Source organism: Janthinobacterium sp. LPB2021202312-11-4 (assembly GCF_037049705.1).
Taxonomy (GTDB): domain Bacteria; phylum Pseudomonadota; class Gammaproteobacteria; order Pseudomonadales; family Pseudomonadaceae; genus Aquipseudomonas.
The window spans coordinates 56,447-113,544 of record NZ_JBAGKV010000018.1; the positions used below are offsets into that span (position 1 = coordinate 56,447).

Here is a 57,098-nt window from a genome sequence, read left to right on the forward strand (position 1 = left end):
AACTGCTGGCGGCTCACGCGGCACTGTTCCAGCCACCAAGGGTGCCGCACAAGCCAAAGGGCGACGTGACGCAGCCACTGATCATGGCTGTTAACCTGGACGATGAAGAGCCTGCGCAAGAGCTGAGTCGAGACGAACTTGAGAGCTGGCGTCAGAACCTCAAAGGGTTGGCGCTTCGCTTCCGTGAAGGGTTGAACGAGTGCTGAGAGATTGATCGATGTGACGGATGACCCATTGGGTTGTCCGCTCAGGATGAGTGATAACAGATATTTCTTCGCGATGACTTCTGGTCAAGATCCCGAGCGAAGCCTGGCCGATGCCTATATAATCCCCGCCTTTCGTGGAGAACAGACCTTTATGCCAACGTCCTTTCTAGAAATTGTCGAGTTACCAGACGGCCGAATCGAGCTTCGAAGGGCTGAGGACGAGGGTTCTCTGGTTACTTTGGATTTCTCCGAGGACGCCAAAGCGTTCCTGCAAGGCAATCACGTGGAAGTCGCCAAGGCGATGTTGAGCGTTGGTGTGCAGATGGCGGGACGCCTGGTTGAAGGCGAATTCAATAAAGATGAAGAGCCTCGGATTCTGCATTGATCCCGTCCGTCGGTTTCTGCTGATACCGCTACACATCGGCTTCTCTATCCTTGGAGAAGCCTGGCGCTGTTCAAGGCGCACATTGATTGTCAGTTAGCCCAGTCGAATGTTCAGACTTTGAGCGTCCCCGGTGCGGGCGGCGCTGATCAACTGTTGCCGTGAGCTGGCATTCAGCGGGTTGAGCCAGCTGACGACCGTGTGGCTGCGCCCCAGTCGCAAGGCCTCGCACGTCAATTGTTGAGCGCTCTGGGTGCCGCGAGGTTGCAGCAAAAGGATGCGTTCGCGGTTCAGGCCGGCGTCTCGCAGCCAGGCCTGGGTCAGGCTGGCGGGCGGGGCGATCAGGGTGAGCCAGCGTGCATCCTGGTCCTGGCTCAATTCCCGAAGAATCGGCGCCAGAAGATTCAGGCAGCTCCCCGCCGCACCACGCAGTGACAGCTCACTGAAGACTTCGGGCTCGGCGCTCCAGGGCGACTCGACCACATCTTTCAGAATCGGCGCCAGTGGTTGCGCCATGAACGCCTCGAACAACGGCAGTTGGGCTTGCTGTGGTGTGTGTGGGAACTGCATAAAGCCTCCTTTAGCGGCGAATCACGCCGACACTCAAGCCTTCGATCACCAGTTCCTGATCTTTCAGGTTGACTTCGATGGGGGCGAACTCAGGGTTTTCGGCAATCAGCCAGACCTTGCTGCCATCGCGCTTGAAGCGCTTGACGGTCACTTCATCGCCAATCCGTGCCACCACGATCTGGCCGTTGCGGGCCTCACGGGTGGTGTGGACGGCCAGCAGGTCACCATCGAAAATGCCCACGTCCTTCATGCTCATGCCGTGTACCCGCAACAAGTAGTCTGCGCGTGGATGGAAGAACGTCGGATTGATGTTGCAGGACTCTTCGATGTGTTGCTGGGCCAGAATCGGCGCGCCGGCTGCCACGCGACCGATAATCGGCAGGGTGGACTCATCGGTCTTGGCTTCGAAACCAGGGATGCGAATGCCGCGAGAAGCGCCTGGGGTCATCTCGATGGCGCCCTTGCGGGCCAGCGCCTTGAGGTGTTCTTCCGCCGCGTTGGGCGACTTGAAGCCCAGTTCCTGAGCGATTTCAGCTCGGGTTGGCGGGTAGCCGTTGTCGTCAAGGCAACGTTTGATGAAGGCCAAAATCTCTGCTTGGCGTGGCGTCAGCTTTAGCATATTGATCGCTCTGTCTTTTTATACAGTGACTGGGATTATATACAGTGAAAGCGTCTTGGCAATGCCCCTTTTTTTACCGACCGCCGGACGGTCGATCAGCACGCTGATTGAAGCTTCGGAGTTGTATGGTTAAATAGCTGACCGACCATTCCCAAAACGAACCGCCAGGCTTGACAACGCCTGGGCTGAAACGTATGTTTCAAACAAGTGTTTGTCAGGCGGAGTAGCCATGGCCCAGTCGGAAACCGTTGAACGCATTCTCGATGCTGCCGAGCAGTTGTTCGCGGAAAAAGGTTTCGCCGAAACCTCATTGCGTTTGATCACCAGCAAGGCCGGAGTCAATCTGGCGGCGGTGAACTATCATTTCGGCTCCAAGAAGGCGCTGATCCAGGCGGTTTTCTCGCGTTTCCTCGGGCCGTTCTGCCTCAGTCTCGATAAAGAGCTGGAGCGACGTCAGGCCAAGCCGGAAAACAAGCCGACGCTTGAAGAGCTGCTGGAAATCCTCGTCGAGCAGGCCCTCGTGGTGCAACCGCGCAGCGGCAACGACCTCTCGATCTTCATGCGTTTGCTGGGCCTGGCTTTCAGTCAGAGTCAGGGCCACTTGCGTCGTTATCTGGAAGACATGTACGGCAAGGTGTTCCGTCGCTACATGATGCTGGTCAACGAAGCCGCGCCGCGTATTCCGCCGATTGAACTGTTCTGGCGCGTGCACTTCATGCTCGGCGCCGCGGCGTTCAGCATGTCGGGGATCAAGGCCTTGCGCGCCATTGCCGAGACCGATTTCGGCGTCAACACCTCGATAGAGCAAGTGATGCGCCTGATGGTGCCGTTCCTGGCCGCCGGCATGCGTGCCGAAACCGGTGTCACCGACACGGCCATGGCCACCGCGCAGTTGCGTCCGCGCAGCAAATCGGCACCGGTTGCCGCCAAGGTTTAACCGCACACGGGTGGGCGCGGCAGCTGACATCCGCTAAGCTAGCCGCCCATGCCGACTCTCGTTCTGAACCCGCCCCCCATTGATATCGCCGACCTGCCGGGCATCGCCCACGGCGGCGAATCCGTGCGAGGCGGGTTTATCGTTTTCAAGGAATCTCTATGACTGCTGGCCTGCAAGGCTCGTTGATGGTGGACGTCGCCGGTACCTGGCTGACGGCCGAAGATCGCCAATTGTTGCGCCAGCCCGAAGTGGGCGGCCTGATCATTTTTGCCCGCAACATCGAGCACCCGCGCCAGGTGCGTGAGCTGAGCGCTGCGATCCGCGCCATCCGTCCTGATCTGCTGCTGGCAGTGGACCAGGAGGGCGGTCGGGTTCAGCGCCTGCGCCAGGGCTTCGTTCGTCTGCCCGCCATGCGTGCCATCGCCGACAACCCGAATGCCGAATACCTGGCCGAACAGTGCGGCTGGATCATGGCGACCGAAGTTCTCGCTGTCGGCCTCGACCTGAGTTTCGCCCCGGTGCTGGACCTGGATTACCAGCGCAGCGCCGTGGTCGGCACCCGCTCGTTCGAAGGCGATCCCGAGCGCGCAGCGTTGCTCGCGGGTGCCTTCATTCGCGGCATGAACAGCGCCGGCATGGCTGCCACCGGTAAACACTTTCCGGGTCACGGTTGGGCCGAGGCTGACTCCCACGTCGCGATTCCCACCGATGAGCGCAGCCTTGACGAGATCCGCGCCAACGACCTGGTGCCATTCGCGCGCCTGAGCAAGCAACTGGCCGCCGTCATGCCGGCCCACGTGATTTATCCACAGGTTGATGCCCAGCCAGCCGGTTTCTCCCGCCGCTGGTTGCAGGACATTCTGCGTGGTGAGTTGCAGTTCGATGGCGTGATTTTCAGTGACGATCTGTCCATGGCCGGGGCCCACGTGGTCGGCGATGCCGCCAGCCGTATCGAAGCCGCACTGACCGCCGGTTGCGACATGGGCCTGGTGTGCAACGATCGCGCGGCCGCCGAACTGGCCCTGAGCGCTGCCCAGCGAATGAAGGTCACGCCGTCGCCGCGTATCGCGCGGATGCGCGGGCAATCGTTCGTCGGCATCGAATACCGTCAAGACCCGCGCTGGCTCACCGCTATCGGTGCGCTCAAAGACGCTCAACTGATTGAATAAGGACTTTTCGTTATGACGATCTACGCGATTATCGGTGGTACCGGGCTGACTCAACTCGAAGGCCTGAGCATTCGTCAGTCACTGACGGTGGATACGCCTTACGGTCCGCCATCGGCCGAAGTCCATATCGGCGAGTACGCGGGCAAGGAGGTGTTGTTCCTCGCGCGCCACGGTCACCCGCACCGCTTCCCGCCACATCAGGTCAACTACCGCGCCAACCTTTGGGCGTTGAAACAGGCCGGCGCTGAAGCGATTCTGGCGGTCAACGCCGTGGGCGGGATTCACGCCGCGATGGGCACCGGGCATTTCTGCGTGCCCCATCAACTGATCGACTACACCAGCGGTCGCGAGCACACCTACTTCGCGGGTGATTTGGAACATGTCACCCACATCGATTTCAGCTACCCGTACAGCGAGCCGCTGCGTCAGCAGTTGATCGCCGCGTTGGCCGCTGAAGGCGTTGGCTACAGCAGTCATGGCGTGTACGGCTGCACCCAGGGCCCCCGTCTGGAAACCGTTGCCGAAATCGTGAAGCTGGAACGTGACGGCTGCGACATCGTCGGCATGACCGGCATGCCGGAAGCGGCGCTGGCCCGTGAGCTGGAGCTCGATTACGCCTGCCTCGCGCTGGTGGTGAACCCGGGGGCGGGCAAGTCCACGGCGGTGATCACCATGGCTGAGATCGAACAGGCGTTGCATGACGGGATGGGTAAGGTTAAGTCGACGTTGGCGCGGGTGCTCAAGGGCTAAGCAAGGCGCCGCACCGAGTTGAGCCCTTCGCGGGCAAGCCTTGCTCCTACGGGGTTCACATCAATCCTGTAGGAGCGAGGCTTGCCCGCGAAAGCGATCGACCAGACATCACCAATATCAACGCTTCTCGAGCTTATCCGGCAACGGCGCAAACAACGCCTCGATATCGTCACTCTGCAACTTCCAGTCCCCGGCCGAGCGTCCGTCCAGGACGCCGGCCGCGAGGTCGGATTTTTCCTTTTGCAGATGCTGAATCTTCTCTTCCACGGTACCCCGGGCAATCAGCTTGTAGACGAATACCGGTTTCTCCTGGCCGATGCGATAAGCCCGGTCCGTCGCCTGGTTTTCCGTCGCCGGGTTCCACCATGGGTCGTAGTGAATCACCGTATCGGCTTCGGTCAGGTTCAAGCCCACGCCACCAGCCTTCAGGCTGATCAGAAAAATCTGACGCTTGCCGCTCTGGAAATCCTTCACCGGCGCCCGTCGGTCGCGGGTTTGTCCGGTCAATATCGCGTAGTCCACACCGCGTTTTTTCAGCTCTTCTTCGATCAACGCCAGCATCGACGTGAACTGCGAGAACAGCAGAATCCGCCGACCTTCTTCGAACAGCTCTTCGAGCATTTCCATCAAGCTGTCGAGTTTGCCGGACGTGCTGCCACGGGTCGGCAGGGCGGCGTCGTTGACCAGTCGCAGATCGCAGCAGACCTGACGCAACTTCAACAGCGCCTCAAGAATGATGATCTGGCTGCGGGCTACGCCTTTGCGGGTAATTTCGTCGCGGACTTTCTTGTCCATGGCCAGGCGCATGGTTTCGTACACGTCGCGCTGGGCTTCGTTGAGTTCGACCCAGTGGATGATCTCGGTTTTCGGCGGCAATTCCGTCGCCACTTGTTCCTTCGTCCTACGCAACAGAAACGGTTTTATCCGACCGTTGAGGTGCTGAAGTCTGACTTCACTGCCGCGCTTTTCAATCGGCACGCGGTAATCGCGGTTGAAGCTTTTGACATCGCCGAGCCAGCCGGGCAGCAGGAAGTGGAACAGCGACCACAACTCGCCCAAGTGGTTTTCCAGCGGTGTACCGCTCAGGCACAGGCGTTGGCGCGCATTCAGTTCACGAGCCGCTTGGGCAGCCTTGCTGTTGGGATTCTTGATGTATTGCGCTTCATCCAGCACCAGAACGTGCAGCGGCAAGGCGGCCAGGGTTTCAACGTCCTTGGGCAGCAACGCGTAGGTGGTCAGGATCAGGTCGTAATCGGTCAGGTTCTCGAAGTGCTTTTTGCGACTGGCACCGTACAGCGCCAACACTTTGAGCTGCGGCGTGAAGTGCGCCGCTTCGTCGAGCCAGTTGGGGATCAGGCTGGTGGGCATCACCACCATGCACGGGCGGTCCAGGCGTCCGGCGATTTTCTCTGTGAGAACGTGCGCCAGGGTCTGTAGGGTTTTGCCCAGGCCCATGTCATCCGCGAGAATCCCGCCGACTTCCAGTTGTCGCAATGATTGCATCCAGCTCAAGCCTTCGAGCTGATACGGTCGCAAGGTGGCGTTCAAACCCTCCGGCGCGGTGGTCGTGAAGTCCTTGATGTCCCGCAGGCGCTGGGCAAAGGTGCGAATCTGCTCGCCGCCTTCCCATAGTAACGGCATGCCTTCGAGCGGATTCAGGCGAGTGGCGTCGGCCTTGCTCAGGCGCAGCGTGGTTTCGCCGGGCTCTTGCAGGTAGAACTCGCCGAGAGTTGCCAGTACCGGTTTCAAGCGGCCGAAGGGCAGGGCGACTTGCAGCGGGCCGTACTCGGAATTTGGCCGGTTCGGGATGTTCACCAGGATCAGCTCGTCGTCGCGACGTCGGGCCAGGCGTTCAGGGTTGAGGATTTCGGTGTGCGAGCGCATCAGGTTCAACAGGATCGGCAGCAAACTCAGGCGCTCGCCGTTGACGATGATCCCCAGTTCCAGGTCAAACCAGTCGCGCTCTGGCGCTTGTTCGACGGTGGCGTACCAGTCGTCCACGGCGGTCAGATCAAACCCGAAGTCCTCGTCGATCTGCAACTCCCAGCCCTGGGTGCGCAGCTTCGGCAACTCATTGAGCGTGAACGTCAGCCAGGCGCTGTCGTTGACCATCTCGAATAGTTCGCCGGCGCTTTCCGGCAAGGCCTTGCTCTGCCGGGTGGCGATCTTGAAACCGAGGATTCTTAACTGTTCTCTGTAGGCCTGTTCGACTTCGGGGTGACGTTTTATCCGTAACGTCTGTGTTTCCTGGCGAATCAGCACGTCGGCATTTTTCTGGCCGGACACATATTCATCCAGATAGCTGAAGGACAGTGCCGCGCGATGCTGGATGTAACGCTGCATCTTGCCGTTGCGCGGTTCGAAAGCGCTGAACTCGATGCTCGCCAGCCACAGGCGCGGCACCGGTTGCACGTTGTCCACCAGTACTTGTGGTGGCGCCTTCGGGCTGCGGTCCAGCACGGCCTGGAGTTTTTCCAGCAGTTCGGCGTCTTGCGCGGCGGCGGGATAAGCCAGGGTTTCCTGGACTTTCAGCAATACCGCCGCGCAGTGTTTGCAGTTGCTGTGGACCGGGCAAGAGCACGTGGCGTCGATCATCAGCAATGTGCCTTTGGCTGACTCGCGCAGGCGAATGGTCTGACGGTAAACGTTACCGCCCGAGCCTTCGCAAGCGGCGACGATGGTTGCGTCACCGGCCTCGACGATCCTCACGCGGTTCTCTATCGCGTAGCGACGGCCGCGCTCCAGGCTCTGTTCCTTGAATCGGCTGACCCAGGAAGGTGCCAGGGGTTTGCTCAGGGTCGCAGACATAAGGACTTATCAGTCCGGAATTTGTTCAGGAGCTGGCCGAGGCGCAGGGGCGGTCAGCGAAGTGATCTTGATCAGCAGGCCGAGGTGGCCGTTATCGAGAAAATTCAGCTGGCCGTTCTTGGTGTGGCTTTCCTGCTTCAGGCGTTCGCTGGCGGTGACCATGCCGTTGCCGTCGATCTGGTTGACCCAGAAGTCCGCGTCCACATCGGTGAAGCGCCCCAGTTTCAGGTTCAGCGTGCCCTCGATCGGAAACTGACCGTACTGTTCCTTGCCGTCGCTGATCGCGATTTTGCTGGCGGATTCGCCCAGGGTCTGTTGCCAGGCCTTGTGCAGCAACACGGTGTAATCATTGCTGGCGGTGAGTTTCTCCACTTCGCTGTTAAGGCTCGGCGTGCGCTGGCTGTCGGGGCTCAGGCGCTGGGCACCGGCCGCCCAGTCTTCCGGTGCGGCCCGGCTGACGATGGCCGGCACGGCGTTTTGCCGGACCAGAATCATTTCGACCTGATACAGATCATCGGCAAACGCCGTAGGGGTGACCAAAGCCATTAACAAGGTCAGTGAGCGAAACAGGCGCATGCGGCGTCCTTCAAGCAGTTTTCGGGAGGAGGCGTTCAAACAGCGCCTCTACAGTATTAAAGCGCTCTTCCGGGCGCTCCATCGGCACCATGAACTTGAACATCGTGGCGCCTTCGAATTTGTAGCGTTTGGGTTGGCTCTGGATCAGTTTGATCAGCGTCAACGGGTCGACCGGGGTTTGCGCCGCGAACTCGATGCGACCACCTTGCGGGCCGCCGTCGACTTTCTTGATGCCCAACTGTTCGGCCTGCAACTTCAGCAGCGTGATCCGCACCAGATTTTTGGTCGGCTCGGGTAGCAGGCCGAAACGGTCGATCATCTCGACTTGCAGGTCCTTGAGACCTTCTTCATCCGTAGCCGAAGCGATGCGCTTGTAGAGAATCAAGCGAGCATGAACGTCCGGCAAGTAGTCCTCGGGAATCAGCGCAGGCACGCGCAGATTGACTTCCGGACCGCCGCCCAGCGGCTGATCGAGGTTCGGCTGTTCGCCCTTGCGGATGGACTTCACCGCGCGTTCGAGCATTTCCATGTACAGCGTGAAACCCACAGCCTGAATCTGCCCGCTCTGGCCGTCGCCGAGCAGTTCGCCGGCGCCACGGATTTCCAGGTCGTTGGTGGCAAGCACGAAGCCCGCGCCGAGGTCCTGGGTGTTGGCAATCGCTTCCAGACGCTTTTCCGCGTCGCCGGTGATTTGCTGGCGCGGCGGCGTCAGCAGATAGGCGTAAGCCTGGTGGTGACTGCGGCCGACCCGACCGCGCAACTGGTGCAACTGCGCCAGGCCGAACTTGTCGGCACGCTCGATGATGATGGTGTTGGCGCTCGGCACGTCGATTCCAGTCTCGATGATGGTCGAGGCAATCAGCACGTTGAAGCGCTTGTGATAGAAGTCACTCATGACCTGTTCGAGTTCGCGTTCGCGCATCTGCCCGTGGCCGATGCCGATCCGCGCTTCCGGCACCAGTTCGGCGAGGTCGGCGGCGCATTTCTCGATGGTTTTCACGTCGTTGTGCAGGTAATAGACCTGACCACCACGCAGCAACTCACGGAGCAAGGCTTCCTTGACCGTGCTTTTGTTCTGCTCCATGACGAAGGTGCGCACCGACAGGCGACGGGCCGGCGGTGTGGCGATGATCGACAGGTCGCGCATGCCTGACACCGCCATGTTCAGCGTGCGTGGAATCGGCGTGGCGGTCAGCGTGAGAATGTCGACTTCGCTGCGCAGGGCCTTGAGCTGTTCTTTCTGACGGACACCGAAGCGGTGTTCTTCGTCGATGATCACCAGCCCGAGGTTTTTGATTTTTACATCGTCGGACAGCAGTTTGTGCGTGCCGATCACGATGTCGATCTTGCCTTCGGCCAGCTCAGCGATGGCGGCGTTCACTTCCTTGGTGGACTTGAAGCGGCTCATCACTTCCACGCTCACCGGCCAATCGGCGAAGCGGTCGCGGAAGCTGTTGTAGTGTTGCTGGGCGAGCAGGGTGGTCGGCACCAGAATCGCCACTTGACGACCACCGTGCACCGCGATGAACGCGGCACGCATCGCCACTTCGGTCTTGCCGAAACCCACGTCGCCGCAGACCAGTCGATCCATCGGTTTCGGCGCGAGCATGTCGGCGCGCACGGCGTCGATGGTGGTTTGCTGGTCCGGGGTTTCTTCGAACGGGAACCCGGCGCTGAAGGTTGCGTAATCGGCTTTCGGGTCGGCGAAGGCATAACCTTCGCGGGCGGCGCGGCGGGCATAGATGTCGAGCAACTCGGCGGCGACATCGCGCACCTGTTCGGCGGCTTTGCGCTTGGCTTTCTGCCAGGTTTCGGAGCCGAGACGATGCAGTGGGGCCAGGGCGTCGTCGCTGCCGGTGTATCGGGCGATCAAGTGCAGGTTGGCCACCGGCACGTAGAGCTTGGCGCCTTCGGCGTATTGCAGGGTCAGGAATTCGGCAGCCTGATCGTCGATTTCCAGGGTCGCGAGCCCCAGATAACGCCCGACGCCGTGATCGATGTGCACCACTGGCGCACCTTCGCGCAGCTCGGTGAGGTTCTTGATCACGGCATCGTTGTTGCCGTCGGCGCGTTTTTCCCGGCGGCGACGCTGCATCACCCGTTGACCGAACAGCGGACTTTCCGCGATCAATGCCAGAGCCGGGTTGTCCAGCAGCAGGCCTTCGTCCAGCGGCGCGATGGTGATCGCCAGGCGATCCTTGCTCGCGACGAAGTCCGGCCAACTGTCGACGGTTTTCGGGCGAAGCTTCAGGCGTTCGAGCAGTTCCAGCAGTACTTCGCGACGACCCGCCGACTCGGCGGTGAACAGCACGCGACCGGGGAACTCGTCGAGGAAACCGGCCAGCGCCGCGAGTGGTTGGGTGGCCTTGGCTTCGATGGCCAGGTTCGGCAGCACTTGCGCCGGGAAGCGCTCGCGACCGACACCGGTTTCCACGTCCTGTTGGCTGGCCACTACGCGAGGCCAGTTTTTCAGGCGGGCGAAGCAGTCTTCCACCGGCAGGAACAGCTCGGCGGGCGGCAATAAAGGACGGGAAGGGTCGACGCGGCGCTCTTCGTAGCGATTGCGCACGTCGTTCCAGAAGTTCTCCGCCGCTTGCTCGATGCCCGGCAGGGAAAACACCTGGGTGTCTTGGGGCAGGTAATCGAACAGGGTCGAGGTTTCGTCGAAGAACAGCGGCAGGTAGTACTCGATACCGGCCGGGGTAATCCCGCTGCTCAGATCCTGAAAGATCGGGCAGCGGCGGAAGTCCACATCGAAACGCTCGCGGAACCGCGCCTTGAAGCGGGTGACCGCATCCTTTTGCAACGGAAATTCCCGCGCCGGCAACAGGCGAACGGTGTCGACCTTGTCGATAGAGCGCTGGTTGTCCGGGTCGAAGGTGCGAAGGGTTTCGATCTCGTCGTCGAACAGGTCGATCCGAAATGGCAGTTTGCTGCCCATCGGGAACAGATCGATCAGCGAGCCGCGTACGGTGAATTCGCCATGCTCGTACACCGTATCGACATAGCGATAGCCACTGGCCTCAAGCCGCGTACGCATTTGCTCGACGTCGAGCTTCTGGCCGACGTCCAGCACCAGGCTGCTGCCGAGCAGGAATTTGGTCGGCGCCAGGCGATGCAGTGCGGTGGTGATCGGCACGACCAGTACGCCGTGGGTCAACTCCGGCAGCCTATATAAGCTGGCAATGCGCTGGGAGATGATGTCCTGGTGCGGCGAGAACAGGTCGTAGGGCAGGGTTTCCCAGTCGGGAAAATGCAGGACGGGCAAATCCGGGGCGAAGAAGCTCAGCTCCTGCTCCAGCCGTTCGGCACTTTGGCTATCGGCGGTCAGCAGCAGGGTAAAGCGCTTGGCAGCGCTGGCGGCCTCGGCGATGGCCAGGCTCAGGGCGGCACCGGGCAGGTTGCCCCAGTGCTGTTTACCTGCCGCGGCAGGGAGAAGCGGTAGACGCAGAACGGGCACGGAAGGTTGAGCTCCAAGCGTTGCGACAAAGTCGGTAATTGTAGCGGCCTCAGGTGCCGGCTGTCAGTTGCAGATGTGTCTATTACGCGGGTTGGGCGAAATGTAGTGGTAAAGACAAAATCGAGCGGTTTTTTAGTGAAAATTGCCGATTATGTAGTGGGAAAACGAGCTGGTGTTTCGGATGGTTACGGACAAGTCCTAACGCTCATCAAAAAATTGACGAGTCTGGAAGCCCCGGTTTTACTGGGCTTCAGCGCGGTGTAATTTTTTTGAACGGAATTTTGTTACGGCTCGTACGACAGGCGCGCATTGCTACGAGAGGCACTCGGCGGCATAATGTAGCCCCTTTTTTCTGCCCCTACATATGTGGAAGGTTCCCGTGACTCAGAAGCCCGACCAGTGTCTTGGTGAATGGATCGACCGTGAAGCACTCGCAGAAGCGATGATTCCGCTTATCGGTCAGCTCTACCGCAATAACAACGTGGTGAGCTCGATCTATGGCCGCAGCCTGATCAATCGTTCAGTCATTGCGATTCTCAAAGCCCACCGCTTTGCTCGCCATCGCCAGTCCGACGACAGCGAACTGTCCGTCCACGAAACATTCCCCCTGCTCAAAGCCATGAGCGAGCTCAAGCTTGGCGCCGCTTCGGTTGACCTGGGCAAGCTGGCGGTCAAATTCAAGACCGAAGGCAATGGCCGTACTGCCGAGCAGTTCGTCCGTGAAGAACTGGCCGACGTGGTTGGTCAGCAAAACGTTTCCGCTCGCAAAGGCACCGACGTTGTCCTGTACGGCTTCGGTCGTATCGGCCGCCTGCTGGCGCGCATCCTGATCGAGAAAACCGGTGGTGGCGACGGCCTGCGTCTGCGCGCCATCGTGGTTCGCAAGGGCGCCGAGAATGACCTGGTCAAACGTGCCAGCCTGCTGCGTCGCGATTCGGTCCATGGTCCGTTCGATGGCACCATCACCATTGATGAAGCCAACAACACCATCACCGCCAACGGCAACCTGATCCAGGTTATCTACGCGAAGAACCCGACTGAAGTGGATTACACCCAGTACGGCATCAAAGACGCGCTGCTGGTGGACAACACCGGTGTTTGGCGTGACGCCGAGGGCCTGGGCCAGCATCTGTCCTGCCCGGGTATCGACCGCGTTGTGTTGACCGCGCCTGGTAAAGGCAAGCTGAAGAATATCGTTCACGGCATCAACCACGGCGAAATCACCGCTGACGACAAAATCGTTTCGGCCGCTTCCTGCACCACCAACGCCATCGTGCCGGTGCTGAAGGCTGTCAACGACAAGTTCGGCATCGTCAACGGTCACGTTGAAACGGTTCACTCGTACACCAACGACCAGAACCTGATCGACAACTTCCACAAGGGCGATCGTCGTGGCCGTAGCGCCGCGCTGAACATGGTGATCACCGAGACCGGTGCTGCCACCGCTGCTGCCAAGGCATTGCCAGAGCTGGCCGGCAAGTTGACCGGTAACGCGATCCGCGTTCCGACGCCTAACGTGTCGATGGCCATTCTCAACCTGAACCTTGAGAAAGCCGCCACCCGCGAAGAGATGAACGAGTACCTGCGCTACATGGCGCTGCACTCCGATCTGCATAAGCAAATCGACTACGTCAATTCTCAGGAAGTAGTGTCCACCGACTTCGTTGGCTCGCGCCACGCCGGTGTTGTGGACGCGGAAGCGACCATCACCCAAGACAACCGCGTTGTTCTGTACGTTTGGTACGACAACGAATTCGGTTACAGCTGCCAGGTGGTTCGCGTGATGGAAGACATGGCCGGTGTAAACCCGCCAGCCTTCCCGCGCTAAGCCTTAGCCGCACATGAAACGCCCCGACTTCGGTCGGGGCGTTTTTGTTTGTGGTCTATTTATATCTTTTTAATCTTTCCAACTGTGTACTCAGAATTATCTCAGAACAGATACAAAGTTCCGTGCTGCCATTAAATATAAAAACAGTCATTAAAATAAACAGTTGAAGCGCTAATGCGGCTTATTGGTTGGAACGGATCCAATATGCGCGGTGATCTATATTTGGCGCCATTTATTTGTACTATCCAAATGCTTGACAGTCTCAACTACTGAACCTAGTGTCGCCAATGACAGCGCCCGCTCTGCCACGGGTGTTAGAAAGATCCTGATCGTTGCGCCGTATATAACCTTCCAAAAAGACAGGAATCTCATTCCTGCTCACATCACTATAAATCCAGATAAAACAGCGTCGGCTTAGTTGCCGTCCATTGCACTTGTTCGTTCTTGTTCACCCTGCCAGATGTATTTCGCGGTCATGGCCTGCTATTGCCTGACTGTTATGCAATACGGGCTATGGCCATCTGTGTTCATGGGTCTATCGGGAGAGTCGAACATGGCTGAAGAACGCTCAAAGTTGTTGTCGCTGTTACCTCGCCTGGTGGGTTTGGGCGTCCTGGGGTTTATTGTCTGGTTGCTGTTATCGACGTTACTGCTGCCGTTGTTATCGGCCTCGGCAACCCGGGCGATTTTGAATGCGCCGGTGATATTGCTGACCACACCGATTGATGGCGTCGTCAGCACGTTGGACGTCAAACCCGGCACAACCTTCGTCCAGGGCCAGAAAATCGCCGTGGTGGAAAATCCCCGAGCCAATCAAGAGACCTTGCTCACCCTGCAAACCCGACGCCTGACGCTGGAGCAGCAGCTGTCGTCTTCCGCCAGCCAAGCCGAGCACGATCAGCAGTATTACGAGGCGCTGGAGCGAACCAGTCAGCAGTACCAAACCGCTTTCCACACCCGGCAGCTCTTCACTCAAAAAGCCCTGAAAGCTGAAAGCAGCGCGGCCAATGCTCGGTTAATGGATGCGCAGGAAACCGTCGAGCGCAATCTCGATTTGTTCACCCAGGGCGCGGTCAGTGGCGCGGTTGTGGCGTCATCGAAAGCGCAACTGGCGTCGTTGCAGGGCGCGGCGGAGTCGGTGCGTTCGCAGTTACGGATCAATGACGGCGATGTCAGCGCCGCCAACAAACAGGTTTACCTGGACCCCGATCAACTGCGCATGTTCGATCTCAGCGCGCAAATGACCACCCTCAAACTCAGCCTCGACAATCAGGCGCGCAACCGGGCGACCTATCAGCGTGAACTCGACAACCTCAATCAACTGATCGAAACCGAACAGAACCGGGTCAAGTTGATGGCCGGTTATGACGTGGTGGCGTATTCGCCGGGCACTGTTCAGGAGTTGCTGGCACCCCAGGGCACGCTGGTGCAGGCCGGATCGACCCTGCTGCGCGCCACCGATTGCGGGCAGAGTTATGTGATCGCGGTGTTCCCCGAACGCATGGCCAGCAAGATTGACCGCGACAGCGTGCTCACGGTGAAAATCCGTGGTCTGGCCGAACCGCTCAAGGCCAGCGTGGTGCAGTTGCTGTCCAGCGCGTCGGACATTCGCGCCAACAGCTACAGCGTGCCATTTCCGTATGCCGAGCAAAATTCGGTGTATGTGGTGGGCACCTTTGCCGCCGACCTGACCGACGCTCAACGGGCCATGACCTGCAACCCCGGGTTGTGGGCGAGTGCCGAGGTGTCGCGGCCATGAACCGGGTTTTCCAAGGCTTGGTCGGCGCGATGCTGATGGTTAGCGGGGCTTCGGCACTGGCCGCCCAGGCCCGGCCGCAACTGGTGGCGATGACGTGTGCGGCGCTGGATAGAGCAGTTGCGTCGGAGCCGGCCGGCCCGGTGCTGGTGGCCAGTTATCCGCCACTCAATGGTCAGCCGGCACCGATTCTGGCCTTGCGCGGGGTCGCGTTCACTTACGACAACGCCCTGGCCAGCATCGCCCTGTTTGCCTGCGGCAAGGTCGAATCGGCGCGCAGGATTGCCGATGCGCTGGCCTTCGCCACGAACCACGATCCCGAATACCAGGACGGGCGCTTGCGCAATGCCTACGCCGCCGGGCCGGTCGGTACGGCACCGATGAAACTGCCGGGTTACTGGAGCACCGAACGCAATGCCTGGAATCAGGACGCCTATCAAGTCAGTAGCGCCACCGGCAATCAGGCCTGGGCTGCGTTGGCATTGCTGGAGGCGTTTCGCCAAAGCGGCGAGGCGTCTTACCTGGAAGCCGCGCGAAAAGTCCTGCACTGGTCAGAGAAAAATACCTACGACGGCCAATCCCCGGCCGGCTTCAGCGGCGGCTACTACGGCTACTTTGAGAAACAGACCCAGCAGAACTGGAAATCCACCGAGCACAATGTCGATTTGGCGGCAGCCTGGACCGCCCTCAATGCCGTGGCACCGGATCAGGATTCGGCTCGGCAGGCGCAGATTGCCCGGCAATTTGTCGCCAGCCAGTGGGATAGCGGGGAAGGGCGCTTCCTGATCGGCACCGGGGCGGACGGGCAGACATCTGACCGCGTGCGCTCGGGGCTGGACGCGCAGATCTGGCCATTGATTGCCTTGCACGATCCGCCCAAGGATTGGCGGCGGGTGTTCGCGTTTATCGATCATGCGCACCGGGCGGGCGATGGCTACGGTTTCAACCGCGACCCCGACGGGTTATGGACCGAAGGCACCGCCCAGGCGGCCGCCGTCGCACAATTGAGCGGTTTGAGCGACAAGGCTCAGCCGCTGTGGAGCGTGTTGCTCGCGCAAGAGGCGGGCAACGGTTGGCTGTTTGCAACCCCGGCACCGCGCATCAGTACCGGGCTGGCCATAGGCCCGGACTCCGTCACCAACGACTTCTTTTATTACCACCTGCCTCACTTGGGCGCCACGGCGTGGGCGGCGATTGCGGCCACCGGCGTCAATCCCTTTACCGGTTCGCTAGAGGCTGACTGACATGCAGGCACTGGACTCGTTGCAACTGCTGCAAATCAATTTCTGGACGCTGGCGGTGGTGGTGCTGTTCACCTGCCTGACTCACCGGGACCAATGGGCCGCCCGCGCAGGGTTCGGCGCCGTCACCGCGTTGTTGCTGGTCAACTACGCGGCGTGGCGAATCCGCGACACCTTGCCCGATGGCCATTCCGGTTTCGCCACGGTTTGGGCCTACACCTTCCTGTTCTTCGAAATGCTGGCGATCGGCTACACGCTGTTTTCCATCATCGTCATGCTTTGTCGTTCGGATCACCGCCAGGACGCCGATGCCGGCGAACGGCGGTTGCGTGCCCAGGGCCGCAACGTGCCAGCGGTGGATGTGTTTATCGCGACCTACAACGAAGGCCTGGAAATCCTCGAAAAAACCATCATTGCCGCCCAGGCCATCGACTACCCGAATTTCACCATTTGGGTGCTCGATGACACCCGCCGCGACTGGTTGCGCGACTACTGCGCCGAGGTCGGTGTGCAGTACGCTCGGCGTCCGGACAATTCCCACGCCAAGGCCGGCAACTTGAACAACGGTTTGCGTCAGTCGGCGGCCGGCAGCAATGCGCCGTACATTCTGGTGCTGGACGCCGATTTCGCGCCGCAACAGCCGATCCTGATGCGCACTCTGGGCCTCTTCGATGACCCGAAAGTCGGCCTGGTGCAGACGCCGCAGTTCTACTACAACCCCGATCCGATCCAGCACAACCTCGGCACGTCGGCGTGCTGGGTCGATGAGCAACGGGTGTTTTTCGACGTGTTCCAGCCAGCCAAGGACGGGTGGGACGCGGCATTTTGTGTCGGCACGTCCTTCGTGGTGCGGCGAGATTTGATCACCGAGATTGGCGGTTTTCCTACAGGCTCGGTGTGCGAAGACATCTACACAACGTATCGATTGCTGCAAAAAGGCTATGTCACCCGTTGGCTGAATGAACGCCTGTCGATCGGTTTGTCCGCCGAAGGCCTGACCGAGTACATCAACCAGCGCGGGCGCTGGTGCCTGGGCACGATCCAGGTCGCACTGCTCAAGGACGGACCGCTGCGCGGCAGTGGCTACACGCTCAATGACCGCTTGCACTACATCCATGGCTTGATGCACTGGTTTTCCAAGCCGTTCATTTTGATGATGCTGGTGTCGCCGGTGCTGTACTGGTACTTCGGCATCGCCGGGTTCTACGCCAATCCAGTGGATTTCCTCGCCTTCGGCATGCCGGCACTGATCGCCTTTTGGGGCTACGGGACTTGGGTGACAGATCGACGGACCTTGCCGATTTTCACCGAAGTCACGCAGATCGTCGCCTCGCTGGCGGTCACGGCGACCATTGCCAGCGCCATGATCCGGCCATTCGGGCGCCCCTTCAAAGTCACCGCCAAAGGCCTCGACCGCTCGAAAACGATGGTGCACTGGAAGCTGTTCGGGTTCTTTTTTGCGCTGACGTTGTTCTCGCAAATCGGTGCTTACACCGCCATCAGCACCGCCGCCGCGTTCGACGGCAACATGATGTTCAACCTTTGCTGGACCGTGGTGGCGCTGGTCTACAACCTGGCGACGCTGGTGGCCTGTGTTGACCGGCCACGGCTGCACGGCGAGGAGCGTTTTCCGTTCGACAAGCCCACCGGTTTCCGTTTTGGCGGTAAGACGCTGGTGGGGCGCTTGAAGGATATTTCCCTCAGCGGCGCGTCGTTGACCTGTGCCTTTGCCTCCTCGATCAAACCCGGGTTGTGCGGCCAGGTGTGGATCAACCGGCTCGGTTGGCTGGACGTCGAAGTCATGCGCAATCACGGCGCCGATCAGTTGGGCCTGCGTTTCGTTGACCTCGACGAGCGCACGCGGCGGGCCTTGATTGCGCGGCTATTCAGCGATGCGACGATCAATGTGGTGAGCAAGGCCGAACCGGCGCTGGCCTTTGGCACCTTGCTGCAGCGAGCGTTGTTGGGCGAAAAAAACCATACGCCGCGTTTGCCTGCGCCCGCCAAGGAATCGTCCTACGTCCCGCTACCCCGTTGGCGGCCGGTGCTGGTGCGTTCCCACAAGCAGCCGCTGCCTCCGATCAGTGTGTCCAGGTCGTCCGGTGTGTGGACTTTGCTTCTTTCTCCGTTGCGAGCCTTGCTCGGCCAACGCTTGTAGGTGCGCGCCATGAACCGTTGCTTACCCACTTCCTGTTTCATGTCCTTGGTGTTGCTCGGCGGTTGTTCGCTGGAGCCCACTTACGAGAAACCCGATGCGCCGATCGACCAGCAATGGCCGGCCAACACCGCTGGACAGTGTTGTGTCGGCAAGCAGGCCTTCGATAAGGATTGGCGCGGTTTTGTCGTGGATGACCGACTGCGCCAGTTGATCGAACTGGCCCTGGTCAACAACCGCAGCCTGCGTCAGTTCGCGGCCGGCGTTGAAGAGGCGCGGGCCGGGTATGACAGTGCCGAGTCGGGGCTTTTTCCTACCATCGGTCTCAACACCTACGCAGGTCGCAGCAAGTTGCCGCCCCTGGTGCGTACGCCGGGTGGGGGCGACAGTGCCGGCAGTATCGCCAATACATTTCAGGCGACCGGCGGGTTTACGTCCTACGAGCTAGATTTTTTCGGGCGCATCCGCAGTCAGCGCAATGCGGCCGGGGCTCGGTTCGAGGCGTCCGAGGCGGATTATCAGACGGCGCGGCTGGCGTTAATCGGCGAAGTGGCCAGCACCTGGCTGAGCCTTAAGGCCAATCAGCATTTGCTCGATCTTGCGCAAACCACCTACCAATCCCAGGACCGCTACGGGCAGTTGTTGCGCAAGAGTTTCAACCTGGGCTCCAGTGCGCGGATCGACGTGCACCAGGCCGATGCGCAAACCAACACCGCTGCCGTGCAGGTCAACACTTACCGCATGCAAGTGGCGCAAAACATCAACGCGTTGCGGGTATTGGTCGGGCAGCCGGTGCCGGTGAGTTTGTTGCCGACCGGCGCGCTGGGGGAGCAATTGGCGACGCTGGATGTGCCGGCGGGTTTGCCTTCGACGCTGGTCGAGCGACGGCCCGACATCATGTCGGCCGAAGCCCAGTTACGTGCCGCCAACGCCGACATCGGCGCGGCGCGCAGTGCGTACTTTCCGACGTTTTCCCTGACTTCCGCCCTGGGCAGCCTGACCGGCGATTTTTCCCGGTTGCTCAGTGGTCCGGCGGAGTTCTGGTCGCTGGCATTGGCCGGGTCGATGCCGTTGATTGATGGCGGTGCGCGACGGGCACAAGTAGACGCCAGTCATGCGCGGTTCGATGGGCGGGCGGCGGCCTATGAGGCGACGGTGCAGAATGCTTTTCGCGAAGCCGCCGATGCGTTGAACGCCCGGGAGGAAATGCTCACGCAGGTGGAGTTCCAGAAAAAACTGGTGGGGGATTATCAAGAGGCCTATCGGCAATCGCGCTTGCGGTTTGAGGCGGGGCTCGACAGTTATTTTTCCACCATGGACGCCCAGCGCTCGCTGTTCGATGCGCAGCAGAAATGGGCGCAACTGGAGCTGGCGCGGGAGATCAATCAGGTGACGTTGTACAAGGCGTTGGGTGGGGGGTGGAGTCAGTCGTTGAAGGTGGTGAATCGGTGATGGGGGCTGTGGGAATTATCGCGGGCAAGCCTTGCTCCTACGGGAGTGAGGCTTGCCCGCGAAGGCGATTTATCGAGTGCCGCCGACCACGGCAGCCTGCGCAGTACGCAATTCATGCCGGTTGCCACGGAACAACACCAGCGTCGCGATCAACCCCAGGATTGCCGCACCGCTGAGCCAGATCCCCGGCGCAGCCTTGTTGTCCAGCACATGGATCAAATAGGTGCACGCCGCCGGCGTGAAACCACCGAAGGTCGCGGTCGCCAGGCTGTAGGCCAACGAGAAACCGGTTGTACGAACTTCTACCGGCATGATCTCGGTCAGGGCCACCACCATGGCGCCGTTGTACGAGCCATACAGGAACGACAACCACAACTCGACGATCAGCAAGTGACTGAAGCTCGGGTTGGCCACCAGCCACGACAGGGCTGGATAAGCGGTGAGGATAGCCAGAATGGTCGCCGCCAGCAGTAGGGGTTTGCGCCCGATCTTGTCGGAAAGTGCACCCATCACCGGCAGCCAGAAGAAGTTCGACAGGCCGATGCACACGGTCACCAGCAACGCATCAAAATCCGACAAGTGCAGCTCGGCTTTGCCGAAGGTCGGGGTGTAAGCGGTGATCAGGTAAAACGACACCGTGGTCATGACCACCAGCGCCATGCCGGCGAGGACGATGCCAAAGTTCTGGCCGATCGAACGGACAATTTCCTGCAGGGTAGGGCGATGTTTGCGCGCCTGGAATTCCGGGGTTTCTTCCAGGGAGCGACGAATCACGAAGATCACCGGCACGATCATGCAGCCGATCAGGAACGGCACGCGCCAGCCCCAGTCACCCATTTGTTCCGGGCTGAGCCAGTGATTCAAGCCCACGCCGAGCAAACCGGCGAAAACCACCGCTGCTTGTTGGCTGGCGGACTGCCAACTGACGAAGAAGCCTTTGCGGCCCGGGGTAGCAATCTCGGCCAGGTAGACCGACACACCGCCCAGTTCGACGCCCGCCGAAAAGCCTTGCAACAATCGCCCAAACAGCACGATCAGCGGCGCGGCCACGCCCAATGTCGCGTAACCCGGCACACAGGCAATCAGCACCGTACCGGCGGCCATCAAGGCGAGGGTGATGATCAGCCCTTTGCGACGACCATGGCGGTCGATGTAGGCGCCGAGGAAAATCGCACCCAGCGGACGCATCAGGAACCCGGCACCGAAGGTGGCCAGGGACAGCATCAGGGAAGCGAAGGCGCTGTCGGTCGGGAAGAAGGTCTTGGCAATGGCCGTGGCGTAAAAGCCATAGACCATGAAGTCGAACATCTCAAGAAAATTACCGCTGACAACGCGAAAGATCGCTTTGCCTTTGCCCGTATTCGAGGACATTTGAACGCACTCACTTTGGCTGTCTTATTGGAAATCCCTGGTCTTGACGCTTCCTGGCTGTCGGCTTCAAGCACGCAGGCACGCACCGAACAGTTTTGTAACGATATGTGTATGAGTTAGCGTAGGCAACAATTAGTTAGCTTGCTGCTTAAACGTTAAAGCCATTACGCGGCACGAATATAGAGATGAAGCGAATTAGACCCCTGTAGGAACGAGGCTTGCCCGCGAAGGCGGTGTGTCAGATTGGCCGCCTTCGCGGGCAAGCCTCGCTCCTGCAGGTATTGCATAATGGCCGGCACTGGCGTTGTGTCAGAGGGGGCAGGGGAAGTGAGATTGTTGAAGAAGGGGGTTGTCCTGCTGCTGTTCGTTGCCCTGGCAGGCTGCGGCAACGGCGATTCGATGGAAAGTTTCGGCGGCCCAACCATGGGCAGCACCTATTCGATCAAGTACCTGCGCCACGCCGGTTTGCCCGGCCCGAAAGAAGTGCAGGCTGAGGTCGAGAAAATTCTCGGCGACGTTGACCGGCAAATGTCCACTTACCGCAACGATTCGGACATCGAGCGTTTCAACGATCTGCCCGCCAATCGCTGTCAGACCATGCCCGCACCAATCCTCGAATTGGTCCGCGTCGGCGAACAACTGTCGCTGAAAAGCGAAGGTTCCTACGACCTGACGGTTGAACCGCTGATGAACCTCTGGGGTTTCGGCCCGCAAGGACGCGAAGAAAAAGTCCCGAGTGCCGAGAAACTGGCCGAGGCGATGCAGCGAGTTGGCTACACGCACCTGCGTATCGACGGCGATCAGTTGTGCAAGGACGCGGCGGTCGAGGTCGATTTCAACAGCATCGCCGCCGGTTACTCGGTAGACACCATCGCCGCCAGGCTCGAAGCGCTAGGCATCCATAACTACCTCGCCGAAGCCACTGGCGAGCTCAAGGCGGCCGGCAAGAAGCTCGACGGTTCACCGTGGAAAATTGCCCTCGAAGAACCCCGGGACGATCAGCAAGTGGCTGAGCTCATCATCAATGTCGACGGCTACGGCGTGTCCACGTCCGGCGACTACCGCAACTATTTTGAGCAGGGTGGCCGGCGTTATTCCCACACGTTCGATGCCCGCAGCGGGGCGCCGATCACCCACAAACTCGCCTCCGTCACGGTGATTAATCCTTCAACGCTGATGGCCGACGGGCTATCGACGCTGTTGCTGATTCTCGGCCCTGAACGGGGGTGGGACTACGCGCAAAAACACAACATCGGTGCATTCTTTGTGATTCGTGCCGATACAGGTTTTGTCACACGGACCAATCAGGCTTTTGAACGCCTCAGCGGCGGCAAAACCGAATGATTGCGGCGATTCGAGCATTGAAGACTGGCGTTGTAGTGCAGGCAAAAGTAGCCTACGACGCGACCAAGGGTTAATGTGCGCGGCGTTGACGCTTCTATAGACTGTGTCCGGGTTCGAATTGACCCCAAATTGTTCCTTCACGCCGCAGATCGGCGTGATTTAGCCGCCGGTGCCGAGGGCGCCGCGGCCTGTTCTGAGGAGTATGCATGGCTGTCTACAACTACGACGTGGTGGTATTGGGTTCCGGCCCGGCGGGAGAAGGTGCGGCAATGAACGCCGCCAAAGCAGGACGCAAAGTGGCAATGGTCGACAGCCGTCGCCAGGTCGGCGGCAACTGCACCCACTTGGGTACCATCCCGTCCAAGGCACTGCGTCACTCGGTCCGGCAGATCATGCAGTTCAACACCAACCCGATGTTCCGGGCCATTGGTGAGCCGCGTTGGTTCTCGTTCCCGGACGTGCTGAAAAGCGCTGAAAAAGTCATTTCCAAACAAGTCGCATCGCGCACCGGCTACTACGCCCGTAACCGCGTTGACGTGTTCTTCGGCACCGGCAGCTTCGCCGACGAGCAAACCATCGAAGTGGTCTGCGCCAACGGCGTGGTCGAAAAACTGGTGGCCAAGCACATCATCATTGCCACCGGCTCGCGTCCTTATCGCCCGGCGGACATCGATTTCCATCACCCGCGTATCTACGATAGCGACACCATCCTCAGCCTCGGCCACACCCCGCGCAAACTCATCGTTTACGGCGCTGGCGTGATCGGCTGCGAATACGCTTCGATCTTCAGCGGTCTGGGCGTGCTGGTTGAATTGGTGGACAACCGCGGTCAGTTGCTGAGCTTCCTGGACTCGGAAATTTCCCAGGCCCTGAGCTATCACTTCAGCAACAACAACATCACGGTTCGCCACAACGAAGACTACGACCGCGTCGAAGGCGTGGACAACGGCGTGATCCTGCACCTCAAGTCCGGCAAGAAGATCAAGGCCGACGCCTTGCTCTGGTGCAACGGCCGGACCGGTAACACCGACGCACTGGGCATGGAAAACATCGGCGTGAAGGTCAACAGCCGTGGCCAGATCGAAGTCGACGAAGCCTATCGCACCTGCGTCCCGAACATTTACGGTGCCGGTGACGTGATCGGCTGGCCGAGCCTGGCCAGTGCCGCCCACGACCAGGGCCGTTCGGCCGCTGGCAGCATCGTTGATAACGGTAGCTGGCGCTTTGTGAATGACGTGCCGACCGGCATCTATACCATTCCGGAGATCAGCTCGATCGGCAAGAACGAGCAGGAGCTGACCCAGGCCAAAGTACCTTACGAAGTGGGCAAGGCGTTCTTCAAGAGCATGGCGCGTGCACAGATCGCCGGCGAGCCTCAGGGCATGCTGAAGATCCTGTTCCACCGCGAGACCCTGGAAGTGCTGGGCGTTCACTGCTTCGGTTATCAGGCGTCGGAGATTGTTCACATCGGCCAGGCGATCATGAACCAGCCAGGCGAACTGAACACCCTCAAGTACTTCGTTAACACGACGTTCAACTACCCGACCATGGCCGAAGCCTATCGGGTAGCGGCGTACGATGGCCTCAACCGGCTTTTTTGAGCGGCTCCGGCCGGTGGCCTGAGCCGGCCGGGGAGACCGATTTCAGCAATTCTCGAGGGTGGCAGTGGCCAAACCGGGAAAGTCTGTAATCAGGCTGTCAACGCCGAAGTCGGCGAGTCTGCGCATTAGCGCGGGCTCGTTGACTGTCCATACCGACACATGCAGCCCCTGACGCTGCGCCTTCTGCAGGCGTTCCGGCGTGCACAGGGTCCAGTTCAGCGCCAGAATCTCACAGCCATAGCTTTGCGCGACCTTCAACGGGTCGAGCCAGGCGTACTCGGCCACCAATCCGCGGGACACGTCCGGCACCAGGTCCAGCGCGGCTTTCAACACTTCGCGAGAACTTGAGGTGATGGTCACCTTGTCGAGCAGGCCGTGACGTACTGCCATTTCACGAATCGCCAGTACGGTGGTTGCTGCGCGGGTGCGTGAAGCGCTTTTGACTTCCAGTTGCCAGTGCTCGAAATCGCATTTTTCGAACAATTCTTCCAGCGTCGGAATCGGGCACGGCTTGATCCAGCCCGGGCCGCCCTTGCGCGCGTCGTAGGTCACCAGATCCTTGGCGGTGTGCTCGACCACTTTGCCGCGCCGGTCGGTGGTGCGCTTGAGCGTCGGGTCGTGGATGACCATCAGTTCGCCGTCCATGGACAGGTGCAGGTCCAGTTCGCAACGGCGCACGCCGTGCTTGAGGCATTCCTGGAAACTGGTGAGGGTGTTTTCCGGTGCTTCGCCTTTGGCGCCGCGGTGGCCGTAGATGAGGGTCACGGTTCTTCCTTAATTAAATGCCTGATTCGTTTTGTTCGCGGGCCAAGCGTCGTTCCTGGGCCTGCTTTTGCAAGATGTAGCGGGCCAGCAATTGCCGCTGGGCATCGGTCGGGTACTCAAACTCGGTGCCGATGTCGTAGCCGTCGCCCTTGCGGTCGCAGTGGGTGACCTTGGCCCGGAGCAGCAGGCCCAGGGCTTGCGGCATCAGCACCAGTTTGACCGACAGGTGCGCGCCAGTGGCGATAGGCGTCGGGTGCTGAAAGTCGATGCCGCCTTCGGAGATGATCACCGGTTGCGGTTCACCGATATGCCCGAGCACAGTCAAGGCGACCACCTGGCTGAGCAAATCGATGCGTTTGTTCTGGGATTTCAGGAATGCCGCAATGGCGCGGTCGCGCTCACTGATCTGGCGCAACAGGTGCTGCGACTCGAATTCACTCAGGTGCAGTTCGCTGAGCAGGTTGAAGAGTGGGGAAGCATCCTGCAACACTTCCTGGCCTGCGGCTTCGGGAGCGGACAGGGTCCGAATTTCCAGTGCGATCGTGTCCTCGATACGGTAGTATTCGCGGCGATCTTCTTCATCTAATGTCGACATGGCGAACCCATGGTAGCGGCGGTGGTCTGAGTGTAAAGCTGGTTATCGACCCCCGCCACAAGGACGTTCCTTTTCCCTCCGAACAAGCCCCGACATGTTCAGACCTCTCTTCGTATTTATTGGCACGCGTTATACCCGTGCAAAGCGTCGCAATCATTTTGTGTCGTTCATTTCCCTGACTTCGATGATCGGGCTCGCCCTTGGCGTGGTCGTGATGATCGTCGTGCTGTCGGTGATGAACGGCTTCGATCATGAGATGCGCACCCGCGTGCTGGGCATGGTGCCCCACGCGACCATCGAGTCCGGTGAACCGATCAGCGACTGGCAAAGCCTGGCCGCCAAGGTCAAGCAGAACCCGCAGGTGACGGCCGTTGCGCCATTCACCCAGATGCAGGGGCTGCTGACCAACAACGGCAAGGTCTCCAAGGTGTTGCTCAATGCCATCGACCCTGCGCTGGAGCGCAACGTCTCGATCATTGATAACTTCATGCAGCAGGGCAAACTCGACGACCTGACCCCCGGCAGCTTCGGCATCGTCATCGGCGACAAGGCCGCCGCCAAGCTAGGTGCGTCTATCGGTGACAAGCTGACGTTCGTCGCGCCGGAAGTCACCGTGACCCCGGCCGGGATGTTTCCGCGCATGAAACGCTTCACCGTGGTCGGCATCTTCCATGTCGGTGCCGGCGAACTGGACGGTTACCTCGGCGTGACCAACCTGCAGGACCTGGCCAGGTTGCATCGCTGGAAGCCGGATCAGGTCCAGGGCCTGCGCCTGAAGTTCGATGACCTGTTCCAGGCGCCGCGCACGGCATGGAACATCGCCCAGCAACTTGGCGAAGACCATTACTACGCCCGCGACTGGACCCGCACCCACGGCAACCTGTATCAGGCGATCCGCATGGAAAAAGCCATGATCGGTCTGTTGCTGCTGCTGATTGTGGCCGTCGCGGCCTTCAACATCATCTCCACGCTGGTGATGGTGGTGAACGACAAGAAGGGCGACATCGCTATCCTGCGGACCCTGGGCTCCACGCCGGGGCAGATCATGGCGATCTTCATGGTCCAGGGCACGGTCATTGGTGTGATCGGCACGCTGATCGGCGCCGTGGTCGGGATCTTCGCCGCGCTGAACGTCAGCGCCGCGATCTCGGCCCTCGAAGGGCTGATCGGGCATAAATTCCTGAATGCCGACGTGTATTTCATTGATTACCTGCCGTCGCAAGTGCAGAGCCAGGACGTGTTGATGGTCTGCGCCGCCGCGTTGGTTCTGAGTTTCCTCGCCACCCTGTATCCAGCCTGGCGTGCCGCGCGCACCCAGCCTGCGGAGGCGCTACGTTATGAGTGAGTCGGGCATGAGTGATAAAGCAATCTTGAGCTGCCGTAACCTGGGCAAATCCTACGAGGAAGGCCCGGAGTCGGTAGAAGTATTGGCCGGTCTGCAACTGGAACTGCATCCCGGTGAGCGTGTGGCGATTGTCGGCACCTCGGGTTCGGGCAAAAGCACCTTGCTCAACCTGCTGGGCGGCCTCGATACGCCCACCAAGGGCAGCGTCTGGCTCGATGGCGAAGAGCTGTCGGCCCTGAGCGAGAAAAAGCGTGGCCTGCTGCGTAACCGTTCCCTAGGGTTTGTGTACCAGTTCCACCACTTGTTGCCGGAATTCACCGCGCTGGAAAACGTCTGCATGCCGCTGCTGATCGGCAAGACTGCGATCCCGGAAGCACGTCAGCGTGCCACCGCGTTGCTGGAGCGGGTAGGCCTGGGCCATCGTCTGGAGCACAAGCCGTCTGAGTTGTCCGGTGGCGAACGCCAGCGCGTGGCCATCGCCCGTGCCCTGGTGAACAAGCCAGGCCTGGTGATGCTCGACGAGCCGACCGGCAACCTCGACTCCCACACCGCCCAAGGCATTCAGGATTTGATGCTGGAACTCAGCACTTCGATGCGCACGGCGTTCCTGGTGGTGACTCACGACATGAACCTGGCCCGCCAGATGGACCGCGTCCTGCATTTGCAGGAAGGTCGCCTGACAGCCATCTGATCGGCCCAAACCCGATGCCTGAAAAGGCGTCGGGTCTTTTATTTTTATACGGTGCCCCAGCGAATGTTCAGACCGTTATCGATCTTTATCGGCGCGCGCTATACCCGCGCCAAGCGCCGCAATCGCTTTGTCTCCTTCATCTCGATGACCTCGATGATCGGCCTCGCCCTGGGCGTGCTGGCGATGATCGTGGTGCTGTCGGTGATGAATGGCTTCCAGCGCGAAATGAGCTCGCGCATCCTCGGCATGGTGCCCCACGCAACCATCGTCGGCGTGAACCCGATCGACGATTGGCAGCCAGTGGCCGCCGCCGCGATGAAAAATCCGGAAGTAACCGCCGCCGTGCCGTTCACCGAGATGGAAGGGATGCTCTCTTATAAAGGTTCGATGCAGCCGATCCAGGTCAGCGGCATCGACCCGGCGCAGGAAGGCAAAGTCTCCATCGTCGCGCAGCACATCGTTCAGGGTCGTCTCGATGACCTGAAACCTGGCGAGTTTGGCGTGGTGGTCGGTGAAATCACCGCGCGGCGCTTCCGCTTGAACGTCGGCGACAAGATCACCCTTATCGTGCCGGAAGTCAGCACTGCGCCGGGCGGCATTACCCCGCGCATGCAGCGGCTGAACGTGGTTGGCGTGTTCAAGGTCGGTGCCGAGCTGGATGGCTCGATGGCGCTGATCCATATGGCTGACGCGGCGCAGATGCAGCACTGGCAGCCGAATCAGGTGCAGAGCGTGCGTCTGGCGGTGAAGGATTTGTACGCGGCGCCGAAAGTATCGAACGACATCGCTACCGGCCTCGGTGCGGATTACAAGGCTGACGACTGGACCCATACCCAGGGCAGTCTGTTCAGTGCGATGAAAATGGAAAAAACCATGATTGGCCTGCTGTTGCTGATGATCGTCGCGGTGGCGGCGTTCAACATCATCGCGACCTTGATCATGGTGGTGAACGACAAGGGCGCGGACATCGCGATCCTGCGCACCATCGGCGCCACGCCACGGCAGATCATGGCGATCTTCATGGTGCAGGGCACCGTGATCGGGGTGGTCGGGACGTTGATCGGCGGCGTGCTCGGCGTGATTGCGGCGCTGAATGTCAGTGAGCTGGTGGGTTGGCTGGAGCGCGTCAGCGGCCAGCATATCTTCAGTTCGGACGTGTACTTCGTCAGCAACTTGCCTTCGGAACTGCAGGGCGGCGATGTGTTGTTGATTTGCTCCGCGGGTTTCATCCTGAGCTTTCTGGCGACGGTATATCCAGCGTGGCGAGCGGCGAAGATTGAGCCGGCTCACGCGTTGCGGTATTCATAAGGCGCTCCACCGCTTTCGCGAACAAGCCCGTTCCCACATCAGGTCTGAGTCAACTCGGTCAACTGTGGGAGCGGGCTTGCTTGCGAAGGGGCCGGACCTGCCGGCCTCAATTCCCCTTCGGTAACTCAATCACAAATCGCGTCCACCCATCAGCCGATTCGCAACGAATCTGCCCGCCATGGGCGCGGATGATCGACTGGGTAATCGCCAATCCTAACCCCGCATGTTCACTGCTGCCCTCCTGGCGCGCCGGATCGGCCCGATAAAAGCGGTCGAACAATCGCGGCAACAACGCTTCAGAAATCCCGTCTCCGCTGTTCTCAACCATCAGGCTCAAGCCTTTGGACTGCTCAATCACCCGCACCCGAACTTCACCGTTCGCCGGCGTGAACCGCAATGCATTGTCCAGCAAGTTGGAGAGCGCCCGACGCAACATGCTGCGGTCGCCCTCCATCGTCGCCGCGCCGTCACGGCTTAGCGTTACCTGCGCGTCCTCGGCCAATGGCGCAAAAAACTCCAGCAACAAATCCACTTCCGTTGCCAGCTCCAGCGGTTCGCGCTTGGGCATCAGCAAACCATGGTCAGCCTTGGCCAGGTACAACATGTCGTTGACCAGTTGCGCCATCCATTGCAGTTCTTCGAGGTTGCTGTGCAGCGCTTCGCGGTAATCCTCGATCGGGCGAGGGCGGGTGAGGGTGACTTGGGTGTGAGTCAGCAGGTTCGACAGTGGTGTGCGCAGTTCATGGGCGATGTCGGCGGAGAACGCCGAGAGCCGTTGAAAAGAGTCGTCGAGCCGTCCGAGCATGGCGTTGAAGCTGTGGGCCATTTCCGCCAGTTCCGGCGGCATGTTCTCTTCGGGCAATCGAGCGTTGAGCGAGTGTGCGGAAACGCCGCTGGCCACCGCACTCATCCGTCGCAAGGGTCGCAAACCGCTGCGCGCCGCCCAAGCCCCAAGCAGGGCGGTGGCCAGGGCCGAGAGGCCGACGGTCAGCCAGATCAGGTTTTGCATGCGTTGCAGGAAGTGCTGGTGATGGGTGATGTCCAGCAGCAGGGTCAGTTGCGGCGAGTCGGGTTTGTCGAGGTAAAGCGGCGCGTTCAGCACGCGATAGTCGGTGCCGTCGTTGCTCAGGGTCGATAGGCCCGGTTGTTGCGGTAGGTCCTTGGGTAGTCGAATGGAGCTGTCGTACCAGCGCTGGCCATCACTGCCGGTAATGCGCAGCGACAAATCCGCCTGGCGGCTCAGCTCGTCCTGCAGTTTGACTTCACTTTCACTGGACTTAATGTTCTGTAATGCCCGGCGCAAACCGATCAACTTACCGTCGAGTAACTGCTGATCGAGTTCAATAAAGTGCGCTTCGCTGGCGCGGCTGAACAACACCCCGGCAAACAGCGACACCACCGCCGTGCACGCCGCAAACAGCAGGGCCAGGCGATTACTTAATGATAGTCGGCGCATCAGGCGTCGCGCTCTTCAAGGACGTAACCCATGCCGCGCACGGTGTGGATCAGTTTGTGGGGGAAGTCATCGTCGATTTTCAGGCGCAGACGACGGATCGCCACTTCGATGACATTGGTGTCACTGTCGAAATTCATGTCCCACACCTGAGAGGCGATCAGCGATTTGGGCAGCACTTCACCTTGCCGGCGCAGGAGCATTTCCAACAGGGCGAATTCTTTGGCAGTCAGGTCAATGCGCTGGCCGCTGCGTTCGACCCGGCGGCGGATCAGGTCCAGGCGCAGATCGGCCAGTTGCAGGGAGGTTTCCTGGGGGGCGGCACTGCCACGGCGCAGCAGGCTGCGGACCCGGGCCAGCAATTCGGAAAACGCAAACGGCTTGACCAAGTAGTCGTCGGCGCCGAGTTCGAGGCCGTGAACCCGGTCCTCCACCGCGTCGCGGGCGGTCAGAAACAGGACCGGCGTGTCGAGGCCGGCGCCGCGTACCGCTTGCAGAATCTGCCAGCCATCGCGGCCGGGCAGCATCACGTCGAGGATCAACAGGGCGTAATCGCCGGTCAGCGCCAGTTGCTGGCCGGTGCTGCCGTCGGCCACCAATTCAGTATTGAACCCGGCCTCGGTCAGGCCCTGGCGCAGGTAATGGCCGGTTTTCGCTTGGTCTTCGACGATCAGCAGTTTCATGAATAGCTCTGTTTAAGTGGAACGAGCGCTTTATACCGTGGGTGGCCGAGACGCAGGCCAACCTGACAAAGTTGTAATCTGCCTGTCAGGTTGCGGGCAGGCGTGTCAGTTTAGAGTTTTCCACAGGCTGAACCTTATCTTGTTGGAGTACGACTATGTTTTTGCGCAATCGTCTGGTGCTGGCCGCGTGTCTGCTGGCGCTGGGTTCGCCGGTATGGGCTTCGCCCGCGCAGACCTATGACTTCGGTCAGCCAGCCCCGGCGGCCAAGGCCAGTCGCAGCATCGAAGTGGTGATGGGCGATATGTCGTTTGATCCGAAAGCCATCGATATCAAGGCCGGTGAGACGATTCGCTTTGTGCTGGTGAATAAAGGCCAGTTGCTGCACGAATTCAACCTCGGCGATGCAGCGATGCATGCCGCGCACCAGCAGGAAATGTTGAAGATGCAGCAGAGTGGAATGCTGACGCCTACAGCGATGAAGGAAATGGACCACGGCTCGATGGCCGGCATGGGCCATGGAATGAAGCATGACGACCCGAACAGCGTGCTGGTGCCGCCGGGTAAAACCGCCGAGCTGACCTGGACGTTCACCAAGGCCACCAGCTTGGAATTCGCCTGCAATATTCCCGGCCACTATCAGGCGGGCATGGTCGGCAAACTGACAGTCAGTCAGTAAGCGCTCAAAGGCCGGCGCAAAGGCTGGTAGAATCCGCTGATTCTTCAGTCAGGTTTCCGCCATGCATCCCGCAGCCGAACATTCGCCGCTGGGCAAATCCAGCGAATACATCGCCACTTACACGCCGTCCTTGCTGTTCCCTATCCCGCGTACCGCGAAATGGGCCGAGCTGGGGCTGACCGCGGACACCCTGCCGTATAAAGGCGTGGACTTCTGGAACTGCTTCGAACTGTCGTGGCTGTTGCCGTCGGGCAAACCCGTGGTGGCGATCGGTGAGTTCAGTATTCCGGCGGACTCGCCGAACATCATCGAATCCAAGTCGTTCAAGCTGTACCTCAACTCCCTGAACCAGACGCCGTTTGCCGACACCGCGAGCCTCGAAGCCACGCTGGTGAAAGACCTGTCGGCGGCGGCCGGCAAACCGGTCGGTGTGCGGATTCGCAGCTTGCGCGATGTTGAAGCGGAAGGCGTCGTGGCGTTGCCGGGTACGTGCATTGATGACCTGGACATCAGCGTCAGCAACTATGAACACCCGCGCCCGGAGCTGCTGCGTTGCGATGAGTCGCGCATTGTCGAGGAGAGCGTGCACAGCCATTTGCTCAAATCCAATTGCCCGGTTACTAGCCAGCCGGACTGGGGCAGCGTGGCGGTCGAGTACCGGGGCGCGGCGCTGGATCACGCGAGTTTGCTGGAGTACATCGTGAGTTTTCGTCAGCACTCGGACTTTCATGAGCAGTGTGTGGAGCGGATCTTCCTTGACCTGCAGCGGTTGCTGAAACCGGAGAAGTTGACGGTGTATGCGCGGTATGTGCGGCGTGGTGGGCTGGATATCAATCCGTATCGCAGTACTGAAGATGTGCAACTGCCGAATCACCGGTTGGTTCGCCAGTAACATCAAGATCAAAAGATCGCAGCCTTTGGCAGCTCCTATATGGGAATGCGTTTTCCTGTAGGCGCTGCCGAAGGCTGCGATCTTTTGATGTCACCGTTGAAAACGAAAAAGCCCCGCTATCACTAGCAGGGCTTTTTGGTATCTGACGGATTCAGATCCCGATGTTGCCCAACGTTTGCACAATATTGCGCAAGGTGCCGGCAATGGCGGGGTGTTCGAGTTCGAAACGTTCGACGGCCAGGTTTACGCCGTCGGCAAGGTTGGAGTCCTTGGTTTTGGTTTCCAGCTCAATCTCGAGTTCGATCTGTTGCATCAGCGCGTGGAGGTCTTCGCGCTCGGCTTCGGACAGCGGCGGATTCTGTTCCAATTGCTCGCGCAGGGTATTGAGCTGTTCTTGCAGTTCGCGGGCAGGCATGGCGTTCTTCCTTTTATCGATAGGCACTGGCATAGACCGCGGCAGCACGCCAAAGGTCTATGGCTGACCTTTAGATTAATCCACTCGCGGGCAACCTGCATGATCTCGATCAGGGCTTTTCACCCTTGAACCGGCGCAGGCTGATATCTGCCAGACAAGTATCAAGCTCCCCGAGGTGATCGATCACCGAATGCACGCCCAGGCCAAACAGTTGCACGGTTGCCTTGCCGCGCAGCTGTTCACGGTCTTTTTGGCTCAATGCTTGCCACTCGTTCGGTGCGAGCCCGCACAGCGAGCCGCAGGACGCCAGGCCAATGGTCCACAATCCGGCATTTAGCCCGGCTTGCAGCAATCGCGGTTCGCCGCTGACCAGTACGCAACCGTCCAGGCGCTCGACATTCAATGTCATCAAGGCTTGCCAGCACGCATTCGGGGCCGGCCACGGATTGATTGTTGCTGGATGTTGCGAGGATTTGATCCACGTCGGCAGCGCGGCGGCCAAGGTGTGGCTGTGGGCTGGGGCGAGTTCATCCAGCCAGGCGCAGGGTATTTGCTGACGCTGCAAACTGTGCAGGCTGTCCAGCGCGCCGGGGGTGACTTCAGCGTGTTCGGCACAAGGGCCATCGGACTGGCGCGTGCGGGCGCCGAAATCCACCAGGCAACCACTGAGGCCAAACAGTACGGCGGTCAGGCTTGGGGCGGCGACGGGCAAGGCTTCAGCGTGTGGCATATCAACGTCCCTGAAATAGCGATAAGGCTAGGGGAGGACGGTGACAGTTCAATGACATGGATGTGAATCGCTCACAGTCGGTTCGCAACATCCGTAGGCGGATTCGTGCGGCGCTGCCTAAAACTGCTTTTGCGTCTTATACTAGCCAACTTAACGCTTGGGCCGCGCGCCCGCGCCAGTACAATCCAAGGAGTTTTTCTATGCGCTGGAGCAATCAACTCGCTCAGCTATGTGTGTGTGCCAGCCTATTGCTGGTTCCGTTCGCTGCCCAGGCCGCCACGGAAGACGACCCTTGGGAAAGTGTTAACCGCCCGATCTACCAGTTCAACGACTTCGTCGATACCTACGCGCTCAAGCCCATTGCCCAGGGTTATGAGTTCGTGACGCCGCAGTTCGTGGAGGACGGCATCCACAACATGTTCCGCAACGTGGGTGATGTCACCAACCTGGCCAACAACATCCTGCAGGCGAAGCCGGCTGCCGCCGGTATCGATACTGCGCGAATCCTGCTCAATACCACGCTGGGTATTGCCGGTTTCTTCGATGTGGGCACCAAGATGGGCCTGCAACGCAGCGACGAAGATTTCGGTCAGACCCTCGGCTATTGGGGCGTTGGCAGTGGTCCTTACGTGATGTTGCCGCTGCTTGGTCCAAGCACCCTGCGTGATGCTCCGTCCAAATTCGTCGACAGCTACACCGGCCCGTACCCGTACATCAACGACGTGCCGGTGCGTAATTCGGTATTCGGCCTGAACATTGTCGACACCCGCGCCAGCCTGCTGTCGGCCGAGAAGCTGATCAACGGCGACAAGTACATCTTCATCCGCAATGCCTACCTGCAAAACCGCGAATTCAAAGTCAAAGACGGCCACGTCGAAGACGATTTTTGATGTGAAGCGGTAAAACGAAGAAGGCGGCCATTGGGCCGCCTTCTTTCGTTGTGGGTTCCGGGTTATTTCATCTTCAAGATTGTAAGCCCGAGTTTCTGACTGCTGCCGTCCTGCTCCTTCACCCAGACCACTTCGGTGTCGGCCTCAAGCCCCTTGAGTGCCGTGTGATCGGAGTCGATGCGCACGCTGAGCCGGTCGCCGACCTTGAACAATTGTGGCGCCTCAACCTGCATGCCACTGCTGGAAAGGTCGATGCAGACGGCTTGCACCTCATCGCCCTCGTGAATCAGCGAGACATCGGCATCGACCCGCATGCGGATGAAATCACGCTTTTCGCTGTAGTCCCGATCGGTTTGACTCATGGGCTCGATCCTTCCATTAGGTTCCGGTTTTACCTGTTCTTATAACTCTCGGTGATTTGAGAAGTAAAGACGTCAAGCGAGCATCGGCGTGAGCTTGAAACGCCCCGCGGATGGGAGTACCGTCTGCGCCTTAGAAGGGCACCTCTGGTGAACCTGTGTGTAGGGCGAACGCTCGAAAACAGTGCAACAGAGAGGCTAGAAAGCGAATCCAGTAGTGTGAGCCGGGACAAAACCCCTGCCTGCTACGCCAACCTAATTCTGGCGCCGTTTGCCCACATGCCAAAAACCAGTGCCACGCTGCTGATAATCGATGATGACGAAGTAGTGCGCGCGAGCCTCGCCGCCTATTTGGAAGACAGTGGTTTCAGTGTCCTGCAGGCCAGCAATGGCCAACAGGGTCTTCAGGTATTCGAGCAAGACAAGCCCGACTTGGTCATCTGCGATCTGCGCATGCCGCAGATGGGCGGGCTCGAACTCATTCGCCAGGTCACCGAGCTGTCCCCGCAAACCCCGGTTATCGTGGTATCGGGCGCCGGCGTGATGAACGATGCGGTCGAGGCCCTGCGCCTGGGCGCGGCGGATTACCTGATCAAGCCTCTCGAAGATCTGGCTGTGCTCGAGCACTCTGTGCGCCGGGCCCTGGATCGTGCGCGCCTGCTGCTGGAGAACCAGCGCTACCGCGACAAGCTTGAAAAGGCCAACCGCGAGCTCGAAGCCAGCCTGAACCTGCTCCAGGAAGACCAGAACGCCGGTCGCCAGGTGCAGATGAACATGCTGCCGGTCAGTCCCTGGACCATCGATGAGTTCCAGTTTGCGCACCAGATCATCCCTTCGTTGTACCTGTCGGGTGATTTCGTTGACTACTTTCGGGTCGACGAGCGTCGGGTAGCCTTCTACCTGGCGGACGTTTCCGGGCATGGCGCCTCTTCAGCCTTCGTCACGGTGCTGTTGAAGTTCATGACCACGCGCCTGCTGTTCGAGTCCAAGCGCAATGGCACTTTGCCGGAATTCAAGCCTTCAGAGGTTCTTGGTCATATCAACCGGGGCCTGATCAGTTGTAAGCTGGGTAAACACGTCACAATGGTCGGTGGTGTCATCGACGAGGAGACAGGTTTGTTGACCTATAGCATCGGCGGTCATTTGCCGTTGCCTGTGTTGTACACGCCAGACAGTGTTCGTTATCTGGACGGGCGTGGTCTGCCGGTGGGCCTCTTCAATGAAGCCACCTATGAAGATCACGTAATGGAGTTGCCGCCGACGTTCAGCCTGACGCTGATGTCTGACGGCATCCTGGACCTGTTGTCAGAACCTACACTCAAAGAGAAAGAAGCGGCATTGCCCCAACGGGTCAAAGCTGCGGGCGGCACCCTGGATGGGCTGCGGCAGGTTTTTGGATTGGCCACGCTAGGGGAGATGCCGGATGATATCGCCCTGTTGGTGTTGAGCAGGAATCTTTAATGAGTACCGGTAGAATCCAGTTCGCCGAACAGGACGGCACCTTCGTCCTGAAATTCGTCGGTGAAGTTCGCCTGACCCTGTGTTCGGCGTTGGATGCGACTATTGAGCGGATCTTCACGGCGTTGAACTTCAACGCGATCGTGATCGACCTGACCGAAACCCGCAGCATCGACAGCACCACGTTGGGCCTGCTGGCCAAACTGTCGATCCTGTCGCGGCAAAAGGTCGGCCTGCTGCCGACCGTCGTCACCACCCACGAAGACATCACCCGTCTGCTGCAGTCCATGGGCTTCGAGCAGGTGTTCAACATCGTTGACCGCCCAATCCCATGCCCTGAGTGCCTGACCGACCTGCCAGACCAGGATCAGTCCGAAGAAATCGTGCGGATCAAAGTCCTCGAAGCGCACAAGATCCTCATGGGCCTGAACGATTCCAATCGCGAAGCGTTTCATGACTTGGTGAATGCGCTGGAGCGGCATTGATTCTTTGAGTAATTGTTGACCGGTCGTGCCCCATCGCGGGCAAGCCTTGATCCTACAGGGTTGTGCGTCGATCACATGACTCTGACCCAACACAAATCCCTGTAGGACCTGAGCTTGCTCGCGATGGCGTCCTTAAGGCCGCGAACGAGCCTTTTGCAAAGCCAACAACGTTCCTTAGCGCAAAAAAGGGCGAACCCAACGGGTTCGCCCTTTTTGCATTGCCTTGAGCTAGATCACAACTTGGCTTGCAGCAGCGCCTCAAGTTTCTCCTGGTCCCGAGCGAACTGACGAATCCCCTCAGCCAGTTTCTCGGTCGCCATCGCATCCTCGTTGGACAACCAACGGAATTGCGCTTCATTCAAGCTCAAGCGCGCTTCACCGGCATGCCCTGGTGCCAATTTACGCTCCAGTTTGCCGTTATCCGCTGCCAGTTTCTCCAGCAGGTCCGGGCTGATGGTCAGGCGATCACAGCCGGCCAGTTGCTCGATTTGATTGAGGTTGCGGAAGCTCGCGCCCATCACTACGGTTTTGTAGTCATTGGCCTTGTAGTAGTTGTAGATGCGGGTTACCGACTGCACGCCTGGATCATCCGCGCCGGTGTAGTCGTTACCGTTGGCCTTTTTGTACCAATCGTAGATGCGGCCCACGAACGGCGAAATCAGGAACACCCCGGCGTCAGCACATGCCGCAGCCTGGGCGAAGGAGAACAGCAGGGTCAGGTTGGTCTGGATGCCTTCCTTTTCCAGGATCTCGGCCGCGCGAATGCCTTCCCAGGTGGAAGCGATCTTGATTAGCACACGGTCACGGCCAATGCCGGCCTTGTCGTACAGCTCGATCAGACGGTGCGCGCGCTTCAATACGGCGTCAGTGTCGAACGAAAGACGTGCATCCACTTCGGTGGAAATGCGGCCCGGTACTACTTTCAGGATTTCTTGCCCTACCGCGACGCCAAAACGGTCGCTGGCCAGGCCCACGTCGCCTTTGCAGTCGTGAACGCAAGCGTTCAGCAGCTCGGCATAACCGGGAATGGCCGCTGCTTTGAGCAACAGGGAAGGGTTGGTGGTAGCGTCAACCGGTTTAACGCGAGCGATGGCTTCGAAGTCGCCGGTATCGGCAACGACGGTGGTGATTTGTTTGAGTTGTTCCAGCTTGGAAGTCATGGGCGTGCTCTGTCCTATGGGTCTGATGACATTACCCGAGCGCTGACAGCCACTCAAGGGCGGGTGTGCGTATCAATGGCTCCAGCGGCAACATCCGCAAAACGGCTGTTTGAATGGCGGGGCGCGGTATCGGTAAATACGATGCCAAATCGGGGCGCAGGTTCAAAGTAACTGACTGTTGACCCCTACTGTGGCGTTAACAGTGCCTTGGCCGCCAGTTTTGCCGGTTTCGGCTGACCATCCGCCGTCAGCAGGCCAAAATTCCTTTCCCGGTCATTACCGCCGGTATCGCTGTTCTTCCACTCATAGAGTGAGGTCAGCGGGATGTTGAGTTTTTTCACATCGGCAATAAACGTGCTGACTTTGCTGGCCTGCCCCTCAACCCCGCCGTTGGAACTGAGCGCCGACACGCCCCACTCACTGATCACCCCCGGCAGATGGAAGTTCTGCTGAATGAACGCCTGAGCATTGCCGATCTGGGCTCCGGACAAACCGTAGGGGTGATAGGAAATCGCACTGAGGCATTTCGGGTATTCACTGACAATCCGGTTCAGCGCCACGGTGGACGCTGAGCCCGCGCTCGGCGCCTTCGCGAAGCCGAAACCCACTAGCGGTGTGGTTGGCGCTTTTTGCTCCAGGGAATGGCACATGGCGCTCATGAACGGAACAAAGGTCGCCTCAAAGTGACCGGTCGGCCAATACTTCCCCAGGTCCGGCTCATTCCATATTTCGATGGCGACCAACTGCGTGCTGTAGGACTGTTCCAGGGCAACCACTGAATTGGCGAACTGTGCTCCCGCCGCCGCCAACTCGCGGGTGTTGCCCGACGCCGTCAGCGCCTTGGTCGAGCGTATCGTCATCAACACCGGCAGACCCACAGACTTGGCGGCGGCAAACGCATCGCTGATCTGTTTTTGATAGGCCGAGCCACCCAGGCTATCCGTCCAGATGCCAAAACGCACAAACCCGAAACCTGCCGCTTTGATCTGCTCGGCGTCGGAGGCGGTGAAGGTCTGGATCTTGACCTGAACACCGATAGTTTTGTTGGCGGCCAGGGCGGGGAACAGTTCACTGGCGTGAACCTGACTCGCCGCACTGAGCATCAGCAACGTCGAAGCGGCAAAGTGTTTAAAAGTTGCTGAGTTCATGTAGGCGTTCCTGTCGTCGAGCTGAAAATAACGTTTTCGGTGCTGATGAGTTCGATGATCAGACGATCGCTAAGTGCACGGATGTTAGTTTTTGTCGGGTGGTTATTGTTAGAAAGTCATCGTTATTTTTGGTCCGGTTATTCTGGTTGGGCGGCTTTTATCTGTCGTGGTACTTAATACGCTGTATTTACAAGGCTGATCCATTTCTGAGTGCGGGATGAACCGTGGGTTCACTCAGTTCGTCGCTACAAATGGGTTGATTCAACATTACACGGGAAGCATTGCCTTGTTCAGAAAGATCCTTGTCGTCTGCGTGGGCAATATTTGCCGAAGTCCTACAGCCGAAATGCTGCTGCGTAACGCGCTGGTCTCTTCCTCCATCGCCGTGACCTCTGCGGGCCTGTCCGCCAGGGTGGGCGAGGCCATGGAACCGGCGGCGCGGGAAGTGCTTGAGGCAAATGGGCACAGGGCCCAGGCTTTCAAGGCACGGCAAATTACAGCGGATATCGTTAATGATTCAGACCTGATTCTGGTCATGGAAAAAGAGCACGTAAAACAAGTGCTGAAGATTGCATCGCACGCCAGGGGCAAAGTGTTTCTTCTCGGCAAGTGGCAGAGTGAACGAGAAATACAGGACCCCTATCGTCAAGGAAAAGCAGCTTTTATTCATGCCCATGCATTGATTGAAGATGCTGTTTGCTCATGGGCGCAGCGCCTCGGGCATTGATGAATCATTTTCAGATCAGTAAATGGTAAGAACGAACTTATGCAGTTACCGTCAGTAGTCGGCACCCGGGACAACGAACGAGATGATATTGATCTTCTCGGTATATTCGGCAGTTTAATTGATCAGAAATGGTTGATCGGCGCACTCACCGGGGCATTTATGCTGACCGGCGTGGCCTATGCCATTTTGGCGACGCCGGTGTACCTGGCGAACGCCGTGGTTCAGGTCGAACCGAAAAAGAACGACATGCTGGGTTTCTCCGACCTCAACAGCATGCTCAGTGGCCAATCGCCGTCGGTCACCGAGATCGGCATCATCAAGTCTCGGGCGGTGATCGGCAAAACTGTCGACGATCTGCACCTGGATATCGACGTCACGCCCAATACCTTTCCCATCATTGGCGGTTTTCTGGCCCGGCGCTACAAGGGCGACGGTGTGGCCGCGCCGCGTTTCGGCCTGAACAGCTACGCCTGGGGCGGTGAACGCCTGGAGATCGCAAAACTCAACCTGCCGGAAGAATTGCTGGGTAAGAAGCTCAAGCTGATCGCCGCCGAGCACCAGCGATTCCAGTTGTTCGATGACAAGGACAATGTGCTGGTGGACGGTGTGGCCGGCGAAGCGTTTGCGCAAAACGGCGTCGATGGCCGGATCGCCGAACTGACGGCCAACCCCGGCACCCGTTTCGACGTGGTGCGCAGCCCAAGAATCGTCACCATCCTTGATTATCAGGATGACCTGGATGTGTCCGAGCAAGGCAAGGAGTCGGGCATTATCCGCCTGGCACTGGCCAGCCCTGATCACGCCCAGGCAGTGAAAATCCTCAACAAAGTCGCCTCGTTGTATGTGCAGCAAAACGTCGAGCGCACCTCGGCCGAAGCGGCGCAAAGCCTGGACTTTCTGCAAGCCCAGTTGCCCCAGGTCAAGAGTGACCTGATCAAGGCCAGCGATGCGCTCAACGGTTATCAAACCCGCGGCAAGACCGTGAATATTTCCCTCGAAACTCAGTCGGTGCTGGAACAGATTGTCACCCTCGACACACGCATTTCGGAGTTGAAGCTGCAACAGGCGGAGCTTGATCGCAAGTTCACCAGGCAGCATCCGGTCTATCGCGCGTTGATGACGCAGATCGGCGAATTGACCCAGCAGCAGAAGGCGCTGGAGAGCAAGGTTCAGGACCTGCCCGCCACGCAACAGGAGCTGCTGAACCTGACCCGTGACGTGGAAGTGGCGTCGCAGATCTACACGCAGTTGCTGAACAAATCCCAGGAGCTGGACATTGTCCGGGCCGGGGCGGTGGGCAACGCTCGGCTGATCGACGCGGCGGATGTCGACAAGACCACCCCGGTCAAACCGCGCAAAGCGCTGATCGTGCTGATCGCGACGTTCCTTGGCGCGTTCTTCGGCGTGGCCCTGGTGCTGGTGCGTAAATCCCTGAGTCGTGGATTGGAGGGGCCCGAGGCCATCGAGCAGCTCGGGTTGCCGGTGTATGCGTCGATTCCTTACAGCGTTTTGCAACAGGAAGAGGACAGTAAAAAAGTCCGCATCAGTGACGAATCGCGCAAGCAGGCATTTCTGTTGGCGCTACGTAACCCGACCGATCTGTCGATCGAATCGATCCGCAGTTTGCGCACTTGCCTGCATTTCGCCGGGCTGGACTCGACCAACAACCGGATCATGATTTCCGGCCCGAGCCCGCAAGTCGGTAAAACCTTCGTCTCATCCAACCTCGCGGCGGTCATGGCCCAGAGCGGACAAAGGGTGGTGCTGATCGACGCCGACATGCGCAAAGGGCATTTGCACAAGACGCTCAATACGCCGATCACCAATGGCTTGTCCGACCTGTTGGTCAAGCGTTGCAGCCTTGAACAGGGCATCCATGAAACCGAAGTCGACAACCTGCATTTCATCAGTCGCGGACAGGTCCCGCCCAACCCGTCCGAGTTGCTGATGCACGCGAACTTCCGTGAACTGCTGGCACAACTCAGCGACCTGTATGACGTGGTGATTATCGATACGCCACCGCTGCTGGCGGTCACCGACGCCGCGATTGTCGGCCGGGAAGCGGCGATCAGCCTGATCGTTACTCGTTTCGGCGTGAACCCGGCCAAAGAGATCGAACTGACGATCCGCCGATTTGCCCAGAACGGCATCCAGTTGAAGGGCGCTGTGTTCAATGGCGTCGAGAAGCGTGCCGCGAGTTATTACGGCAACGGTGGCTACGGTAATTACAACTACGAGTATGCGTCCGACAAGGCTTGATTCGGCGATGGTCATTACCTGCATGGAAATGGGTGGATTGTGAAAAAAATACTGCATGTGGCCGAGACGATTAAAGGTGGCGTGGCCACCGTTATTCGCACGATATCGGCGCCACCTGAGGGCGAGGCTCAGAACTATGAACTGGTCTATTTGATCCCGTTCGATCAGAAAAAAGAGCTGCACGGCATCGATGAGCAACAGATCCGGACCTTCGACCGGACCAAGCGCAATGTGCGTTCGCTGCTGCGCTTCGCCTGGCAACTGGGCCGTTTTATTCTCAAGGAAAAACCCGACGTGGTGCATTTGCACAGCACCTTTTCCGGGGTCATTGGCCGCGTGGTGTGCGTGCTGCTGCGGCCATGGCGTTCGCCGAAAATCGTCTACTGCCCCCACGCCTTTTCATTCCTGATGGAGAGTTCACCGGCCAAGCAGAAAGTCTATTCGCTGATTGAGCGGCTGTTGCAGAAGGTCACGGACGTGATCATTTGCGTCAGCCAGTACGAACTGGATAAAGCCGCAAGGTTTGGCATTGATCGCCGCCGGATGACGCTGATCTACAACGGCATCCCTTACAAAAACGAAGCGCCGAAGACCGCTGATAACGCACCGATCCGTCTGCTGTTCGTGGGGCGTCTCGACTATCAGAAAGGCTTTGATGTGTTGCTCAAGGGCTTTGCCGGTGTGCAGCGCACTGACCTGAGGCTGACGGTGGTCGGCAGTGCGGTGAATGAAGACACGGTCGATTGCCCGGTGATGGCAGGGGTCGAATACGTGCCGTGGGTAACCCCGGCGGAAGTGAATGCGCTGTATCTGGCGGCGGATGCGCTGATCGTGCCCAGTCGCTGGGAAGGCTTTGCCATGGTGCCACTGGAAGGTATGGCCATGGGGCTGCCGGTGATTGCCAGTGACTGCACGTCGTTGCCCGAGTTGGTCACCCACGGCGTGACCGGCTACATCTTCCCCACGGGGGATCACCAGGCCCTGACCAACCTGCTGGTCAAAATCCAGAAGCCCGGTTTGCTGGCGCTCGGCACTCAAGGTCGCGACAAGGTCCGCGAGCGGTTCAGCTCCACGTTGATGATCCGGCAGACCTACGACGTGTATTCCGCTCCCTCTTACTAAGTAGATATCAGCTTATGAACGTAACGATTTTGCATGGCTACAGCGCCTCCAATTCCGGTGATGGCCTGCTCGTGGACCTGGCGATTGCCATGGTGCTGCGAAACTTTGGCGCCGATACCTCAATCAACGTCGTGGCCTCGGACCCCGAGTCCTTCAGTTATTTGCCGTACCAGCGCTATGACGCGCCGGTCATGGCGGCCAAGGGGTTGAGCCGGGTCAAGCAAGCGCTGTTCTTGAATCAGTCTTACGCCGGCCTCGCGGACCTGCTGAGTTCAACAGACTTGATCGTCGGCGTCGGCGGCGGCTACATGCGCTCCAAAAGTGCCTTCGAACATATCAAGTTGAAACTGGGCCACGCCAAGCAACTGGAAACGGCGATCCTGAGCAAAGTACCGTCGGTGTACCTGCCGCAAAGCATCGGTCCGTTTCACGGTGAGGGCGGCAAAATCGTCGAGCATTACGCCCAGGCCGATGCGGTGTTTGTCCGGGACAACCGTTCCTCGGAGCTGTTCGGCACCCATGAAAATGTCTACCGCGCACCGGATCTGGCGGTGCAGGCATTGGCCGGCAAGATTCTCCAGCAACCCAAGTTCACCCGTTGCGCGGCAACCCCGGCGACGGTCTGCGTGGTGCTGCGCAAACCGCCGGCGTGGAGCAAGGAAAAGAAGGCCGGCTATGTCGCGAATCTGAAGCTGCTGCTCCAGCGCCTGAAGGACAAAAGCAAAGTGGTGTGCGCGGTGCAAAGCGCCGTGCGGGGGAATGATGACGGCGCGTTCTATCGCGAGTTGGGCATCACCGAAGACCTGCTGCCGCTGAAGGCGACCCTGGCCAAATACCAACCGGACCTGGTGATTTCCGTGCGCTTGCACGGCGCCATCGAATCGCTGCTGGCGGGCGTCCCGGCGTTCCATATCAGCTATGAGCGCAAGGGCTTTGGCGCCTATCAGGACATGGGCGTGGAAGACTGGGTGATCAATGGCGGCGACATCAATGTCGAAAAAATCATCGACACTGTTTACGCCCCGAATGCCTTGTCCCGATTCGGCCAGCAACTGACCGACACCTGCAAAGAAATCGAAGCCAAGAGCCAGGTCATGGACGGGATCATCAAGGGCATTGTTCGATGATATTTCGGCTACTGCTCCGGGGTGGGGCGTTAGGCGCGAAGTTTCTGCTGGTGTTGGCCATCACCCACTACCTGGGCTATGACGCGCTGGGCTTTTACGGCGTGGTGGTGGCCGCGTCGTTGATTGCGTCGAAGTTCTACAGCGTCGGTTTCAGTTCCGAAATCAACCGGCTGATCAGCGTCGGCGGCAGTTCGCGATGGGTCGTCGATAAGGTCCTGTTGTTGTACCTGGCGGTGGGCATCGTCTTATCGCTGGTGACGGTCACGGTGTATTCGCTGTTCCAGCAGGCCGAGGCGAGTGCCAGGCTGATTGTGTGCGTGGCGCTTTTGCTGCTCACCGAGCACCTGTCGTTCGAAATCAATTCCTTTGTTTTTTCTGCGCAGAAAGCCACGTTGGGCGCGCTGCTGTTCTTTATCAAAACCGGCCTCTGGGCGCTGTTGGCGTTGGCCGGGATGATGCTCGGCTGGATCTCTAGCATCGCCAGTGTTTTGTGGTTGTGGGTGGCGGCCAATGTGTTGGTGATTGTTGTCGGTTACCTGATTGTGGTGAACGTTCATCGCGGGCGGGTGACCGCTGTGCTGACCACGGCCTCGGTGTGGAAAGCCGGGTTGCCGTTTTATCTGGGCACGGGTTTGATCGCGTTGAGTCAGTACGCCGAGCGCTTTCTGATCATCGACATCGAGCCTTACGCCAGCCTCGGCAAATACGTCTACGCCTGGTCGGCGGCCAATACGTTGCAAGCGCTGTCCTACGCGGTGGTGGCGGTGGTCGGCATCCCGGTGCTCGCCAAGCGTTATCAGCACGACCATCAGGCGCTGACCGTGCGCCAATTGTTCGTGAATCAGTGGGTGGTGCGCGCGCTTGTGGTGTCTGGCGTCGTGGCGCTGATGATTGTGCTGTTTTTCAATCTTGTGCTCGATTACGTCGCCACGACGGTGCCGCGTCCGGATAACGACCTGCTTGGCGTGCTGATTTTTTCCTTCGCCCTGCGCGCCGTCGGCGACATTGTCTGGGGTGGTCTGATCGCCTCGAAAAACAGCCGGGTGTCACTGGCCAGCGCGGCGATCTGCCTGCTGGTTTCGCTGCCGGTCAGTTACCTGCTGATCAAGCACTATTCGATTTATGGCGCGGCCTGGGGGAATGTGTTTTCGATCACCGTGCAACTCGGGGTCATCGCGTTGCTGACCCGGTTTACCCGAGCGAAGGTGACCGCGTGAAGCTGCCTTCCATCGAGTTTCGCGGCAGACGACTCGACGCGTCGATTTCGTTCCTGATTCTGTTCAGTGGCTTGTTTTTGTCGGTGGCGATGCCACTGCTGATGCACCGCGATCCGGGTCCCGATGCGATGACGTTGTGGTCGTCCTACGCCCGCGCCGACAACTGCAACTTCTGGAATCCGTTCTCCCCGGATCGCTCTTCCTATGAGTGCTCGGCGTACTTGCTGCGACCCACCGGCATCAACCTGACCAACGCCTGGGCCTACGGCATGGCGTGCAACCTGTTCCTGACGGCGGTGCCGGTCCTGATGTTCCGGCGCATGCCGCTGACGATTTTCCTGACCCTGTGTTTGTGGGGCGTGGTCCGCTCGTTTTTCCTCGAAAACCTGACCAAGGAAATCATTGTCTCGGTGGCGATGATTTCGATTTTGCTGTTCTCGTTTTCCAGGCGTTATCGCGGCGGGTTTTTCTGTTCGGCGGTGATTTACGGCGTGTTGATCCGGCCCTACTGGATACTGTTTTCCCTGGCCTGGTTTGGCGTCTGCGTGATGAAGAAGTACGTGTCGCGGATGACCTTCTTCCTGATGCTGTTCCTGTTTTACCTGGCCATCGCCACGGCGATTCAACTGGTGGTCGGTTATTCGGTGTCGTCGATTCGCGCCAGCAACAATGAGCTGCGCACGGCGGGGGAGGAGGGTTCGAAGTCGTTGATCGTGTCCTGGATCAGCGGCGGTGATTTTGTCTCGCAAGCGCTGGACTCGATGAGCATCTTTTTCCGCCTGTCGTTTCCCGTGGAGCTGATCCTGCTCTCGGGCCTGGGCCAGATCATCTTCGTGGTGTTGATGATGATGACGTCTTTGCTGATGTTCAAAATGATCACCTCCCGCGACTACAAGGGCGTGCGCATTGACACCAAAGTCAAAGAACTGATCGCCATTCCGCTGTCCTTTCTGCTGGTGCAAGGCTTGTTCGAACCGGACTTCGGCTCCTTCGCCCGGCATTTTTCCATGGTCGTGCCGGTGCTGTTTATGGGCCTGGGTTTGCAGTTGCGGGCCAAGAAACCTGAGTTGGTCGAATCAAGAATCCTGAGCTGAGGTTTGTGCGTTATGTCGAGCAAAAAAAAGTCGCTGGAGATCGAAACCCTGCGCGGTTTGGCCTGCCTGCTACTGGTGCTGTATCACGTGATCGGGCCCTTGGGTGGCGGCTTGAAAATCGACCTGGGCTCGCCATTCCGGGTGATCGCCGACTCGATGGTCTACGTGCGGATGCCGCTGTTCACCTTTATCTCGGGCTACATCTATTCCCTCTACAAAATCCGCGGCAATGACTTTAACGCCTACTTTGTCGGTAAGGTCCGGCGGCTGATCGTGCCGTTGTTTTGTGTCGGGGTTCCGTTCTCGGTGCTGCAAGCAATCGGGCCCGGGGTGAACAAAGACGTGGGCGTGATCGATGCGTTGTTGTCGTTCTATATCCCGGTCAACCACTTCTGGTTTTTGCAGGCGGTATTCATCATCTTCATGTTTGTCGGCCTGCTGGAGTGGCGCGGCCTGTTGCCATCGGTGACGCGTTTGTATCTGTTGCTGGCGTTTGCGGCGGGAGTGTTTCTGCTACCCCCGTTTGCAGTCGATGCCTTTGGCATTAACGGCGCGGTCTATTTGCTGCCGTTTTTTGTGCTGGGGATGATTGGCCATGAAAAGGTCAATCAGATCAGGCAATCGCTCAAGGTGATCGGGCCGTTGGTGTTTGTGTTGATCTCGCTGGTGCTGCTGTATGTGGCGGCGGTGGATCGCGAGTTGATCGTCGATCGCCGCAGCCTGGTCGGTTTGCTGGTGGGCTGTGTGTCTTGTATGGCGCTGTTGTCGAGTAACCTGCAGGTGCGCTGGTTGATTTGGCTCGGCGGTTATTCCTACGCGATTTTCCTGTTTCATGTGTTGTTTGCCGCCGCTTCGCGCCTCGTGCTGGCGCGGCTGGGGGTTAGCGCTGAAGGTCTTCTGGTGCTCGGTGGCGTGACCTGTGGTTTGCTGGGGCCGGTGCTGCTGTCGAGCATTTTCAGTCGGTTCACCGTGACCTCCGTGCTGTTTCTGGGTGAGCGGGCCGCACGTAAAAAGCCGCCGGCCGTTGTGGTGCCGGTGGCGTGATCCTGATGATTGTTTTGATGAAGGAAGTAACGCGTGTTGGCAGTCGATGATGTGCACCCCGCAGCGGCTTCGGTAATTGAAGTTGGCGACGCTCGCGAACGCTTTGCGCAATGGCGCGAAGGTCGGGCGGGGAAGGTGCTGGCCATCTCGGTGATCGGCGACAGCTACAGCGCCGGGCAGGATTTTTACCTGAACAAACTCGTCCAGCACCTCACCCATAAGGCCGGTTTCGCCGGGCCGGGCTATGTCGGCTTCAACCATGGTGCGGCGCTCGGCGGGACGCATTACAAATACACCCGCGGCAGCGAAAAGTACTTCGGCGGGGATTGGGACGTGTCCGGTCTTGGCCAGGCCAGCCCCGACAGTCGCACCATCACGGGCCGCCCCGGTGCTTATCTGGAGATTGATGCCAGTCCGTCCACCGCCGTTGATACCTCCATCGCTCAGGCGAAATTGCTTTACCTGGGCGACGGAAAAACCAATGAGCTGCGCTACCGCTGGACGGCAGCGGCGTCTTGGCATTCATTGAAGACCGGCGGTTCAGGTGTTCAGGAAATCCCTTTGCCTGGCGCGCCTGACACGGCCGAATGGGCGTTCCGGCTGGAGGTGGTCAGTGGGGCGCCAACGCTGTTTGGTGTGTGGCTGAGCAATCGGCAGGAGGGCGTCCGGGTGTCCAAACTCGCGGCTTCCGGCGCGGCCTCTGCCGATTTCTATCACCGCGATGACCGCTGGCAGGCCCAGTGGAAAGCAGTGGTGTCGAAGATTCCGGCGGACATTTACCTGATCATGCTCGGCGGCAACGATCAGGGTTTTGGTGTGAAGCCCGAAACCTATCTGCAGAACATCCAAGGCCTGGTGCGGATGGTGCGCGAGGTGCATCCGGCGGCGAGCATCAACCTGATCCTGCGCCAGGACACCACGCGCTCCAGTGCCTATCCGATGTCGGCTTACGCGCAACTCCTGGAGCCTTGGGCGCGCGCCGAACACCTGGGGTACGCCAATATGCAGTGCGCGTTTGGCACTGATTTCAAGCGCTACGCCATGGGTGGTGCCGCCCCGATGATCGGCCCGGACAGCGTTCATCCTATCCCGGGGGCTGGCGGTCGGGTGATTGCGGATTTCTTTTACCGAATGATCGTCGGTGGGAACGAAGCGGTTTCGCCGCAGGACACCTGCGGCGAGTAAGGCTTGAATTCAGCCCCTGGCTTTCTCAAAGCGCTCCAGCTGACTCAACAGCTCGGCGGTTTTGAGCGGCATCAGTTGCGGATCACAACGGCTTTCCACGGTGATGACGATGGCCGGATCGCTGCCGGCAATGCGCGCGCGGAACCGCCAATCGCTGAAAATAACTTTCAGCCCGGCGCGTTCATCGATATCCAGCGCCTGCTCGCTGTAGAGATTTTTCAAGTGAGCGAGCAGCGCGTCAGGCTCGCGCATGGGCCGACGGATTTCCCCGGACGAGGGGAACACGCCGATGCGTTCGACCATCAGTAGCGTGCCCAGCCAGGTCTCGGTGGGTGAGGACAACGACGGATTCAATGACATCCATGACATCACCCCGACGTTGCCCACGTCCAAATCAATGTCTGACGAGCGCTTTGCAATGTTCATAGTGGCCTGCCTGAAGAGAAGAGTGGGCGACGGTTGAGAGGAGGGTTACAGGCCCTTGAGATACAGGTGCTCGTAACAGAAATTGGTGGCCTCGAGATAACCCTCGGCACCGCCGCAATCGAAGCGCAGGCCGTCGAACTTGTAGGCCAGCACGCAACCGTTTTGCGCTTGCTTCATCAAGGCATCGGTAATCTGGATCTCGCCACCTTTGCCGGGCTGGGTGTCGGCGATCAGGTCAAAGATGTCCGGCGTCAGGATGTAGCGGCCGATGATCGCCAGGTTCGACGGGGCGTCTTCAGGTGCGGGCTTTTCCACCATGCTGCTGACGCGGTAGACGCCGTCGGCGATCAACTCGCCGGCAATTACGCCGTACTTGTGGGTCTGGTCACGGGGGACTTCCTGGATGGCGACGATCGAGCAACGGTAGCGCTTGTAGAGCTGAATCATCTGCGCCAATACGCCATCACCGTTCAGGTTCAGGCACAGATCATCCGCCAGTGAAACGGCGAAGGGTTCATCGCCAATCAACGGGCGGCCGCTGAGAATCGCGTGGCCCAGGCCCTTCATTTCGACCTGCCGGGTGTAAGAGAAGGTGCAGGTTTCGATCAGCTCGCGGGTGCCAGCGAGGAATTTTTCTTTCTCGGTGCCGCGAATCTGATGCTCCAGCTCATAGCTGATGTCGAAGTGATCTTCCAATGCACGCTTGCCCCGTCCGGTAACGAGGGCCATGTGTTGCAGGCCGGCGTCCCGTGCTTCTTCAACGGCGTACTGGATCAACGGCTTGTTGACGATTGGCAGCATTTCCTTGGGCATGGCTTTGGTGGCCGGCAAGAAACGCGTGCCATAACCAGCGGCGGGGAACAAACATTTACGAATCATAAAAATATCCTGGAAGTCATGGGGCTCAACTAAACATCGATTGTAAGTTTCTTAACTAAGCGACTACTTTAATACCTGAGATGGGTTGTTAATGGCAATTATTGTCAGGTGGTTAAACAGGGAATGTTATGAGTTGTCGGTCGGCGGCTCGTTAGTTATTTTTCGTCGGTGTCTGTTGATAGTGGTGAGCGTTGCGTAGTGCTAAATAAGTACCCGGTAATACTGTCTGGTCGAGATAACTATTGATTGGGACAGGTTATCAGCACTTCTCGACCCTACTATGGACCGCGCTATGAAAATTCTGGTAACGGGTGGCACCGGGTATATCGGTTCGCACACCACACTTGCACTGCTTGAAGCGGGTTTTGACGTGGTGGTGCTGGACAATCTTTGCAACAGCTCCGACGCCGCGCTGCATGCCGTGGAAGCCATTTGCGGAAAAAGTGCGCTGATGATTCACGGGGATGTCTGCGACCGGGCCTTGCTGGACCGGATTTTTCAGCAGCACGCCATTGATGCGGTCCTGCATTTCGCCGGGCTCAAAGCCGTCGGCGAAAGCGTGCACAAGCCACTTGAGTATTACGAGGCCAATGTCGGCGGCAGCATCGCGTTGTGCCAGGCGATGGCCGCCGCCGGGGTATTTCGCCTGGTGTTCAGCTCATCGGCCACGGTCTACGGCGCGCCGGAGCAGATGCCGATCAGCGAGGATGTGCCCACCGGCAGCCCGACCAATCCCTACGGCCAATCGAAGCTGATCGTCGAAAACCTGCTGCGCGACCTGTGTGTGGCCGAGCCGCGCTGGAGCATCGCGCTGTTGCGCTACTTCAATCCGATCGGCGCCCATGCCAGTGGCCACTTGGGCGAAGACCCCAATGGCATTCCCAATAACCTGGTGCCCTACATCAGCCAGGTCGCGGTGGGCAGCCTGAAAGAGTTGTCGATTTTCGGTGATGATTACCCCACGGCCGATGGCACCGGCGTGCGTGACTACATCCATGTGGTGGATTTGGCCGACGGGCATCTGAAGGCCTTGCAGTCGATTTCGCAAACCACGGGCATCCATATCTGGAACCTTGGCACCGGTGACGGCTACAGCGTGATGCAGGTGTTGCACGCGTTTGAGCAAGCATCGGGGCGCCCGGTGCCTTATCGGATTTTGCCGCGCCGCTCCGGTGACGTTGCCGAAAGCCTGGCCGACCCGTCCAAGGCCGCCCGTGAACTCGGCTGGAAAGCCACGCGCAGTTTGCAGCAAATGATGACTGATACTTGGCGCTGGCAATCGCAACATCCAAAGGGCTATCTCGGATAACGGACAGTTGTCGCTGTAACTATCAAACTTGCTGAATGTTATAAACCGTCCGGTATGTTAATTATCGTCGGCAAATTAGTCTGGAAATGCATCGGGCAAATCCGTAGATATAAACCCCGCCGTTCGACCTTTATCAGTCGCGTGTGACTGTGAATGAACAACGGATCTTGTTCGCACTTTTTGCGGCTTGAACTTTCCACCTCTGACTGAGCGCCAGGTTTTCTAACATGGCGGGATGTTAGAAAGGAGTTGATATGAAGAAAGTGATGGCAATTGCCCTGTTGTCGATGTTTGGCAGTTGGGCGTTCGCAGCGGAAGCACCGCTGACACAGGCAACCAATGTCGCCGGTAACGTAGCCGCTTCCCAAGCGCCTGCGGCCAGTACGGCGATGGTGGCCGGTGCAGTGGCTGCCTCTAACAGTGGCGGCAACGCTAACGGCGGTACAACCGGGACTACAGGTACGACCGGAACCACCGGTACCAGTAACTGAAAAACCCTGTAGGTGTAACACAAGGTCGCCCGATGCAAGTCGGGTGACCTTGTCTGGATTTGCCCTTGAATAGCGTAGTGCCCTTATGACTCGTAGTTTTCCCTTTTTGATGTTGGCCAGTATCGCTTTGCAAGGTTGTATGTTTTCTCCGGGGCAATACCTGAGCACCAGCGATATCACGCGCCAAGGGGCCAGTGAAAGCAGTCGCGTCGAGCTGATTCCGATCACCCCCAAGCTCATTGCCATGGACCGGGCGACGCAGAAACATACGTCGCTGCCGGCGGAATTATTGACGGCACCGGCGGAATATCGCATCGGCAACAATGATGTGTTGTACATCACGGTCTGGGACCATCCGGAGCTGACCGCACCCTCCGGCGCGCAACAGCAGATCGACGCCAACGGCCGCCTGGTGCGTTCCGACGGCACGCTGTATTACCCCTATATCAAGGAAGTCCAGGCAGCCGGCAAAACCATTCAGCAATTGCGTGCGGACATTTCCGCAAGGCTGTCGGACTTTATCGCCGACCCGCAAGTGGACGTCGCCGTGTTGCGCTTCGCCAGCCAGAAAGTGGTGGTGTCGGGGGCGGTCTCGAAGGCTGGCTCGCAACCGATTTCCACCAACCCGATGAATGTGGTCGAAGCCCTCGGTTCGGCCGGAATCGACCCGATCAATGCCGACTTGTCCGGCTTGCTGCTGACGCGTAACGGGCGGACGTATCCGCTGAATCTCGATGCACTAAACCAGCAGGATTCCGAGTTGCAGAACGTCTACCTCAAGGGTGGCGATCAGCTCTACCTGCCGTACAACGACAACAAGCGCATCTACGTGATGGGCGAAGTCAATCAGCCCCGGGCGCTGACGTTCAAGACCGCCACCATGAACCTGTCCGATGTGCTGGGCTCGGTCGGCGGGTTAAGCCAGACCACCTCCAACGGCAACGCGGTCTACGTCATCCGGGGCGTTGAAAACCTCGACGTGGAGCCGGCGAAAATCTATCAACTGCAAGCCGAGTCGCCGACCGCCATGGCGCTCGCCACGCACTTCAATGTACGGCCCCAGGACATCGTCTATGTCGGCCCCGCCAACGTGACGCGCTGGAACCGCTTCATCAGCCAATTGGTGCCTTCGGCCGCCATCCTAGGTGTGGGGGCTTCCTCGGCGAAGAACCTGAGTGAAGTCAGAGACAACGGCAAATAAGGTCAGGTCTGTGAAAACGTTGAATGTTGGCGTCTGCGTGATAGCGGCCTTGTTGTGTGGCTGTAACCCGTTGATGACCGCGTCTTTGAGCAACTTCAAAGCGGCGGTAGTCGGCCCCGATGAGCTTGAGGTCACACCCGCCGAAGTGGCTCGGGTCGAATTTCCCCAGCTGACTTTGACCACGCCGTCCGGCTCCGGGGTGTTGGCGATGGTGCGTGAGCGGGGCGACCTGCAATTCTGGGTCGCGTCCGGCAAACAGGTGCTGTTGCTGCGCGACGGACTCGCGGTGCGCAGCGTCGGCCTGGGCATCGAAGGCGACCTCGATGGTACGCGTCTGGCGACGACTTCGCCCTTCAAACAAGGCCTGCACACGCTGCCGGATGGCTACACCAGCCAGCGCTGGATTGATCTTTATCAAGGCAGCGAAACCGGCGTGACCGTGAACAGTCGCTTCTCGCGAAAATCCATGGAAACCCTCGAAATTCTCAACAAGGAATACGCCGTGCTACGTGTCGATGAGCAGATCGACGCCCCGGCCATTGGCCTGCGGGCGACCAATCGTTACTGGGTCGATCCGGTGGACGGTTTCATTGTGAAGAGTGAGCAGCAACTGACCACGCGACTGCGGGTCAAGATCGTGCAATTGACCCCTGAACGCAGGTTTGCCCGTTGAAGCGGGCGCCGTTTTTATCCGCGTGCCTTCTGTTGATTTCCGGCATGAGCCAAGCGGCAGTGACCGTCACAGGCGACGTGCAAGTCCCGGGGCCGGTGGAGCTGCCGCCGGGCGGGCGCTTGTCGGACGTGATCAGCGTTGTCGTGCCGAATGCCGAAAGTTACTGGCTGGCCGCCGCGTTGCTGCGCCAGCCGTTGCTGCAAGCCCAGACCCGACTCAAAACCGGGGTGCTGTTCGACCTGCAAGTGTTGCAACGCACCGCATTGCTGTTCGACAGACCCAGCCGGGCCGACCTGGCGATGCGTCTGTACGAACAGGTCAGCCGCATGCCGGTGACCGGGCGCCAGATCACCGTGCTGGACCCGGTGGCCATCGAGGTCGGGTTCGCGCCTAACGTCCGTTTGAGCGACGGCGATCGCCTGATCTATCCGTTGCGCATCGATGAAGTTGAAGTACTCGGCGCGGTCGTCGAACGGTGTCGGTTGCCGTATGTCGCCCTGCAAGAAGCCCGGGATTACTTGCCAGGGTGCGCAACGCTGGACGATGCCGAGGCTGATTATCTGTGGCTGATCCAACCCAATGGCGTCACCCGCCAGGTCGGCATCGCGCCGTGGAATCGTGAGAGCGGGCAGGTGCCTGCGGCGGGCAGCAAGATTCTGATCCCGCTGAAAAATGATGATCTTGATCCGCCTATCCCTGAACTGAATCAGCAGTTGGCCGAATTTCTTGCCACGCAATTGGCTGAGGTGGTTCATTGAATTTACGTTTTGCAGCCGTGTTGTTATTGCCCTGTGGTTTGGCCCATGCCGAGCCACGTTTAACCCAGAATGATTTTGGTGGCGTCGGCCTGTGGCAAACGCCGACCGCCCGAATGTCCCCGGCCGGCGAGTTGAGCGTGAACGCCAACCGCACCGAGCCCTACAGTCGCTACAGCGTCGCGCTGCAGCCGTTCGACTGGCTCGAAGGCGCGTTCCGCTACACCGCCATCACCAACCGCCCTTACGGCCCAGAATCATTGAGTGGCAACCAGAGCTACAAGGATAAGGCGGTCGATCTCAAAGTCCGGCTGTGGCAGGAAACCCACTGGGCGCCCGAGGTGGCGCTGGGCTTCCGAGACATTGGCGGTACCGGCCTGTTCTCCAGTGAATTCCTGGTGGCCAACAAGCGCTATAACGATTTTGATTTCAGCGCCGGGATTGCCTGGGGTTACCTGGGCAATCGCGGAGACTTCGATAACCCGGCGGGTTGGCTCGATGATCGCTTCAAGACCCGACCCAACATGGAAGGCACTGGCGACGTCAACGCTGGCGCCTACTTTCGTGGCAAACCTTCGTTATTCGGCGGCGTGACCTACCAGACGCCCTGGGATCGGCTCAGCCTCAAACTCGAATACGAAGGCAACGACTACAAGCACGAGCCCAAGGACAACGTGATCGAGCAGGACTCACCGATCAACCTCGGTGCCGTGTTCAAGGTGACCGACTCGCTGGACCTCAGCGCAGCCTGGGAACGGGGCAACACCGCGATGTTCGGTCTGACCTTCCACACCAACTTCGTCAGCCGCAAGGCACCGGCCAAGACCTTCGACCCACCGGCGGAACCCTTGCCAGCCAGGTCTCCGACCGTCGCGATGGATCAGGTCAACTGGCCGGATGTATCCCGGCGTTTGCAGCAAAATGCCGGCTACAAAGTCGAGCGCATCAGCCAGCGCGGTCCTGAACTGATCGTCTACGGCGAGCAGGGCCGCTATTTCCATTCGGCCAAAGCGGTCGGTCGCGCCAGCCGGATTCTCGACAACAGCGTCAACTCGGATATCGACTGGTTCACCGTGGTGAACAAGCGCTATGACCTTCCATTGGAAGAAACCAGCGTGCCTCGGCAAACCTTTCGCGAAGTGCTGAACAATGAGGAACCGCTGCAAGCGTTGCACCGCAACACCGAGACCAATCCGGCGATGCCGCACAACGAGAAGACCCTCTACACCGAGGCGCGCGACCCTTTCAGCTACGGCGCCGGGTTGGGCTTTAAACAGAACGTCGGTGGCCCGGACGGCTTTTTCTATCAGTTCAGTGCTGATGCGGATGCCGAGTATCGCTTTAACCGCAACACTTGGTGGAGCGGCCTGCTCAGCGCCAATCTGCTGAACAACTTCGACGGCTTCAAGTACGACGCACCCAGCGGTCTGCCCCGGGTGCGCACGGACTTGCGTCAGTACCTGACCACTTCCGAAGTCACCATGCCGCTGTTCCAGTTCAGCCACGCCGAGCAGTTGGATAAGGATTTGTATGGCATGGTTTACGGCGGCTATCTGGAGTCGATGTTTGCCGGCGTTGGCGGCGAGGTGTTGTTTCGTCCGCAAGGCCAGCGCTGGTCGGTCGGCGCGGATTTGAACTACGTGCGTCAGCGCGAATTCGACCAGGGCTTCGGCCTGCGGGACTACTCGGTCGTCACCGGCCATATCACCGGTTACACCGATTTGCCCTACGACACACTCGCTGCCGTCAGCGTCGGGCGCTACCTGGCGGGGGATTGGGGTACCACCATCGATCTGTCGCGGGAGTTCTCCAACGGCGTACGCTTTGGTGCCTGGGCGACCATCACCACCGCCACCGGCCCTGAATATGGCGAAGGTAGCTTCGACAAAGGCCTGTACCTGTCCATTCCGTTCGATGAACTGATGAGCATGTCGACCATGCGCCGCGCCAACCTCGTCTGGTCGCCCCTGACCCGGGACGGTGGCGCACGGCTCAATCGCAGCTTCCAGTTGCACTCGATGACCGACAGCCGCGACAACGACATGTTCTACCGCAACTTCGAGAAGATCACCGAGTAAGGGGTGGCGATTTGCAGAGCTGCACGCCTTGTTGATCGCCGCACATTGAGCTCGTTCCAAACTCCGAATAACAGCCACGAAAAAGGGGACTTTCGTCCCCTTGTGGTGGTGCTGTTTCGATGGTCACGCCATCAATAGATGTCCTTCGAGAGCAAGGTGAAGGGCGTCTTCACCAGGATCTTCAGGTCCAGCCACAGCGACCAGTTGTTGATGTACTTGAGGTCGATCTCTA

Annotated in this window: 52 protein-coding genes (2 of these 52 running past the window's edge); 34 read left to right on the forward strand and 18 right to left on the reverse strand. The window is 59.2% G+C overall.

Annotated features, from left to right (window positions below; all coding sequences use genetic code 11):
• Both V5E99_RS19400 and V5E99_RS19405 read left to right on the forward strand, forming a co-directional pair.
• Positions 1-206, forward strand: partial view of a DUF6586 family protein gene (locus V5E99_RS19400; protein ID WP_499803881.1) — the end only. It extends 319 nt beyond the left edge of the window; 206 of the gene's 525 nt are visible here — the last part of the coding sequence; the start codon falls outside the window, past its left edge; the stop codon is at positions 204-206.
• A 4-nt stretch (positions 207-210) separates the two neighbouring features.
• On the forward strand, positions 211-591 hold the full coding sequence (locus V5E99_RS19405; RefSeq protein WP_499803882.1) for a hypothetical protein: 381 nt from the start codon (positions 211-213) through the stop codon (positions 589-591).
• A gap of 93 nt (positions 592-684) precedes the next feature.
• On the opposite strand, the gene sulA is transcribed toward V5E99_RS19405, so the two are convergent.
• Positions 685-1,158 (reverse strand): SOS-induced cell division inhibitor SulA, encoded by a 474-nt coding sequence (gene sulA, locus V5E99_RS19410; protein WP_499803883.1) that lies wholly within the window; start codon positions 1,156-1,158, stop codon positions 685-687.
• 10 nt (positions 1,159-1,168) lie between these two features.
• On the reverse strand, positions 1,169-1,777 hold the full coding sequence (gene lexA, locus V5E99_RS19415) for a transcriptional repressor LexA (protein ID WP_499803884.1): 609 nt from the start codon (positions 1,775-1,777) through the stop codon (positions 1,169-1,171).
• Positions 1,778-2,006: 229 nt separating this feature from the next.
• Here lexA and V5E99_RS19420 point away from each other — a divergent pair, with 229 nt between their 5' ends.
• The 3 genes from V5E99_RS19420 (at position 2,007) to V5E99_RS19430 (ending at position 4,633) form a co-directional block, all read left to right on the forward strand.
• Positions 2,007-2,714, forward strand: coding sequence for a TetR/AcrR family transcriptional regulator (locus tag V5E99_RS19420; RefSeq protein ID WP_007907768.1), 708 nt, complete (start codon positions 2,007-2,009; stop codon positions 2,712-2,714).
• Positions 2,715-2,872: 158 nt separating this feature from the next.
• A complete protein-coding gene (gene nagZ / locus V5E99_RS19425; RefSeq protein ID WP_499803885.1) occupies positions 2,873-3,883 on the forward strand; it encodes a beta-N-acetylhexosaminidase in 1,011 nt (336 codons plus the stop codon).
• A 12-nt stretch (positions 3,884-3,895) separates the two neighbouring features.
• The gene (locus V5E99_RS19430; protein ID WP_499803886.1) at positions 3,896-4,633 is read left to right on the forward strand and encodes an S-methyl-5'-thioinosine phosphorylase; all 738 of its coding nucleotides are present in this window, start codon (positions 3,896-3,898) and stop codon (positions 4,631-4,633) included.
• A 117-nt stretch (positions 4,634-4,750) separates the two neighbouring features.
• Here the strand turns inward: V5E99_RS19430 and V5E99_RS19435 are convergent, their stop codons facing one another.
• From V5E99_RS19435 to mfd, 3 genes are read right to left on the reverse strand one after another with little or no spacing between them, the layout of a single operon-like run.
• Positions 4,751-7,441 (reverse strand): DEAD/DEAH box helicase, encoded by a 2,691-nt coding sequence (locus V5E99_RS19435; RefSeq protein ID WP_499803887.1) that lies wholly within the window; start codon positions 7,439-7,441, stop codon positions 4,751-4,753.
• A gap of 9 nt (positions 7,442-7,450) precedes the next feature.
• Positions 7,451-8,017: a CsiV family protein gene (locus V5E99_RS19440; RefSeq protein WP_499803888.1), complete on the reverse strand. Its 567-nt coding sequence runs from the start codon at positions 8,015-8,017 to the stop codon at positions 7,451-7,453.
• Positions 8,018-8,027: 10 nt separating this feature from the next.
• Positions 8,028-11,477 (reverse strand): transcription-repair coupling factor, encoded by a 3,450-nt coding sequence (gene mfd, locus V5E99_RS19445; protein WP_499803889.1) that lies wholly within the window; start codon positions 11,475-11,477, stop codon positions 8,028-8,030.
• Between the two features lie 379 nt (positions 11,478-11,856).
• Here mfd and V5E99_RS19450 point away from each other — a divergent pair, with 379 nt between their 5' ends.
• The 5 genes from V5E99_RS19450 (at position 11,857) to V5E99_RS19470 (ending at position 19,909) form a co-directional block, all read left to right on the forward strand.
• Positions 11,857-13,305, forward strand: coding sequence for a glyceraldehyde-3-phosphate dehydrogenase (locus tag V5E99_RS19450; RefSeq protein WP_499803890.1), 1,449 nt, complete (start codon positions 11,857-11,859; stop codon positions 13,303-13,305).
• 553 nt (positions 13,306-13,858) lie between these two features.
• Positions 13,859-15,064 carry an HlyD family secretion protein gene (locus V5E99_RS19455; RefSeq protein WP_499803891.1) on the forward strand — a complete coding sequence of 402 codons (1,206 nt, stop codon included), beginning with the start codon at positions 13,859-13,861 and terminating at the stop codon, positions 15,062-15,064.
• A complete protein-coding gene (locus V5E99_RS19460) occupies positions 15,061-16,305 on the forward strand; it encodes a hypothetical protein (protein WP_499803892.1) in 1,245 nt (414 codons plus the stop codon). The genes V5E99_RS19455 and V5E99_RS19460 overlap by 4 nt, the downstream gene beginning before the upstream one ends.
• 1 nt (position 16,306) lies before the next feature.
• Positions 16,307-18,460 (forward strand): glycosyltransferase family 2 protein, encoded by a 2,154-nt coding sequence (locus V5E99_RS19465; RefSeq protein WP_499803893.1) that lies wholly within the window; start codon positions 16,307-16,309, stop codon positions 18,458-18,460.
• A 9-nt stretch (positions 18,461-18,469) separates the two neighbouring features.
• Positions 18,470-19,909 (forward strand): efflux transporter outer membrane subunit, encoded by a 1,440-nt coding sequence (locus tag V5E99_RS19470; protein ID WP_499803894.1) that lies wholly within the window; start codon positions 18,470-18,472, stop codon positions 19,907-19,909.
• 69 nt (positions 19,910-19,978) lie between these two features.
• Here the strand turns inward: V5E99_RS19470 and V5E99_RS19475 are convergent, their stop codons facing one another.
• Positions 19,979-21,280, reverse strand: a complete 1,302-nt coding sequence (locus V5E99_RS19475; protein ID WP_499803895.1) for an MFS transporter — start codon at positions 21,278-21,280, stop codon at positions 19,979-19,981.
• Between the two features lie 336 nt (positions 21,281-21,616).
• On the opposite strand from V5E99_RS19475, the gene V5E99_RS19480 reads away from it, so the two are divergent.
• Positions 21,617-22,624, forward strand: a complete 1,008-nt coding sequence (locus tag V5E99_RS19480; RefSeq protein ID WP_499803896.1) for an FAD:protein FMN transferase — start codon at positions 21,617-21,619, stop codon at positions 22,622-22,624.
• A 206-nt stretch (positions 22,625-22,830) separates the two neighbouring features.
• Positions 22,831-24,225, forward strand: coding sequence for a Si-specific NAD(P)(+) transhydrogenase (gene sthA / locus V5E99_RS19485; RefSeq protein WP_499803897.1), 1,395 nt, complete (start codon positions 22,831-22,833; stop codon positions 24,223-24,225).
• Positions 24,226-24,267: 42 nt separating this feature from the next.
• On the opposite strand, the gene V5E99_RS19490 is transcribed toward sthA, so the two are convergent.
• Together V5E99_RS19490 and V5E99_RS19495 are read right to left on the reverse strand one after the other, a co-directional pair.
• Positions 24,268-24,990, reverse strand: a complete 723-nt coding sequence (locus tag V5E99_RS19490) for a glycerophosphodiester phosphodiesterase (RefSeq protein WP_123403413.1) — start codon at positions 24,988-24,990, stop codon at positions 24,268-24,270.
• Positions 24,991-25,003: 13 nt separating this feature from the next.
• Complete coding sequence (locus V5E99_RS19495; RefSeq protein WP_499803898.1) at positions 25,004-25,585, reverse strand: PilZ domain-containing protein; 582 nt, start codon at positions 25,583-25,585, stop codon at positions 25,004-25,006.
• Positions 25,586-25,679: 94 nt separating this feature from the next.
• On the opposite strand from V5E99_RS19495, the gene V5E99_RS19500 reads away from it, so the two are divergent.
• From V5E99_RS19500 to V5E99_RS19510, 3 genes are all read left to right on the forward strand, one after another.
• On the forward strand, positions 25,680-26,930 hold the full coding sequence (locus V5E99_RS19500) for a lipoprotein-releasing ABC transporter permease subunit (RefSeq protein ID WP_499803899.1): 1,251 nt from the start codon (positions 25,680-25,682) through the stop codon (positions 26,928-26,930).
• A gap of 7 nt (positions 26,931-26,937) precedes the next feature.
• Positions 26,938-27,621, forward strand: a complete 684-nt coding sequence (lolD, locus tag V5E99_RS19505) for a lipoprotein-releasing ABC transporter ATP-binding protein LolD (RefSeq protein WP_499803900.1) — start codon at positions 26,938-26,940, stop codon at positions 27,619-27,621.
• A 63-nt stretch (positions 27,622-27,684) separates the two neighbouring features.
• Positions 27,685-28,929 carry a lipoprotein-releasing ABC transporter permease subunit gene (locus V5E99_RS19510; RefSeq protein ID WP_499803901.1) on the forward strand — a complete coding sequence of 415 codons (1,245 nt, stop codon included), beginning with the start codon at positions 27,685-27,687 and terminating at the stop codon, positions 28,927-28,929.
• A 106-nt stretch (positions 28,930-29,035) separates the two neighbouring features.
• On the opposite strand, the gene V5E99_RS19515 is transcribed toward V5E99_RS19510, so the two are convergent.
• Together V5E99_RS19515 and V5E99_RS19520 are read right to left on the reverse strand one after the other, a co-directional pair.
• On the reverse strand, positions 29,036-30,385 hold the full coding sequence (locus V5E99_RS19515) for a heavy metal sensor histidine kinase (RefSeq protein WP_499803902.1): 1,350 nt from the start codon (positions 30,383-30,385) through the stop codon (positions 29,036-29,038).
• On the reverse strand, positions 30,385-31,065 hold the full coding sequence (locus V5E99_RS19520) for a heavy metal response regulator transcription factor (RefSeq protein WP_499803903.1): 681 nt from the start codon (positions 31,063-31,065) through the stop codon (positions 30,385-30,387). The genes V5E99_RS19515 and V5E99_RS19520 overlap by 1 nt, the downstream gene beginning before the upstream one ends.
• A gap of 155 nt (positions 31,066-31,220) precedes the next feature.
• Here V5E99_RS19520 and copI point away from each other — a divergent pair, with 155 nt between their 5' ends.
• Both copI and queF read left to right on the forward strand, forming a co-directional pair.
• Positions 31,221-31,742 carry a copper-resistant cuproprotein CopI gene (gene copI / locus V5E99_RS19525; protein ID WP_499803904.1) on the forward strand — a complete coding sequence of 174 codons (522 nt, stop codon included), beginning with the start codon at positions 31,221-31,223 and terminating at the stop codon, positions 31,740-31,742.
• A 61-nt stretch (positions 31,743-31,803) separates the two neighbouring features.
• Positions 31,804-32,634 (forward strand): NADPH-dependent 7-cyano-7-deazaguanine reductase QueF, encoded by an 831-nt coding sequence (gene queF, locus V5E99_RS19530; RefSeq protein ID WP_499803905.1) that lies wholly within the window; start codon positions 31,804-31,806, stop codon positions 32,632-32,634.
• Positions 32,635-32,785: 151 nt separating this feature from the next.
• Here the strand turns inward: queF and V5E99_RS19535 are convergent, their stop codons facing one another.
• Positions 32,786-33,049, reverse strand: coding sequence for a DUF4404 family protein (locus V5E99_RS19535; RefSeq protein ID WP_499803906.1), 264 nt, complete (start codon positions 33,047-33,049; stop codon positions 32,786-32,788).
• Positions 33,050-33,158: 109 nt separating this feature from the next.
• On the reverse strand, positions 33,159-33,779 hold the full coding sequence (gene pcrP / locus V5E99_RS19540; protein ID WP_499803907.1) for an HAD superfamily inactivated hydrolase PcrP: 621 nt from the start codon (positions 33,777-33,779) through the stop codon (positions 33,159-33,161).
• 200 nt (positions 33,780-33,979) lie between these two features.
• On the opposite strand from pcrP, the gene V5E99_RS19545 reads away from it, so the two are divergent.
• Entirely contained in the window at positions 33,980-34,669 is a 690-nt protein-coding gene (locus V5E99_RS19545; RefSeq protein ID WP_499803908.1) for an MlaA family lipoprotein, read from the forward strand.
• 62 nt (positions 34,670-34,731) lie between these two features.
• Here the strand turns inward: V5E99_RS19545 and V5E99_RS19550 are convergent, their stop codons facing one another.
• A complete protein-coding gene (locus V5E99_RS19550; protein WP_499803909.1) occupies positions 34,732-35,031 on the reverse strand; it encodes a PilZ domain-containing protein in 300 nt (99 codons plus the stop codon).
• 147 nt (positions 35,032-35,178) lie between these two features.
• Between V5E99_RS19550 and rssB the strand changes: the two genes are divergently transcribed.
• Positions 35,179-36,489: a two-component system response regulator RssB gene (rssB, locus tag V5E99_RS19555; protein WP_499803910.1), complete on the forward strand. Its 1,311-nt coding sequence runs from the start codon at positions 35,179-35,181 to the stop codon at positions 36,487-36,489.
• Positions 36,489-36,971 (forward strand): anti-sigma factor antagonist RssC, encoded by a 483-nt coding sequence (gene rssC / locus V5E99_RS19560; RefSeq protein ID WP_123403442.1) that lies wholly within the window; start codon positions 36,489-36,491, stop codon positions 36,969-36,971. The genes rssB and rssC overlap by 1 nt, the downstream gene beginning before the upstream one ends.
• Positions 36,972-37,204: 233 nt before the next feature.
• Here rssC and tal read toward each other — a convergent pair whose 3' ends face one another.
• Positions 37,205-38,131 (reverse strand): transaldolase, encoded by a 927-nt coding sequence (gene tal, locus V5E99_RS19565; RefSeq protein WP_123403444.1) that lies wholly within the window; start codon positions 38,129-38,131, stop codon positions 37,205-37,207.
• 185 nt (positions 38,132-38,316) lie between these two features.
• Positions 38,317-39,279 carry a hypothetical protein gene (locus V5E99_RS19570; protein ID WP_499803911.1) on the reverse strand — a complete coding sequence of 321 codons (963 nt, stop codon included), beginning with the start codon at positions 39,277-39,279 and terminating at the stop codon, positions 38,317-38,319.
• Between the two features lie 217 nt (positions 39,280-39,496).
• Between V5E99_RS19570 and V5E99_RS19575 the strand changes: the two genes are divergently transcribed.
• Genes V5E99_RS19575 through V5E99_RS19610 form a run of 8 tightly spaced genes read left to right on the forward strand, consistent with a single transcriptional unit; the run spans position 39,497 to position 49,054 of the window.
• The gene (locus V5E99_RS19575) at positions 39,497-40,006 is read left to right on the forward strand and encodes a low molecular weight protein-tyrosine-phosphatase (protein WP_499803912.1); all 510 of its coding nucleotides are present in this window, start codon (positions 39,497-39,499) and stop codon (positions 40,004-40,006) included.
• A 39-nt stretch (positions 40,007-40,045) separates the two neighbouring features.
• A complete protein-coding gene (locus V5E99_RS19580) occupies positions 40,046-42,265 on the forward strand; it encodes a polysaccharide biosynthesis tyrosine autokinase (protein ID WP_499803913.1) in 2,220 nt (739 codons plus the stop codon).
• A 39-nt stretch (positions 42,266-42,304) separates the two neighbouring features.
• Complete coding sequence (locus V5E99_RS19585) at positions 42,305-43,387, forward strand: glycosyltransferase (RefSeq protein ID WP_499803914.1); 1,083 nt, start codon at positions 42,305-42,307, stop codon at positions 43,385-43,387.
• A gap of 14 nt (positions 43,388-43,401) precedes the next feature.
• Complete coding sequence (locus tag V5E99_RS19590) at positions 43,402-44,514, forward strand: polysaccharide pyruvyl transferase family protein (RefSeq protein WP_499803915.1); 1,113 nt, start codon at positions 43,402-43,404, stop codon at positions 44,512-44,514.
• Positions 44,511-45,731 carry an MATE family efflux transporter gene (locus tag V5E99_RS19595; protein ID WP_499803916.1) on the forward strand — a complete coding sequence of 407 codons (1,221 nt, stop codon included), beginning with the start codon at positions 44,511-44,513 and terminating at the stop codon, positions 45,729-45,731. The genes V5E99_RS19590 and V5E99_RS19595 overlap by 4 nt, the downstream gene beginning before the upstream one ends.
• On the forward strand, positions 45,728-46,825 hold the full coding sequence (locus V5E99_RS19600; protein ID WP_499803917.1) for a hypothetical protein: 1,098 nt from the start codon (positions 45,728-45,730) through the stop codon (positions 46,823-46,825). The genes V5E99_RS19595 and V5E99_RS19600 overlap by 4 nt, the downstream gene beginning before the upstream one ends.
• Before the next feature lie 12 nt (positions 46,826-46,837).
• Positions 46,838-47,869, forward strand: a complete 1,032-nt coding sequence (locus V5E99_RS19605; RefSeq protein ID WP_499803918.1) for an acyltransferase family protein — start codon at positions 46,838-46,840, stop codon at positions 47,867-47,869.
• A gap of 33 nt (positions 47,870-47,902) precedes the next feature.
• Positions 47,903-49,054, forward strand: coding sequence for an SGNH/GDSL hydrolase family protein (locus V5E99_RS19610; RefSeq protein WP_499803919.1), 1,152 nt, complete (start codon positions 47,903-47,905; stop codon positions 49,052-49,054).
• A 9-nt stretch (positions 49,055-49,063) separates the two neighbouring features.
• Here the strand turns inward: V5E99_RS19610 and V5E99_RS19615 are convergent, their stop codons facing one another.
• Together V5E99_RS19615 and galU are read right to left on the reverse strand one after the other, a co-directional pair.
• A complete protein-coding gene (locus V5E99_RS19615) occupies positions 49,064-49,480 on the reverse strand; it encodes a hypothetical protein (protein WP_499803920.1) in 417 nt (138 codons plus the stop codon).
• A 45-nt stretch (positions 49,481-49,525) separates the two neighbouring features.
• Entirely contained in the window at positions 49,526-50,359 is an 834-nt protein-coding gene (galU, locus tag V5E99_RS19620; protein ID WP_499803921.1) for a UTP--glucose-1-phosphate uridylyltransferase GalU, read from the reverse strand.
• Between the two features lie 292 nt (positions 50,360-50,651).
• Between galU and galE the strand changes: the two genes are divergently transcribed.
• The 6 genes from galE to V5E99_RS19650 all read left to right on the forward strand — a co-directional run bounded on the left by galE (position 50,652) and on the right by V5E99_RS19650 (position 56,866).
• Positions 50,652-51,668: a UDP-glucose 4-epimerase GalE gene (gene galE, locus V5E99_RS19625; RefSeq protein WP_499803922.1), complete on the forward strand. Its 1,017-nt coding sequence runs from the start codon at positions 50,652-50,654 to the stop codon at positions 51,666-51,668.
• 254 nt (positions 51,669-51,922) lie between these two features.
• Positions 51,923-52,159 carry a hypothetical protein gene (locus V5E99_RS19630; RefSeq protein WP_499803923.1) on the forward strand — a complete coding sequence of 79 codons (237 nt, stop codon included), beginning with the start codon at positions 51,923-51,925 and terminating at the stop codon, positions 52,157-52,159.
• A gap of 139 nt (positions 52,160-52,298) precedes the next feature.
• Positions 52,299-53,360 carry a polysaccharide biosynthesis/export family protein gene (locus V5E99_RS19635; protein ID WP_499803924.1) on the forward strand — a complete coding sequence of 354 codons (1,062 nt, stop codon included), beginning with the start codon at positions 52,299-52,301 and terminating at the stop codon, positions 53,358-53,360.
• A 10-nt stretch (positions 53,361-53,370) separates the two neighbouring features.
• Positions 53,371-54,033 carry a YjbF family lipoprotein gene (locus tag V5E99_RS19640; protein WP_499803925.1) on the forward strand — a complete coding sequence of 221 codons (663 nt, stop codon included), beginning with the start codon at positions 53,371-53,373 and terminating at the stop codon, positions 54,031-54,033.
• A gap of 44 nt (positions 54,034-54,077) precedes the next feature.
• On the forward strand, positions 54,078-54,791 hold the full coding sequence (locus V5E99_RS19645) for a capsule biosynthesis GfcC family protein (RefSeq protein ID WP_499803926.1): 714 nt from the start codon (positions 54,078-54,080) through the stop codon (positions 54,789-54,791).
• Positions 54,788-56,866 (forward strand): YjbH domain-containing protein, encoded by a 2,079-nt coding sequence (locus V5E99_RS19650; RefSeq protein ID WP_499803927.1) that lies wholly within the window; start codon positions 54,788-54,790, stop codon positions 56,864-56,866. The genes V5E99_RS19645 and V5E99_RS19650 overlap by 4 nt, the downstream gene beginning before the upstream one ends.
• Positions 56,867-56,997: 131 nt before the next feature.
• Here V5E99_RS19650 and V5E99_RS19655 read toward each other — a convergent pair whose 3' ends face one another.
• Positions 56,998-57,098, reverse strand: partial view of an undecaprenyl-phosphate glucose phosphotransferase gene (locus tag V5E99_RS19655; RefSeq protein WP_499803928.1) — the end only. Its footprint extends 1,294 nt past the window's final position; 101 of the gene's 1,395 nt are visible here — the last part of the coding sequence; its start codon lies beyond the right edge, outside the window — the gene reads right to left on this strand; it ends in the stop codon at positions 56,998-57,000.

What these genes read in the sequence shown, in the direction of transcription:
- sulA (WP_499803883.1), bottom strand. Translation starts at nt 1,158, where the DNA reads ATGCAGTTCCCACACACACCACAGCAAGCCCAACTGCCGTTGTTCGAG.
- lexA (WP_499803884.1), bottom strand. Translation starts at nt 1,777, where the DNA reads ATGCTAAAGCTGACGCCACGCCAAGCAGAGATTTTGGCCTTCATCAAA.
- V5E99_RS19420 (WP_007907768.1), top strand. Translation starts at nt 2,007, where the DNA reads ATGGCCCAGTCGGAAACCGTTGAACGCATTCTCGATGCTGCCGAGCAG.
- nagZ (WP_499803885.1), top strand. Translation starts at nt 2,873, where the DNA reads ATGACTGCTGGCCTGCAAGGCTCGTTGATGGTGGACGTCGCCGGTACC.
- V5E99_RS19430 (WP_499803886.1), top strand. Translation starts at nt 3,896, where the DNA reads ATGACGATCTACGCGATTATCGGTGGTACCGGGCTGACTCAACTCGAA.
- V5E99_RS19435 (WP_499803887.1), bottom strand. Translation starts at nt 7,441, where the DNA reads ATGTCTGCGACCCTGAGCAAACCCCTGGCACCTTCCTGGGTCAGCCGA.
- V5E99_RS19440 (WP_499803888.1), bottom strand. Translation starts at nt 8,017, where the DNA reads ATGCGCCTGTTTCGCTCACTGACCTTGTTAATGGCTTTGGTCACCCCT.
- V5E99_RS19455 (WP_499803891.1), top strand. Translation starts at nt 13,859, where the DNA reads ATGGCTGAAGAACGCTCAAAGTTGTTGTCGCTGTTACCTCGCCTGGTG.
- V5E99_RS19460 (WP_499803892.1), top strand. Translation starts at nt 15,061, where the DNA reads ATGAACCGGGTTTTCCAAGGCTTGGTCGGCGCGATGCTGATGGTTAGC.
- V5E99_RS19465 (WP_499803893.1), top strand. Translation starts at nt 16,307, where the DNA reads ATGCAGGCACTGGACTCGTTGCAACTGCTGCAAATCAATTTCTGGACG.
- V5E99_RS19470 (WP_499803894.1), top strand. Translation starts at nt 18,470, where the DNA reads ATGAACCGTTGCTTACCCACTTCCTGTTTCATGTCCTTGGTGTTGCTC.
- V5E99_RS19475 (WP_499803895.1), bottom strand. Translation starts at nt 21,280, where the DNA reads ATGTCCTCGAATACGGGCAAAGGCAAAGCGATCTTTCGCGTTGTCAGC.
- sthA (WP_499803897.1), top strand. Translation starts at nt 22,831, where the DNA reads ATGGCTGTCTACAACTACGACGTGGTGGTATTGGGTTCCGGCCCGGCG.
- V5E99_RS19495 (WP_499803898.1), bottom strand. Translation starts at nt 25,585, where the DNA reads ATGTCGACATTAGATGAAGAAGATCGCCGCGAATACTACCGTATCGAG.
- V5E99_RS19500 (WP_499803899.1), top strand. Translation starts at nt 25,680, where the DNA reads ATGTTCAGACCTCTCTTCGTATTTATTGGCACGCGTTATACCCGTGCA.
- lolD (WP_499803900.1), top strand. Translation starts at nt 26,938, where the DNA reads ATGAGTGATAAAGCAATCTTGAGCTGCCGTAACCTGGGCAAATCCTAC.
- V5E99_RS19510 (WP_499803901.1), top strand. Translation starts at nt 27,685, where the DNA reads ATGTTCAGACCGTTATCGATCTTTATCGGCGCGCGCTATACCCGCGCC.
- V5E99_RS19515 (WP_499803902.1), bottom strand. Translation starts at nt 30,385, where the DNA reads ATGCGCCGACTATCATTAAGTAATCGCCTGGCCCTGCTGTTTGCGGCG.
- V5E99_RS19520 (WP_499803903.1), bottom strand. Translation starts at nt 31,065, where the DNA reads ATGAAACTGCTGATCGTCGAAGACCAAGCGAAAACCGGCCATTACCTG.
- copI (WP_499803904.1), top strand. Translation starts at nt 31,221, where the DNA reads ATGTTTTTGCGCAATCGTCTGGTGCTGGCCGCGTGTCTGCTGGCGCTG.
- queF (WP_499803905.1), top strand. Translation starts at nt 31,804, where the DNA reads ATGCATCCCGCAGCCGAACATTCGCCGCTGGGCAAATCCAGCGAATAC.
- V5E99_RS19535 (WP_499803906.1), bottom strand. Translation starts at nt 33,049, where the DNA reads ATGCCTGCCCGCGAACTGCAAGAACAGCTCAATACCCTGCGCGAGCAA.
- pcrP (WP_499803907.1), bottom strand. Translation starts at nt 33,779, where the DNA reads ATGCCACACGCTGAAGCCTTGCCCGTCGCCGCCCCAAGCCTGACCGCC.
- V5E99_RS19545 (WP_499803908.1), top strand. Translation starts at nt 33,980, where the DNA reads ATGCGCTGGAGCAATCAACTCGCTCAGCTATGTGTGTGTGCCAGCCTA.
- V5E99_RS19550 (WP_499803909.1), bottom strand. Translation starts at nt 35,031, where the DNA reads ATGAGTCAAACCGATCGGGACTACAGCGAAAAGCGTGATTTCATCCGC.
- rssC (WP_123403442.1), top strand. Translation starts at nt 36,489, where the DNA reads ATGAGTACCGGTAGAATCCAGTTCGCCGAACAGGACGGCACCTTCGTC.
- tal (WP_123403444.1), bottom strand. Translation starts at nt 38,131, where the DNA reads ATGACTTCCAAGCTGGAACAACTCAAACAAATCACCACCGTCGTTGCC.
- V5E99_RS19570 (WP_499803911.1), bottom strand. Translation starts at nt 39,279, where the DNA reads ATGAACTCAGCAACTTTTAAACACTTTGCCGCTTCGACGTTGCTGATG.
- V5E99_RS19575 (WP_499803912.1), top strand. Translation starts at nt 39,497, where the DNA reads ATGAACCGTGGGTTCACTCAGTTCGTCGCTACAAATGGGTTGATTCAA.
- V5E99_RS19580 (WP_499803913.1), top strand. Translation starts at nt 40,046, where the DNA reads ATGCAGTTACCGTCAGTAGTCGGCACCCGGGACAACGAACGAGATGAT.
- V5E99_RS19590 (WP_499803915.1), top strand. Translation starts at nt 43,402, where the DNA reads ATGAACGTAACGATTTTGCATGGCTACAGCGCCTCCAATTCCGGTGAT.
- V5E99_RS19595 (WP_499803916.1), top strand. Translation starts at nt 44,511, where the DNA reads ATGATATTTCGGCTACTGCTCCGGGGTGGGGCGTTAGGCGCGAAGTTT.
- V5E99_RS19605 (WP_499803918.1), top strand. Translation starts at nt 46,838, where the DNA reads ATGTCGAGCAAAAAAAAGTCGCTGGAGATCGAAACCCTGCGCGGTTTG.
- V5E99_RS19615 (WP_499803920.1), bottom strand. Translation starts at nt 49,480, where the DNA reads ATGAACATTGCAAAGCGCTCGTCAGACATTGATTTGGACGTGGGCAAC.
- galU (WP_499803921.1), bottom strand. Translation starts at nt 50,359, where the DNA reads ATGATTCGTAAATGTTTGTTCCCCGCCGCTGGTTATGGCACGCGTTTC.
- galE (WP_499803922.1), top strand. Translation starts at nt 50,652, where the DNA reads ATGAAAATTCTGGTAACGGGTGGCACCGGGTATATCGGTTCGCACACC.
- V5E99_RS19630 (WP_499803923.1), top strand. Translation starts at nt 51,923, where the DNA reads ATGAAGAAAGTGATGGCAATTGCCCTGTTGTCGATGTTTGGCAGTTGG.
- V5E99_RS19635 (WP_499803924.1), top strand. Translation starts at nt 52,299, where the DNA reads ATGTTTTCTCCGGGGCAATACCTGAGCACCAGCGATATCACGCGCCAA.
- V5E99_RS19645 (WP_499803926.1), top strand. Translation starts at nt 54,078, where the DNA reads ATGAGCCAAGCGGCAGTGACCGTCACAGGCGACGTGCAAGTCCCGGGG.